This window comes from Nitrospirota bacterium (assembly GCA_035873375.1).
GTDB lineage: Bacteria > Nitrospirota > Thermodesulfovibrionia > Thermodesulfovibrionales > JdFR-85 > BMS3Bbin07.
Genome location: JAYWMQ010000028.1, coordinates 1 through 47,119, shown reverse-complemented (window position 1 = coordinate 47,119; position 47,119 = coordinate 1). Strand labels below are relative to the sequence as shown.

Sequence of the window (47,119 nt, the reverse complement as noted above, 5' to 3'; positions counted from 1 at the left end):
ATTCTCACAGGTTGAAATTTCCTTTGAAGATATTTGAAGAAAATATAATTCCAGATAACTATCAATACTATTTCGTCGAGCCTGGAACTAAGCAAACATTTACTTATATTACAAAGATCGATGCGAAAAACAATTTCATTACTGCATTTGCTGCATTCAAATACAAACAGCGTTTTAAATGGAAGTTTTCTCCTTTTAGACTCGTGCGTGAACAGCATACCTGTGAACATGCGTTTGATTTGAGTAAAATGCGGTAGCCATAACCTATTTAAAAAGATTCATCCCACATCAACTAAAACTAAACTATAATAGGGAGTACTGCCAATAATTATTATTAAAAGCGTTATCCCGCCGCTAAATAATGCTGCAATCCATCCTTGTTTTGCTGCTTCTCTCGCAGAGGCCTCATCATGTATGAAGGGCCAAAAAAACATTTCCTTTTGACGATTTATTATTCACTTTTTATTCGCCTCAACGACCGAATTCAGCGGCGGCTATTTGCCGTCCGCTGGAAGAAGGCATTGTTATCTATTGATCATGTCTTGTTGTATGCATCTAAAAATTCTTTCCTTGATATCCTTGCTTGTGTGCATATGGTTCTTAATGTCGAAGCTTTTATGTATGGATGATTGGGCATTGTTAAAGGAGTTTTTGTCCCCTCTGGATTTTCTCTAACCATTGAAATATGTTCTCTTTCCCTTACAATCATAAACCCTAAAATTTCTAATGCCTTTATTACCCTCCGTTTGGGAGCATCAACTGGGAATTTTGTCATTTATGCTTCTACTCCAGCCTCTGCTACAAAAGCTTCAAGAACTGGTGAATCAACTTCAAGAACTTCTTCTCCGAATGTTTCAATATGAAATTTTATTGCTGATTTTACATCCGAAAGTGCTTCTTCGTAGGTCTCACCTTGTCCTACCACTATCCCTCTCAGTCCCAATGGATAGGCAACGTAGCCATCAGGATGTTTTTCTACTATTATTTTATATTGCTTTATCATCAAATCCTCCCGTTCTTTCAGCTTTCATGCGTATATTTTAGCATATCCTCAATATAGTTTTTTGATAACAATTAATATACGAACTACTTATTTCTCCCCCAAACTACCCTATACTATATCACATTTTAGAAACACATGCACTCTCTGATTGTTATTTTATAAAGAAAAAATTATCGTTTTTCGTATTTATGCTCTAATATCAGGAAATACGTAATACGTATAATATTGGATAATTGCCAAGGAGGGTGTCCGGAACGAGGGGATTAACGAGAATTTATTGGTAGAAAGGGGCGGCTTGGGAACCAACGATAACTGATAGGCAATGTATAAATACAAGCCCAATTACTCCTTGACCAGTTGATTATTCTTTACTTATGGGATATTATAGAAGGGATGGTTGCATTGTTAAGCTCCTCGCTATATATAGCTGTACGTAGTTCCTGGATTCTACAATATCATTCTCGATCTAAAAAATGGGGGAAATGATAAGAAGCCACCTTAAAACCTGAAAATTCATATCAAAAATGGAGGGAATCAATGGGATTGGAAGGCACCTGGTATAACGAGTTGGGTTCAGAAATGAATCTACAGGTAGATGGAAATTCTGTGTCGGGAACATACCAGACTGCTGTCGGAGATGCACAAGGCATCTATACCCTGGCAGGCACTACAGACACAGAACCTTACGGTCAGAGTCAGGCTGTCGGATTTACTGTTGCCTGGGTTAATAAAAGTGGAAATTCACACTCTGTAACCGCCTGGTCCGGACAACTGCAAATGATTGACGGCCAGGAAATATTGACGGCAACATGGCTCCTTACCCAGGAAACCGAACCTGAGCATGACTGGGCATCCACTCTTGTCGGGATGGATGTCTTTAAAAGAAGCCAGCCTTCGAAAGCAGAATCTGAAAAAAGGGCAAAACAGGCCCCATGGTCTCATCCGGCAAAATCAAGGAGATAACGCATTGCTCAAACAACAACACCAAAATAAAGACATTCGGGCTAAGTGATACTATACTACTTGTTAAATTAACGGAACGATTTAAAGGAGGTATGGCGATGGCAGGTGTAAGACATATTTTTTTATTGGGACTCTCTTTCCTTCTTCTGACAACCAGTGCCTTTGCAGCGGAATTTGTAACAATAGGACCGCGGGCCATGGGCATGGGAGGTGCTCATGTTGCAGTTGCATCAGATGCTACGGCTATATACTGGAATCCTGCCGGCCTGAGTGCCCAGCACAGGGTAACGGATATCAGGGCTCACGTCGGGGCGGTTGTCAAGGACCACAGTGGCCTTGCAGACTTGTGGGACGATATTGATACTGTCCTTAACGGGAGAGAGATTAGTGATTCGGAATTCTATGACAACCCGGATGATGTAGTCCGCTTGGTGGATATACTCCTCAAGTTAGATAAAAATGGCAGCAGAATAGACATCAATGGCCAGGCAGGGGCTATTGCAAGTGCCGACATCAAGGGTATGGCCCTGGCAATAGGTGTAACAGGCATAGGCTACGCAAATGCTGTGCCAAGGATCGACCTAATTAATGTTAAACCCATCCCCGATGTCCTCCCCCAATCTATTGCCAACAATACGTCAGCAATAGACCTCACCGGCTTACAGACTATTGAATACAGTCTGAGCCTGGCACACGGTTTTATCAACGATACCCTCCACGTTGGGGCCACAGTTAAACTTATGGATGCCGCCACCTACTTTGAGTCTATCCTTGCCTTTAATACCAGCGATACCAATATCGTGGAAAAGGTAAAAAATAACAAACGCACCGGCCAGAAGATAACAGGGGATATTGGTGTAATCTGGATACCGTCGGAGAAGTTAAGGCTTGGAGCCGTTGGAAAGTACCTTACAGGCCCCTCATTCTCCTCTGCAAGGGGCAGCGATATAAAGATAGCCCCACAGATAAGGGCTGGTGCCGCCTTTCTGCCATGGCGGGGGGCAACTGTCGCACTTGATATAGATGTTACCTCCAACGAGACCCTTACGCCGGGATATAAGGAGCGGCAGGTTGCTGTTGGATTCGAGCAGGCACTTGGAACCAAAGGAAAGATATTAAGTGATCTCTTCACCCTCAGGGCGGGGGGATACAAGAACGTGGCAGAGAGCGGATCAAACTTTGTGGCTACAGCAGGTCTTGGATTAGGTCTCCTTGGATTAAGATTGGATCTTGCCGGCGCATACGATTTTGCAAAAGAAGAGATTGGAGCCAGTGCCAATGTGGCTTTTCAATGGTAAAAATGTTAACAACCGGGAACAGCATTAAGGCTGCTCCCGGTTATCACCAATAAAGAGGTATTGTTAATCCACCGATATATCGCCCAGGATATACCAGCCGGAATCCGTTTTTTCATTCAGGATTGCAAGACTAATGGCAGGCGTGTTATCCAGGGTGGAATCTATAATTGCACATCCCAACTTGTAACTCCCAGCCGGCACTGAATCAAGAAAAGCCTTTAGTGTGTAGGAATATTGACCCCCTTCTACCCAGGCAGAAGGCTCTGCAACCCCGTCAATGGCCCTGAACACAACCTGCTCTGTTGCAGGGTCGATCAAGGCAAAGGCAACCTTGTACTTGTAATTCCATTGGGGCTTGTTATTGGGCAGCACCCCGACACCTGTATTCTTCCAGGTATGTGATATGGTTATCTCTCCTCCCTGCTCTACTCTGTCAGGATAGGTAATTTCCGCAGGAATCAAACGGTATCCACCTTTGACAATAAACTCCTGTACCAGGTCGGGGGCCTCTGAAAACCAGGCTTCCGTGTCTTCAGGAATGCGAAGGTCCAGTGTATTTGCATGCAGGGACAAGGCGTCATTGAGGACTGCCTCAAGCGCTGCCCGCAGGGTATCATAATCATTTTCCCACTTCCTCCGGGACTGAAGGTACTGATAAACATTTTCCGCGTAAAAGGGAATTCCGGGAAAGTGACTTCGAATCCTCTCTTTGTCGGCCTCTATGAACCAGTATGGAAGACCCAGGGTGTCTTTGCGTATCACATATCCGTATTCTTCAAGGGCAACAGCATCAATATTGTCCAGACCAAATCCGGTTGAGTTCTTGTTGTATTGAACACCCAAAAGCACACGTGTAAAGTTTGCTGCATACGCTCCGGTAATCCAGCGGAGCACAGCGGATACATCCCCCTCCTGCAACTTCAATCGATTTCCTTCCCCCCAGACTCCAAGACCATTGCCGTCAACAAAATCAACAACAGCAGGGTCATTGTATTCCTTGCCAAAGGCGTTAAGGAACAAGGAGAACTTCTCCTGAAAAACAGGGTCGTCAACATACGGGCTCCATCTGCCTTTTGTATCGACAGCCCCATCTGCCCCGGCATCTATTACATACTGAGGTGTTGCCTGCTGGTAAGAGCCTTCACTGTCGACATAGACGCGGAAGGCAAGCTTGAGTCCCCTGTCCAGCGCGCCCTGAATGAGGTCTTTAAAGTTCTGGTCGTCTTCCCATGCATAAACGCCTTCTGTTGGTTCAAGCTGGGACCATGGAAGTCTTATATAAAGGATGCTCGCACTCCCTGCATAAGGGTTCTGGCTTTCCCAATATATATCGGCCTGAGGGAAATCAGCAAATGCATCAGCATACAACACCCATCCCATCGCCGGGTTTCTGATCACACTTGTCTGATCCTCTTCAGGCTGAACCGTTACATCCTGAGCCTCGAGAGTCTCTTGAGTTGCAATTATCTCCTGAGACTCAACAGTGGAATCGGCGTTGCAGCCCGACAGGACCACAAGTATGGGCAGAAGCACGAAAATCAGTCCAAAACTTCTGAAAGAACTTGCCCCATTCATAAATACCTCCCCTTTACTTTATAGATTATATTGCATGACTTTCGATTGTCAATTAGCAAAACTGAAGGACAGTGCTCAAAAATTGAGACAGAACACTGGTTAACCGGTTCCCTCCCGGTAATTTAGGGCATTAGAATTTGTTGACAGTATCGATTTTTTCTTGATATACTTCAGTTGTGAAGCTATTTGAGCAAAGCCCCGGGCATCCTGATCAGGAAATTGAACGCTACACAAACCGTAGCATGGCAGGTGCTTCACGGCAGTGAGTCAATTTATGACTAATAGAACCCGCTGCATCCGGAGACAGGGTCTCTTTCCTGAAATTTGTTTTAAACTCCTTACACTCACACTCAAACCAGAAAACTGTATAACAAAACGTTTACTGTAGATGGCCATTATTCCCGGCCCATGGTCGGAAATCCGGAGGTGAGAAGTGAAAAACATACTTGTGGTAGAAGACTCCGAATCAACCCGCTCCATGATGAGAACAATTATTGAGGACCTTGGAGAAGAGTATCAGGTCTTTGAGGCTGGCACAGGCTTTGAGGCCCTCAAAATACTCCCTACCGAAGGTTTCAGTCTGATAATAACAGATATAAATATGCCTGATATAAACGGCATTGAGTTGATTAACTTTGTAAAAACCACACCGCAATATAAAGACATACCAATGATCATAGTGAGTACTGAAAGGTCGGAGGAGGATAAAAAGAGGGGATTGGCACTTGGGGCAGAGGCATATATTACAAAACCCTTCAGGCCTGAAGACTTTCAGGAGAAGATTCGGTTGGTTTTAAGTTCATGAATTCATCAAAAAAGGAGTTTATCTCAGAGGCGGAAGAGTTACTTGGAGAGGCCGAGGAACATCTCCTCGAACTTCAGGAATCCGCTGAGACAGGGGCTAATCCCGACACTGTTAATGCCCTCTTTCGATCCATCCATACACTAAAGGGGATTTCAGGCCTCTTCGGGCTTGAGGGACTAAAAGATCTGAGCCATGCCATTGAGGAGATCCTTGACAGTCTGAGGCTTGGCAATATCGAGGTCAGCGATGATGTTATCAGATTCCTTTTCAAAAACATTGACATCCTGAGAGAATTGCTTAAAAAGGCAGAGCAGGGGAATGATTTTGATGTAACACCTTATCTTGAAGATATAAAGGTATTCGGTCGGAAGACCTCAAGCCGGCAAAAGCAGGAGTCATTAAGCGGCGTTATTGATGAGGCAATTATCAGTGTACTCTCCAATTATGAAGAACAGAGACTGAGAGCAAATATAAAAAAGAAGAGGGCAATATTCACCATAAATGCGGTCTTCTCCCTTGAAGACTTTGACAAAGCACTTGCTGAACTTACAGAAAAGATCAAAAAGCAAGGGGAATTGATATCAATCCTCCCCACCTCTGAAAACATGCCGCCAGACTCTCTTGGATTCAAACTTCTCTTTGCATCCGACAAAGACCCTGATTCCCTGAAAACCGCCATTGGCATTGCGCCCGAACAGATTACGGGCAGCAAGCCTAAAAAGACAACAGCCCGGAAACTACAGCCTTCACTAAAAAGCATTTCAACCACTGTAAGAGTGGATATAGAAAAACTTGACGGGATACTCAACACAATTGGAGAACTCACGCTTACCAAGGGGGCCATTAAACGCATAGAAGGCGAACTTGCAGGAATCTACGGGCACTCAGAGCTTGTCTTTGATATGCACAGGGCATACCAGAGTCTTGAAAGGAGACTGTCGGAATTACAGCAGCAGGTACTGGAGATTCGTATGGTGCCTATCGGTCAGATATTTTCACGCCTTGCACAGATAGTAAAACGATACTCTCAGGAGATAGGAAAACCCGTTAATCTGACGGTCTTTGGAGAGGAGACCGAGCTGGATAAATTCATCGCCGAAGAGATCGTGGACCCCTTGATGCACATTGTCAGAAATGCCATAGACCACGGGATAGAGAGCCCTGAAGAACGAAAGAGAAGGGGCAAGCCTGAAAGGGGAACCATCAGGGTTAAGGCTTTTCAACGTGGCAATAACGTAATAGTAGAAATAGAGGACGACGGCAGAGGAATTGACACGGAAGTGATACGGGAAAAAGCCCTGGAAAAAGGGATTATTACTGCCGGAACAGAGATAGACGATACAGAATTGATAGGCTTCATCTTCAGGGCAGGATTCAGCACAAAAGAGAAGGTAACAGAGGTGTCGGGAAGAGGAGTCGGCATGGATGTGGTTAAAAACCGGATATCTTCGATAGGCGGGTTTGTGGATGTAAGGACGGAAAAAGACATTTATACGCGATTCTCTCTCTCCATCCCCATCACCCTTGCCATTATCAAGTCACTGCTGATAAGAGTCGGCATCAATACCTTTGCCTTACCACTGTCATCGATCTCCGAGACCCTGATAGTCGACAGGGATGCCCTTCAGAGCATAGAAGGCAAAAAAGTGTATAACCTGAGGGGAGAGTTGCTGCCTGTTATGCCGGTATCGGATTTTTTCGAAATCGGTTCTCAGACCCGTGAAAGCGGCCATCATGAGAGCCGATATATTGTGGTTTCCGGATACGAAGAACGGAGGGTTGGACTCCTTGTAGACGAACTTATTGGTGGGCAGGAGATTGTTATAAAGTCCCTCGGTGGATATTTCGAGGGATTAAAGGGGGTTGCAGGTGTTACGGAAATCGGCAGGCACAATGTCATACTTGTCATAGACGTTGAGACCTTGACAGAGGAAATCCTGCTCAGGCACAAGGGACTGGTACATGTATAAAGACTTTTACGGGTTGAGTGAAAGACCTTTCAACAAGACCCCGGATCCCCGGTTTCTCTATCTCAGCAAGGCACATGAGGAGGCCTTTGCAAGACTTCAGTACGTTGTGGAAGAAAAGGAAACCATATTATTTACAGGTGAGATAGGATGCGGAAAGACCACGCTCACAAGGGCTTTAATGGACTCTTTGAATGACCAATACAGGATAATACTTATCGTGAATCCAAGGCTGACGGCAAACCAGTTTTTAAGAACAATCGCGCGCCGCATGGAGGTAAAACCTCCTTTTAATCATAAGGATGACCTCCTGGATGCTATTTACCGGAAGGTCTATGAGGACCATGAAAACGGCATTACACCTGTGATTATTATTGATGAGGCACAGCTTATACCTAAAAAGGAGACATTTGAAGAAATAAGGCTCCTTACCAATTTCCAGCTCGACGATACCAACCTTATAAGCCTGATTTTTGTGGCTCAACCGGATATTCTCAGACGGTTGAAACACAGGGCATATGCCCCACTTAGGCAGAGGATCGGGATATTCTATCACCTGCCGCCCCTGTCTGAAGAAGAGGTCTCGGAATACATCAACCACAGGTTGAAGGTATCAGGCAGGGAAACCAGACTCTTTACTGATGAAGCGATAGGCCTTATCCACATATATTCCGGGGGAATACCGAGACTTATAAACAGTATTGCAACCTCGGCACTGCTTGATGCCTTCTCAAAAGACTCTCAACTCATTGACAACACCAATGTCATGGATGCAGTGGAGGAACTCGGACTCTGATGGATATAGCTAAAATCAGGAAAAAGGCTGCACAGGCCGGAAAGACAGCAAAGCCATCTACTCACAAACCTTCTGATACGGAAACTGAGACGTTGAAAACCACTGAAGAGAAGACGGAAAATACCAAACCTGTTATCAAGGAAGGGCCGGCAGAATCAGGGGAGAAAGCCTCTCCTGAGGAATCAATCGGGGTTGAGACACCGGAGGTAAGGATTGATCTGCTCTGTTTTCAGCTTGGACCGGAAACATATGCCTTCCATATGAGGGATGTGCAGGAGATAGCCCATCCACCCGCTATAACACCCGTCCCCGGAACTCCGTCTTATGTAAAGGGGCTAAGTTCATTACGGGGAAAGATGGTCCCCATTGTGGACCTGAAGGCAAGACTGAATATCACTGATACTGAAAAAATCCCGGATACGGACAGAAACCGGAACAGGGTCACTCAAAGGGCCAAGATAGTTATTGTCAGAGGCCCAAGGGGGCCTATCGGTGTTATGGCAGACAGGATTGTCGGGGTCAGGCGGATGCCCGAATCAGACCTCAACCCGGCCCCTCCACATATCACAGAAGAAGAGGCAAGATTTATTGAAGGTATTATTATCTCCGATGGAATCTTTATGACAATACTCAGGACTGAGGAGGCGCTTGGGTTAACTATAACAAAAAAGGCGCATCCTCAAGGTAATCAATAGGTTATTATAATACTGAATTATACCTTTATACCTTATAGTTAAGCCTCTCAAAGGAGAAGAGAATGGGAAAACTTGAAAAAAAGGTCCTTGGAGTAGTTATATCAGTCATTATTTTGGGCGCTATCTTTGCCGTAACTACGGTTATTTATCTTCAGAAGAAAAACATCTACGAAACCGCACAGGAAAAAATGTTTGAAACCGCAACGGTAATCAGCACAAGCATTGAAAGGACCATGATTGAAGGACGGGCTGAAATCACCAAAGCCATGGCAGGCGACCTCAAGGCACTTAAAGGCGTAGAGGCCATCACTATCCTGAATCATGAAGGCCGGGTAGCATTTGACAGAAAAGCACCTGCAACAGAGAAGCGCTATGTCGAAAGGTTCAGGACAAACCTCTCCCCTTACGCCCTGATCGAAAACGGGCTAATGACCGTTTACAAGCCACTGATAAAAAGATCTGCATGCCAAAAATGCCACAAGATTGACAGCCCTTTCATCGGGGCGGTCAAGGTCTCCATGACACTTGAAAGTGAGAAAGAAAAGATTGCAGAGATGGCAACTGTTACTATCATCGCTTCCTTGTTTGCCATAGCCATACTCTCTTTTATTATGTGGCTGCTTCTGAGAAAGATAGTGCTTAACCCGATAAAGAAGATAGAAAAGGCTGCCAGGCTCCTCTCGGATGGAGACCTGACCTTCAATGTCGATATAGATTCTACCGATGAAATCGGACAGGCGAGCACTGCGCTGCAGGATGCGCTTCAATCCATATCTTCAATCCTCCAGAGGGTAAAGGACGTCACTAAAAGAATCTCCAAGGTCTCCTCAGAGGTTGAATCGGAGTCGAGGGATATTCTTGAAGGCACTCAACTCGAAGCCGAGGCTATTTCGAATATCTCCTCTTCCATAGAGGAACTGAACGCTGCAATCACCGAGATTGCAGCAAATACGGAAGACCTTGCGGCATCTTCAGAACAGACCACCGCTGCGGTTGAAGAGATGGCTGCCAGCACCTCCCAGATCGCCAACAACAGCAACGAACTCTTTGAATCAACCGAATCTACATCAGCTTCCATTGAGGAACTCTCATCTTCCATAAAAGAGGTTGCGCTGAGCGCTGATGATCTCTTCAGGTCTGCTGAGGACACCCTTTCAGCAATTGAAGAGATTACAGCCTCTATCAGGGAAGTCGAAGGGAATACCAAGGAATCCGCCAAATTGAGTGAACGGGTCATGAACGAGGCATCCACTTACGGAATGACTTCCATCGGGAAGACTATCGAGGGGATGGAACGGATAAAGACCTCTGTTGAAAAGACCGCAGAGTATATAAAGAAGCTCGGCGGGAGGTCGGAAGAGATAGGAAAGATACTCACAGTAATCGACGATGTTACCGACCAGACGAATCTCCTTGCACTGAATGCGGCTATTTTGGCAGCCCAGGCAGGAGAACACGGCAAGGGGTTTTCTGTTGTTGCCGATGAAATAAAAGACCTCGCAGAAAGGACATCCTTCTCTACCCAGGAGATTTCATCACTGATACAGACGGTGCAGCAGGAGGTCAGGGACGCAGTGGATGCAATGAAGCACGGCCTTGAATCGGTCAATGAGGGACTCGGGCTCTCACAGGAGGCCTCAGGGGTACTGAAAAAGATTGTGGAGAGCGCACAGCTTTCTTCAGAGATGTCTACGGCCATTGAACACTCAACTTCGGAGCAGGCTGAGGCAGCACGGTTTGTATCAAGGTCAATGGAAAATGTCCGTAATATGGCAAGTCAGATTGCAAAGGCAACATCCGAGCAATCAAGGGGAATGAACCTTATAACGAATGCCGCGGAGAAGGTTAAGGATATAGCCGTGCAGGTGAAAACCGCTACAGAGGAGCAATCCCTGCAGAGCAAACAGATAATAAAGAGCACTGATGTGGTTTCAGAAAAGAGTCAGCAGATAGCCAGCGCCATAAATGAACAGAAAACAGAGTCTGAACAGATAAAGAGATCTGCAGAAAATATATCAGACCTTCCGGTTAAAAACAGGAACCTCTCATTCAAGGTCAACAATTCTCTCAGGTCCCTCGTTAAAGACTCCGAACTTATTGTGACGGAAATGGAAAGTTTCAGATTCTCTGTATCCGCAAGGCCTGAAAAGACCCTCAGGCTCGGTGTAATACCCCTGGAATCTCCGGCGGATATGTATAGAAAGTTTACCCCCCTCGCTGAGTACCTGGGCAGGAAACTCGGCAAGAAGGTGGAATTAAAGGTGGGCGTGGATTTCAACAGTGCAATAAAGGAGATCGGCAGTGGTGTAACACAACTCTGCTATATGACCCCCTCAACATACATAAAGGCCAATCGTGATTATGGCGTAAGGGTAATTGCCAAGGCCCTGAGGGACGGCAAGCCCTTTCACCACTCGGTCATTATTGCAAGGAGTGACAGCCCTGTATCAAGCATTGAGGACCTGAGGGACTGCTCATTTGCCTTTGGCGATCAGGAGTCTACCTCATCTCATATAGTGCCACGGTATATGTTACTTGAAGCCGGCATAGACCTTGACGACCTCCTCTTCTATAACTATCTCGGCCATCACGATGATGTGGCAAAGGCAGTGCTTTCAGGTGGGTATGACGCTGGAGGAGTAATGGAATCAACTGCGGATAAATATAAGGAACAGGGATTGAAATTTATAAAATTCTCTGAAGAAATACCCGAGTTCAATATATGTATTACCAGGGATATACCCGAGGAAAGTGCAGAAGAGATAAAATCCGCCATCCTCGCGCTGAAGGATACCGGCACTGAAGGGATAACGGTACTGAAATCCATTGATGAACACTATACAGGTTTTGTTGAGGCACATGGTGACGACTATGCCTGGATAAGGGATATCATGTCGAGACTGAAGATGATATGAGATACCTTTTAGACAGAAATTCTTTCAAGGAATGCGCATGAAGATAAAAAAGAAACTTTCCACAACATTCATACTCAGGGTCCTTATAATACTCCTTATAGGACAGTCCTTTATCTGGTACTGGTCTTTTTCCCGGCATAATATCACAATCGAGAATGATTTAAGAAAAAGAATATACATGGTATCCACCCTGATTGAAAACGCTGCAGCCGCTGTTAATACAAGTCAGGATTATACATATCTTGAACAGATAACAGACGGGGCTATCGAGGATGAAAACATAGTCGAAATAGAGGTAACCAAAAACAGCAAGCTTCTGCTCAGAAAAGCTCGGTCACCTGAAGAGAGGGCTTCACAAAGCATGGAGACACCAATAATGGAAGGGGATAGAAAGGTCGGAACAGTAACGGTACATTATAAAAAGGTAAAACCTGATATGGCTTTCATCCTCACCAATCTGATACTTCAGGGTATCGTCTTTCTTGTCCTGACCTTTCTGATCTACCTCTTTTTTCAAAGGCATATCGGCACACAGATAGAGAGTTTAAGCGCAAACATAGAAAAGGTCACACTTGGAGACCTCACGCAGAAGATAGAGATTGTAGAAGACAATGAGATCGGAATCATAGCAAAGGGGTTTGACTTCCTCATTGAACGGCTCCTGGTCACGGTGAGGAAACTAAAAAGTATCACAGGCAATGTCTCTGCGGCAATAAGCCAGTTAAACCTGACATTCAAGAATGTAATAAACGGGATAAGTAATCGACAGAGGTTCCTGGAGGAGATATCAAAGGCTGTTAAAAATGCCTCCGGGTCCCAGGAACAGACTATAGCCAATACGGAAAAACTCCTCTCATTGTCAAATGACAATGTATCTGCGCTCCTTGAGATGAGGGCCTCATCAGAGGAGATAGCATCCAATATAGGCAATCTCAATAGAAATATCAGTAATTCATACTCCACAGTGGCAGGACTGACACAGTCGGCACAGGAAGTAGCATCAATGGCGGATAATGCTACTTCTGCCGTACACCAGGCTTCAAACTCTATTGAGGAAATCAATGCCTCTGTCAAGGAAGTAGAAAAAACCATCAAGGAATCCGCTGAACTGAGCAACCGGACAACAAATATTATTGCAGAAAAGGGCATGTTATCCGTTGTAGATGCAATTGAGGGGATGGAAAGGATTGAAAATTCCGTCAACTCCCTCACAGAGACAATTGAAAGGCTCGGAAGAAGGTCAAGGGATATTGAAAAGATACTGTCGGTTATCAAGGATGTGACTGAACAGACAGGCATGCTCAGCCTGAATGCACAGATACTCGCTGTTCAGGCCGGGGAGCATGGAAAGAGTTTTTCCATAGTTGCCGATGAAATGAGGAACCTCTCGGAAAAAACCGCAGCATCCACACGTGACATTGCAACCATTGTCTCAACCCTGCAGAAGGAGATTAGAGAGGCCATGGAGAGTACGATGGAGACCGTCAGGATGGTTGAAGAGGGAAACCATGTGGTACTCAAGACCGGTGATACCCTGAGAGAGATACTGCAGGCCTCGCAAAAATCCACACAAATGGCAGCAAGCATTGAGCGTGCCGCCGCGCAGCAGGCAAAGGGGCTTGAGCTTATCGTCAATGCCATCGAGCATATCAAGAATATGATTCTGGATGTCAACAGGACAACAGAGCAACAGGAAAGGGGCACGGCCTCTCTCCTTGAAAGCATAAGTTCAATCAAGGAGTCAATGGAGGCTGCCAGAAATGCCACGGATGAACAGGCAGAGAGTACCCGATTTATCACAGATAATATCGAACTCGCAAACGAGAAGACTGCTGAGATAGCAAGGGCCTCGGCTGAACAGCAGAAAGTCAACAGGAGGATCATAGAGGCAATGGAAGAGGTTATGGTGATAGGGAAGGAAACAACAAGGAATGTTAAAGAGGTCTCGCTCTTCATTACATCCCTGCATAACGAAGTGGAGGTATTGAGAAAAGAAGTGGAACTCTTCAGGACCAGTGCTCAATGAGATACACTATCTTTGATATTGCTGATGAGAACTTCGGCATGGACATTCAGGGTGTTGTTGAGATACTCAAAACTCAGGAGTTGTGCAAAATACCGGAACTTCCGGATTTCGTCTCCGGAGTGATAACCGTAAGGGGAGAGATTATCCCTGTCATTGACCTGAGGATCAGGTTTGGCATAACGGAGAAGACCGGCAAACAGAGGGTCATCCTTATCAGGCTTGAAGAGGACAAGGTTGGTCTGCTTGTGGATAACGTGACGGATATAGTGGAAATATCCGAAGAAAAGATATCAAAGCCCCCTAAACTCTTTAAAGGGTTCAGGGCGGAGTTTATAAAAGGACTCGGACAGAAAGATGCCTATGTTGGGGCAAAAACTTCCAACAGCAACAAGGTAATAATAATTCTCGATATTGAACGTATACTCACAAGCGAGGAAAAAATCAAGTTGAAGAGATCCAGGAAAAAACTGAAAAATGAAGAGGTGAGCCCTCATGGAAGGGAAAGTGTCAAGAGAAGACCCGAAAAAGACAAAAAATAAAGAGATAGAATCAAGGCGGCAGAATATCCTCTCCATGAAGAACAGGCCTGAGGGTCTGAATTACGTTCTTGATTCTTTTAAGGATGAAAGCTGGAGAATAAGGAAAACCGCACTCAATGTCCTGCTTGAGGGCTTCAGCCCGGATAGTTATATAAAAGACCTGATCGGTCTTCTTTATGTTGAAGATAATGCGGGGGCACGCAATACCGCGATAGAGGCCCTTATAACGCTCGGCAAAAAAGCGGTTCCTCAACTCATCGATGCCTTTGAGTCTGATAATCACGACGTGAGAAAGTTTATCATTGATGTCCTGGGATTTATCGGTGGAAAGGAGGTCCTGCCCCTGCTGCTCAGGGCAATAAAGGATGAGGATGTCAATGTAAGGGCATCAGCCGTTGAGTGCCTTGGAAGGCTCAAGGAAGCCTCTGTTATAGGCTCCCTTGTGGAGATCATAGAGACCGGAGAGGTCTGGACAGCTTACCCCGCAGTGGATGCCCTTGGGCAGATAGGGGACAGAACCGTCATCCCTTATCTCTTGAAGGTCCTCAAAAACAGCCTTCTTACCGAACCGGCCCTTAAGTCACTCTCGGAGTTCTCGGAACCCGAAACACTGAAGGAAATCATCCCCTTTCTCCATGACCAGAGACGCTCCATTGTGGAAGAAACACTGAGGACCATTGAGAAATTCTACCAGGCCGGAGCATCTGAGGAGTTCATATCCGAACAACTTCACAACATACTTGGTGATGATGCCTTTGACATACTGGTAAGACACATCAACCATAAAAACAAGGATGTCAAAGGCCCGGCAATTGTCCTTCTCGGTCTTCTATGTGACCATCGTGCAATAAGACCGCTCCTTGAACTTTCCAAAGACGAGTTTCTCAGGGATACGGTTAAACGTTCACTGGTCTTTATCGGCAAGGAAGACCCTGATTACCTTATCCCCATCGTAAAGACGGAAATCCCTGAAAGGAGCAGATTAATAGTTGAGGTCATTTCCGAACTTCAAAACCCTGCGTTTTACGACATACTCTTATGGCTCCTGATGGAACACGACGGCCATGTGGTTGCTTATGCTGCAAGGGGTTTGGGCTGGATAGGAGACAGGAGGGCTGTAGAAGAAATTTTCCCTCTCCTCATACATCCCTATCCGGACGTACAGGAAGCTGCAGTTGCTGCACTGACCGAACTGAAAAAGTTCCTTTCCATTAACGAGCTGATCGATAAGCTAAATTCTCCGAATATACTCTCAAGGAAAAATACCGCCCTTATTCTCGGAAACATCCATGCCGGGGAGTCAATTGAAGCACTTGGTTTTGCAGTAAAGGACGAGTCTGAAGAAGTGAGAAAGGCTGCTGTAAAGGCGATATCCATGATCGGAGGCGAACATGCAAACAGATACCTCCGTACGGCATTAACTGATGAGTCAGCAGAGATACGTGCTATTGCCACAGAAAATCTTTCTTTGCCTGGTGACATGGATACCCTGAACTCCATCATCGTTATGACAAATGACCCTGACGAAATCGTCAGGGCCTCGGCAGCCCGCGCACTCTCCAGATACAAAAATGATTTATCTCTGAAAACGCTGACAGGGTTGTTAAAAGATGCTAATGGTTTTGTTGTAACACAGGCTATTGAGTCAATTTCGCTCTTCAATGACAGAAAAGAGGCCAGAGAGTCCCTGATAAAATTACTCCTGTCAGATGATAGAGAGATTCGAAGAACGGCAATCCTGTCACTTTCATCATTTCCTGACGTGGAAAACGAGGTTGAACCACATCTCTTCAGTAAGGACTGGGCGACAAGACTTGCTGCCGTACAGGTACTGTCAAAAACAGGCACTCAACAATCAAGAGTCTGTCTTGAAGGGATATATGATATTGAAGACGACCCTACTGTCAGAAAGGCTATCGAGGTGGCCTTAGGTGTTTGAAAAACATGAGGCCTTTGCCCTCTCCGACGATGCTTTCAGACTCCTTAGAGATCTCATCAGGGACTATTCAGGAATCTACTTTGACGACAGTGCCAGATATCTGCTCGAAAAACGCCTCACGGCCAGGCTCAGAACAAACAATATAAACAATTACAGGGACTACTACAGGTATCTCCTTTACGACAGAAACCGTGAAGATGAACTTGCAGCTATAATGGACGTTCTCACAGTAAATGAAACATATTTCTTTAGAGAAAAGAATCAGCTTCTCTCTTTCAGCGATGAGATACTGCCGGAATTAAGACAAAAGAACAAAAACAGCAGGAAGATAAGAATCTGGTCAGCAGGCTGTTCCACAGGTGAGGAGCCATATACAATAGGCATGCTGATACTTGAGAGTAATCTTTTCAACGGCTGGGACATCGAAATTCTTGGCAGTGATATCAACAGAAGGGTGCTCCAGACTGCAAGAAGAGGGATTTACAGACAGAACTCCTTCAGGTCCATAGAGAGGTATTATATCAACAAATATTTTGAACCCCTGCCGGATGGTTCCTTCAAAATACTCGACAGGGTGAAAAGGCTCTTGAATTTCGGTTATCTCAACCTGTTTGACGCGGTAAAGATGAGTTCTTTGGGCAGTATGGATGTAGTCTTTTGCAGGAATGCGCTGATATATTTTGACATGCCGTCAAAGAAAAAGGTGGTAGAGGAATTTTATAATGTGTTGCCTGATGGTGGGTACCTGCTCCTGGGACATGCAGAGTCCCTGATAAATATGTCAACCGCTTTTGCCCTCAAACATCTCAAACATGACCTTGTGTACCAGAAACCGGAATCTTCATCACAGAAATCTTCATTACAAAGGATGATCTCATGCCGGAAAAGATAAAAGTCCTGGTTGTCGATGATTCCGCCTTCAGCAGGCAGACAATTAAAAACATGCTGTTGAAAACCCCTATGGTTGATGTGATCGGGGTTGCTGTGAATGGAGTAGACGCCATAAGTAAAACTCTCCGTTACAGGCCGGATATAATCACTTTGGATCTTGAGATGCCGGAGATGGACGGGTTCAGCTTCCTCAGATGGCTTATGAGAGAATGTCCCACACCTGTAATAATGGTAAGTTCCCATTCAGACAGCAAAACCGTCTTCAAGGCACTGGATCTGGGTGCCGTGGACTTCATTGCCAAACCAACCAGAAGGGCATCGTTTGAGCTTCAAAACATTGAAAATGACCTGTTGGCAAAAGTAAGGAACATAGATGCCTCATCTCTGAGCAAGCTCAACAGAAATCTGAGAGTTACATCCGGGAAAAGACCGTTGAAAAAGGTTCCCGTTTTCTCCAATAGAGTTCCGGACAGGATTGTTGCCATCGGGGCCTCTACCGGAGGTCCCCAGGCACTTCAGTTAATCCTGACAGAAATGCCGGAAAACTTCCCGGCCCCGATAGTTATAAGCCAGCACATGCCCAGAGGATTCACCGGTTCATTCTCTGAAAGACTGAACAGACTCTCGGCAATAAGGGTTAAAGAGGCAGAGGACGATGAACCACTTGAGCCCGGAAAGGCCCTTATATGCCCGGGGGGATGCCACCTACTGCTGAAGACCGGGAATGACAGGATTTATACGAGGCTTAAAAATGCCGAAGACAATGACAGATATGTGCCGTCTATTAACCTGATGATGGAATCAGCAGCAAAGATATTTAAAGACATGACTCTTGGCGTTGTGCTCACCGGCATGGGAAATGACGGAACAAGGGGAATGGTGGAAATTTTCAGGCGGGGCGGTTATACTATTACCGAGTCTGAAGAGACTGCCGTTGTCTTTGGCATGCCCAATGAGGTTATAAAAGCAGGCGCTGCACAAAGGATCCTGCCCCTCAGTGAGGTTTCCTCAGAACTTGTAAGGGTTGTAATGAAAGAAAAATAAATCTCTCCCTCCAGACGTAAAAAGTGATTTTTGTCAGTTGAAAGGAAAATAAATCAAGATGGATAAGGATAAGGAGCCCGGCATCCTGAAAAAGGCAGACGAGTTTTTACAGATATTCAAAAAGGGGGAGGAATTTACCAGAGACCTCCTTAAGGAGAACGAACATCTCCGGTTCAGGATTGCAGAACTTGAAGAAGCCCAGGCACAGGATTCCAATGCAGCAAAGATAAGGAATTATGAAAACCATATCAGAATGCTTGAAGATGAGACAGAGTCCCTGAAAGAAAGATTCAGAAAAGCTGAGACAGAGAACAGGGACTTTGCACAGAAATATATACTTGTAGCAGAAGAAAACAATAACCTCGCCAATATGTATGTAGCAAGTTACCAACTTCACTCAACACTCGATTATGAAGAGGTACTGAAGATAGTCCTTGAAATCATAATTAATCTGATAGGTGCAAGGAAGTTTTCTGTAATGTTAATTGATAAAAAGCTCGAAGAGTTAGAACCAATTGCCTCAGAAGATATTGACATGGACAATACTGCAAAAATTCCAATAGACAAGGGAGTTATAGGAGAAGTGGTCAGGGAAGGGGAAAGCTACTTTTCAGATGAATCGATTCACACGGAATCAGAGGACCCCGCAAACCCCATTGTATGCATACCACTTAAGATCAAAGAGCATGTGATTGGTGTGATTGCAATCTATTCCTTCCTCGACCAGAAGACCGGTTTTTCCGATGTTGATTACGAACTGTTCAATCTTCTGGCAGGCCATGCAGCCACTGCCATATTTTCATCCCGGTTATACAACCGGTCTGAGAGGGAGTTCACAACTATCCAGAACTTCCTTGCACTTCTAAAAGGAAAACCAACACAATAGAGGAGGGGCCATGCCAACTATCCTGGTAGTTGAGGATTCACCAACAATGAGACAACTTATAAGCTTTGCCATGCGCCGAATCCCCGGGTCAAAGGTTATAGAAGCCACCGACGGCGTTGATGCACTTAAAAAGCTGTCAACAGAGAAGGCTGACATTATCCTTGCCGATATAAATATGCCTGTAATGGACGGACTGAAACTGATAAGCCTCGTGAGGGGAAATTCGGAATTCAGGAATATACCGATAATAATAATAACTACCGAGGGGACTGAGGAGGATAGAAAAAAGGCAATGGACATAGGCGCCAATGCCTACCTTCCAAAACCGATACAGACCCAGGAACTGATTAAGCTGGTAACACAGCAGCTTGACAAAGGGTAGTTTCAAACACAATGGCAGGAGACCCTGCCCGTGTAATATCCCCTCAACTGACCACAGGCAGCCAGTATATCCTGTCCCTTACTCTTCCTCACAATCGCTGTAAGGCCTCCCGTCTGTAACAGACTCCTGAAGAACTGCACCCTTTCCTCACGAGGCCTCCTGAACTCAGCCCCCTTGTAGGGGTTAAAGGGTATGAGATTAATCTTCGAAGGTATCCCCTTGAGAAGCTTCACAAGTCTGTCAGCATCCCCGGAAGAGTCATTAAGGCCTTCAAACAGTATATACTCAAAGGTTATCCTTCTACGCGGTTCAAGGGGATACTCCCTGCATGCCCGCAGCAGTGTCTTGACAGGATAGCGCCTGTTAACAGGCATTATATGCTCCCTCACCTCATCAGTTGTGGCATTTAGTGATACGGCAAGGTTTACAGCCGGAGTAAGACCTGCCAATCTCTTTATTCCGGGAACAACACCAGAGGTCGAGACTGTAATCCTCCTCCTGGATATCTTTAACAGACTATTCATCCTCTTAAGGGCGTGAGAAACGTTATCAAGGTTATTCATAGGTTCTCCCATCCCCATAAAGACAATATTCGTCGTCATCCGTGGTTCGATCAACCTCTGTACCGCTATCACCTGATCCACTATTTCATGGGCCTGGAGGTTTCTGATAAAACCCATCTTCCCGGTGAGACAGAACCTGCAACCCATAGCACAGCCAATCTGGGAAGAGACACACAGTGTAAATCTGTCACTATCAGGTATTAAAACAGCCTCAATGGCTTCACCATCCTCAAGGCCGAAAAGGAACTTCTCGGTCCCGTCAATTGATACCCTGCGTTCAAGGAGTTTGAGATTACTGATACAGGCTATCTTCGAAAGCCTCTCCCTTAGGGCTTTTGACAGTTCTGTTATGTCCTGTATATGGAGGACCCGTTTCTCATATATCCAGTAAAGGAGTTGTTTCACCCTGAAGGCGGGAAGGTCAAGAGAGAGGAGAAACCCGGTGAGTTCTTCCTCTGAAAGTGCCTTAAGATTAATCATAACTATTGATTACGAATTACGTCCCCATCTCCCAACTGTGGAGATACTTGTTCTGTTCCCTGGTAAGTTTATCTATCACTACACCCATTGCCTTTAATTTCAGTGACGCAATCTTTCTGTCTATTTCCTCCGGCACCCTGTAAACCTGTTGCTGAAGTTTTTTGTGATTTTTCACTATATACCGGGCACAGAGTGCCTGGTTGGCAAAACTCATATCCATCACTGCAGAGGGATGCCCTTCAGCGGCAGCAAGGTTTACGAGCCTTCCTTCGCCAAGCAGGTATATGCGTCTGTTGTTTTTCAGGGTAAACTCCTGAACAAAATCCCTCATCTTTCGTGAGGCCTTTGCCAGAGACTTTAAGGCCTTGATATCTATCTCTACATTAAAGTGTCCTGAATTACACACAATTGCCCCATCCTTCATACCCCTGAAACAGTCCCTTGATATTACGTTTATATCACCCGTAACAGTAACAAAAATATCACCTATGCGGGATGCCTCCTTTATGGTCATTAATTCATAACCGTCCATAATGGCTTCAAGTGCCTTCAGGGGGTCAACCTCTGTCACAACAACCCGTGCCCCCAGGCCCCTGGCCCTCATTGCCACGCCCCGCCCACACCATCCGTAACCGCTGACTACAAATACCGAGCCTGCTATCAACCTGTTGGTTGACCGGAGAATACCGTCAATTGTGCTCTGTCCGGTACCATACCGGTTATCAAAGAGATACTTGGTATAGGCATCATTAACAGCAATAATCGGATACTCAAGTATACCTTTCTCAGCCATCGCCCTCAATCTTACAACACCCGTGGTTGTCTCTTCAGTACCGCCGATCAGGTTCCCGGTTTTATCCTTTTCAGACGTATGGAGGGTGGATACGAGATCAGCTCCGTCATCCATGGTTATGTGCGGCTTGATTGAGAGCACAGAGCGGATATGGCTGTAATATTTGCGATTGTCTTCGCCCTTAACGGCAAAAACAGGTATTTTGGAATATTTTACAAGTGATGCTGCAACATCATCCTGTGTACTGAGGGGGTTTGATGCACAGAGCACCACCTTTGCGCCACCAGCCTTAAGGGTCTCCATAAGACTGGCTGTCTCGGTTGTAACATGCAGACATGCAGCTATCGTGATACCCTTAAACGGTTTTTCCTTCTCAAACTGCTCCCGGATCTTTCTGAGCACAGGCATTTCCATCTCTGCCCATTCGATCCTCAACCTGCCCTGTCTGGCAAGTTTCAAATCCTTCACATCGTGCTTCAGCATCCACTTCTCCCTTCCTGTTAATCCACATACAATATTGTCTTTACTCCACTGCTCCAAAACTCCATTACTCCAACCCTGTCTATCCTTCTTTTATAACCCTGCCTGCTTTCTCAAGGTCTCGGCGCGATCAGTCTTTTCCCATGTAAAATCAACATCATTCCTGCCGAAGTGACCGTAAACAGCGGTCTTCTTGTAAATCGGCCTTCTCAGGTCAAGGGTCTCCATAATCCCCTTTGGCGTCAAGTCAAAGTTCTTTCTTACAAGCGTGACGATATCCTGATAGGGAATCTTTTCAGTACCAAATCCGTCAACGAGTATGGATACCGGCTCAGGAATACCGATGGCATAAGCAACCTGTACCTCAGCCCTGTCAGCAAGACCTGCAGCTACAATGTTTTTGGCAATATAGCGCGCCATGTAAGCACCTGAACGGTCCACCTTTGTCGGGTCCTTACCTGAAAAACACCCTCCGCCATGCCTGGAAATCCCTCCATAGGTGTCAACGATTATCTTTCTGCCTGTCAGCCCCGTGTCACCCATGGGACCACCAACAACAAATCTGCCGGTTGGATTAATATGATATTTTACATTCTCTTCATCAAGAAGTTCGTTAGGCACAACAGGCTTTATTACCTTCTCTATAATATCCTCTCTTATCTCTTTGAGCGTCACGTCAGGGTTGTGTTGTGTTGAGACCACTATGGAATCAATCCTGTAGGGCTTGCCCTCCCTGTATTCAATGGTCACCTGTGTCTTTCCGTCCGGTCTCAGATAGCCAAGTATATCCTTCTTTCTCACCTCTGAAAGCCTTCTGGCAAACTTGTGGGCAAGTATAATTGGAAGCGGCATCAGTTCAGGAGTTTCGTTACATGCAAAACCAAACATGAGTCCCTGATCTCCGGCACCCCCTGTATCCACGCCCATCGCTATATCACCTGATTGACGGTCAATCGCTGTGATTACAGCACAGGTCTCATAATCAAATCCGTATTTCGCCCTTGTATACCCGATATCTTTTATGGTCTCCCTGACAAGCTCCGGTATATGGACATAACAGCTTGTGGTGATCTCACCTGAAACAAAGACAAGACCGGTTGTTGTAAGCGTTTCACAGGCAACCCTGCCATAGGGGTCCTCTGAAAGTATAGCATCCAGAATTGCATCGGATATCTGATCGGCAATCTTGTCAGGATGCCCCTCTGTTACTGATTCAGAAGTAAAAAAATAGTTCCTTCTCGGCATGCCTCACCTCCCTGAATGAAAATATTTGGTCTAATATATTAAACGTTTGCACTCAAAAATTAAAAGAGAAAACTCTGATTTACAGGCTTTTTGACTATACCGCCCCTTCCGTACTGCGCAACAATCGTTCTGCTTTCAGCACTTTCTTCTCACATAGCCCTCCAACTCTTCCTGAACCTGCTAATCACATTACATTCAAATATTATTATACTATTATGTTTTTGTCAAAAACAAATTGAACAAGGGGATGTTCACGCAACAGCATGAAAAGCCCTACTGGAATATAGCATTATATGTTAATATTATATTACTTGTTGTTGATCCGGATTCCGGGCAAAGAGCTGACAATACCCTGAAATAATCGCAGGAGGAAAAGAATGACGAAAAACACCATGAAAAAAATCCTCATCGCCCATGATGGTTCAAAAAACTCGAACAAGGCCCTCAAGATAGCGGTAGAGATAGCGGTAAAGTTCGATTCAATACTCTACGTCCTTTCCGTTGTCCCTGAATTATACCTTACCGAGCTAACAGACTTTGATCGTCAGAGGATCATGGAAGCCCTTACCGAGGAGACAAACAAGACCATGGAAAAGGTGAGGAGCTCCCTCGCCTCTCACACCATCGAACATAAAACCCTTGTCAGACAGGGCGATCCTGCCGAGGTAATCCTTGACACCGCAAAAAAGATGAAGGTCAACCTGATTGTTACAGGTTCCCACGGGCGTCATGGGGCCAGCAAATTCCTGCTCGGCAGCGTTTCCTCAAAGGTCCTCGACCACGCACACTGCCCTGTTCTCGTGGTAAAATAGAGTCAAGGAGGAAGCATTCTGATGAAAATACTTGTGGTCGAAGATGAAGAAAACGTCGCTTCTTTCATAAAGACGGGGCTGGAAGAAGAATCCCACAAGGTAGATGTTGCGACTAACGGAAAAGACGGTTTTCTACTGGCAACAACAACTGACTACAACCTCATTATACTCGACGTAATGCTACCTGAAATTGACGGATTGGACCTTTGCAGGCTGATCAGGATGAAGGGGATTCATACACCTGTCCTCATGCTCACTGCAAGAGATACTGTAGAGGACAAGGTAAAAGGACTTGACAGTGGGGCTGACGATTATCTCACAAAACCCTTCTCCTTTGAAGAACTACTTGCCCGAATAAGGGCCCTTGCAAGAAGGAGACAGTTTCCTGTTGAACCGCTCCGTTGCGGAGACCTCAAAATCGACCCTATAACGAGAAAAGTCACAAGGTCGGATAAAGAAATATACCTCAGACCAAAAGAGTTTGCCCTCCTTGAATATCTCTTAAAGAACAAAACCAAGGTTCTCACACGTACCCAGATACTTCAGAATGTATGGGGATACAACTTTGATCCCAACACAAACGTGGTTGATGTACACATCAATTTCCTAAGAGACAAAATCGACCGCGGTTCTTTAAAAAAACTCATCCATACCGTACGCGGCATCGGTTATGTTATTAAAGAAGATGACTATAACCTTCAGGCATAAACTCACCTTCGTCTACTCCTTTGTTACCCTCTGCCTCATATTCATCTTTGTATCAGCTCTTTATCTCTCCTTCAAAAACAGCATCATCAAGAAGATTGACAGTACTTTATTAGCCGAGGCCCGTATTGCAGCAACCAAGGGGATAACCGACAACAATACGGACAAAATCGGAAAGGTAATGATAAAAAAGACAGGAAATGAATATGTGCAGGTTTCTAATATTCGCGGAGATATATCCATTACATCGCTGAAATCCGAAAACCTCAGTTGGCCTATAAAGATGTCCTTGATCGACAAGGCATTTAATGGCGCTTATTCATTTGATACCGTATCCTTCAGGGGGGAACCATATAGGGTTCTGCATTTTCCTGTGGATAAGAGCAGAATACTCAGGCTCGGGTATTCGTTACAAGAGGTGGACGGGGAGCTTAAAGAACTCCGGAATCTTTTCTTCTTTTTTCTTCCGTTTCTACTCTTAACCGTAGCTGTCTTCGGTTATAACATGGCAGGAAGGACCATACTCCCGGTTGTCAGGCTGACGGAAACGGCAGACAAGATCAAGAAAGGGGATTTAAAGGAACGGATACAACTGGATTCCCCCGGCCTTGAGATCAGGAATCTGGTAAGGGTCTTTAATGACATGCTCGACAGCATCCAGAAACATGTTGAAGGGCACAAACGTTTTACCTCTGATGTCTCCCACGAGATCCGTTCACCCCTTACCGCACTTAAAGGCAGCATAGAGGTGACCCTGAGGAGGAAACGGAATCCGGAGGAATATGAGGATATACTGAAGAAAAACCTCTTTGAAGTAAACAGACTTCATAAAATAAGCGACAACCTCCTGCTCCTTGCAAGGGCTGACCATGATATTATTGAACTCAGGAAGTCATGGGTTGACATTAACGAACTGCTTGGCCTCATTGTGGAGAGACACAAAACCAAGATACTGGAAAAATCACTGAATGTAATTGAAGAATATCAGGAGCCACTTGAATTCCTGAGCGACAGGGACCTCCTTGACGAGGCCCTATCCAACCTTTTTGACAATGCACTGAAGTATACACCTGACAAAGGCTCTATCTTCCTGAAGACAGAACAGTCCTTCCAGGGGATAACCGTAACATTTCACGACACAGGACCCGGAATACCTGAAAAAGACAGGGATAGAGTTTTTGAAAGGTTTTACCGTGTTGACAAGACAAGGTCACGACTCTCCGGTGGTTCAGGTCTCGGACTTGCCATAACAAAATGGATTATTGAAACCCATGGAGGAGATATCTCTGTAAAAAACCATAAAGAAGGAGGAGCAATATTTACAATAACACTGCCGGTTGATGATGCGTAAATCTTCTCTCCCTGAATTCCTGCAGGCCCCATGCCATAATAATGAAACGGTGTTTTTACAATGACAAGGATTTTCATCAGGGAAATGACGGTTTCCGACATCCCTGAGGTGACCGCAATAGAGAACGAGTCCTTTTTCACCCCCTGGTCAGAGGCAGCTTTCTTTTCAGAGATTAATAATCCCGCCTCCATCTGCCGTGTTGCCATGGCAGGAGATTCCTTGATCGGGTATGTATGTGCCTCCTGCATCCTTGATGAAGGTCACATATTAAATCTCGCTGTGCGGCCTGACTACAGAAGAAAGGGGATAGGAAGGATGTTGGCCCTGTCCATTCTGAAAGAACTACGCGCATGTGGTTGCAAAAAGATTTTCCTTGAGGTCAGGGCATCCAATACAGCTGCAATAAGATTATATGAATCCATAGGGTTCAGGATGGTGGGCCTGGAAAGGGGATACTATTTTCTTCCAAGAGAAGATGCCGTTGTCATGGGTCTGCAATTCCACTGAGAAGAGTATGACTATACTGCATCAAGGAAACGGATACTCTCCTTAACATCATCAATGGAATGCGTCTCTACTGTAACTATAAGGTTATCTGCATTGAGGATTTCAAGATCATCAAAAAGTGTCTTAAAATCAAAGACCCCTTTGCCCGGCGGCATATGGGAGTCTCTGGTGCCGTCATTGTCATGAAGGTGAAGCTCCAGGAGATAAGGACTGACAATGCTCAGCCATTGTTTCAGGGAAATCGTGGAAAAAAGATTGAAGTGTCCTGCATCAAAACACAAGCCGAAATTCCTGGAATTTACGGCCTCTGCAAGCATCCTGAGGTTTTCCGGCTCCTCCTCGAATATATTTTCAATGGAGATGGTAAGGCCCTGCGCCTCGGCCTGCGCCAAAACGGGTTCCCACGTCCTTAAACTGCTTTCCAGCCATAGATCCGTCCTGTGTTCGTATTTCCACTTCTCGTAACCCGAATGAAAGACTACATTTCTTGCCCTGAGTAATCCCGAGACATTGAGGGTCCGAGAAAATCTCTCCATGGTCACCTTGCGTATCAGTGGGTCAACTGCACCTGGAGAAAGGTCCATAAAAGGGCCATGGACGGTCAGGGAGGGGGTATAGGTAAAGGAATTCAACAAACCTTCTATTGAGGTTTCGCCTGCGGCCTCAAGGTCATCAGCACTAAAATAGACCTCAAGGTTCAGCCTGTGTTCATTTATAAAAGATAAATACTCCCCTACTCTGATGTACGGAATATGAAAATAAACAATGGAGTTAAGTCTTTGTAGTCTCAGTTTTTTTATCCTTTTTGCTGTCCTGTCCCTTCTTCGTTTTCCCCTTGTCTTCCTTGCCTTCCTTTCCCATCGCCTTTTTTCTTTCAGCCGACGGATAGTCGGTCACATACCATCCGCTGCCCTTCAGGACAAAGGATGTGGATGATATCAATTTTTTAAGCTCCCCTCCACACTCAGGACATGTGCTAAGGGGTGCATCACTGAACTTCTGGACCGCCTCAAGTTGCCTTTCGCATTGAAGACAGAGATATTCATAAATGGGCATAACTGTCACCTCCAGCAAAAAATATATTTTTAACTATAATAAACCTGGCGACTTTCTGTCAATCTTGACCAATTTTGCGCCTGATAGTATACTTAAGTAATATTATACTTAATAAACAAAAATTAATAAAAAAAACGGGAACCGGTAATATACCTTGCAGAGGCACTGGTTTACCTTTCAATCTTAAACAACTACCAACAGCACAGTAGGGAGGATTTGTATGTCAGACTTTTATCAGACCGGAGTAATATCCACTTTCCATAAGCTTGGGACATTAAATCTCGAAAAAATAGAGGCCGAATTAATATGGCATAGTCAGGACAGACCTATTGCACTTGTGCTGCCGTCCCTTTTCTCAGAGATCGAGGGTGAGGCCCTTAACTCCATAATCAGGGAACTGAAGGAGGTGCGATATATAGCTGAAGTCGTAGTTACCCTTGGTCCCTGTACCAGGGAAGAGTTTCAGCATGCCAGGGATTTCTTCTCTGTTCTGCCTCAGAAGACCACCCTCATCTGGAATAACGGTGAAAAGGTATCGGATGTTTACAGGGATATTGAAGAGGCAAGACTGCCGCTGGGAGAGCCCGGCAAGGGCAAATCAGCATGGATGGCCTATGGTTATGTGCTTGCCCGCAGGGAACCGAGGGTCATTGCCCTTCATGATTGTGATATAGTTGATTACAGGAGAGAGCTGCTTGCAAGGCTCTGTTATCCGGTAGTGAATCCAAACCTGGACTATGAATTCTGCAAGGGTTATTACAGCCGTGTAACAGACAGGCTTCACGGAAGGGTTACGAGATTACTGGTCTTCCCACTTGTAAGGGCCCTCCAGAAGATTATCGGCTTTACCCCGTTGCTTGTATATTTTGACAGCTTCCGGTACCCCCTTGCCGGAGAATTTTCCATGAATGTGGAGCTTGCAAGGGTTATAAGGATTCCGGCTGACTGGGGGCTTGAGGTTGGTGTCCTGGCAGAGGTGCACCGGAACTCCGCAACCAGGAGGATATGCCAGGTGGATATTGCAGAAAACTATGAACATAAACATCAGGAGCTGTCACCTGACGATGCCTCCAGAGGGCTCATGAAGATGTGCATAGACATCAGCAAATCCCTCTTCAGAACCCTTGCCTCTGAGGGTGTTATCTTCTCAGAGGGGTTTTTTAAGGCACTTATCGCCACATATGTCCGGACTGCACAGGACATGCTGAAGAGGTTTGAGGATGATGCCGCAATAAACGGACTCTTCTTTGACCGGCATGCTGAGAGCCTCGCTGTGGAGACATTCACTAACGGGATAAAGATGGCTGCAGATATCATTATGAAAGACCCGCTTGGTGTGCCCTTGATACCGAGCTGGGACAGGGTCACATCTGCAATTCCCGACATACTGAACAAGCTCAAGGAGGCCGTGGAAGAGGACAACAAGTTTTAGAAAAAGGAGGGGTATATGAAGGCTGTAGAGATGGCTATGAAGATGGAGGAGGATGCCATTAATTTCTATTCAGAGGCTGCAGAAAAGACAGGGCATCCATTTGGGAAGAAGATGTTTGAGTCCTTTGCACTGGATGAAAAGAGGCATCTTGAGATGCTCAAAGACATTTTTAAGGGCCTCAACATTGAGATCAGGGAAGGGGATCCCGGTAAGGCTGTAAAATCCATTTTTGAAACCCTGAAATCCGGGATGATGGAGAGGATCGAGGCCACAACTGATGAGATAAATGCCCTGAAAATGGCCCTCGATATGGAAAAAGAGGGCTTTGAATACTATAAGGAGGTCGCTGACGGGACCTCTGATGAAAAGGAAAAGAGACTCTTTCAGAGGCTTGCCGGGGAAGAGGAAAAACACTACAATATACTGCAGAACACCTATGCCTTTCTCTCAGACACCGGCAACTGGTTTATGTGGGATGAACATGCCATTGTTGACGGCGGCACTCCGTGGGCGTGACGTATTGACAATTGAATATTGACAATTGACGAACGACGATTTCTAAACACAGGGCTGAATAATCAGGTTTATTACTACCTCAATCCAAGCACATCGAGCATATCGTACAGTCCCGGCTCACGGCCATAGACCCATAGAGCAGCCCTTACTGCACCTGTTGCAAAGGTATCCCTGCTTGATGCCTTGTGGGTAATCTCTATCCTCTCACCGGCTCCGGCAAACATAACGGTGTGTTCTCCCACAATGTCGCCGCCCCTGATGGTCTGGATCCCGATCTCCTTTCTGCCCCTCTCACCAATAAATCCCTTTCTGGCATATATCGCTACCTCATCAAGGTTCCTTCCAAGTGCCTCGGCTACCACCTGGGCCAACTTAAGTGCGGTGCCGCTGGGGGCGTCCTGCTTCAACCTGTGGTGCGCCTCTATTATCTCTATGTCATAGTCATCGCCAAGGACCACTGCAACATCCTTCAACACCTTGAACAGAAGATTTACCCCAACAGACATGTTTGGTGCCATAACACATGGAATGCTGCGTGCAAGAGCCAGGACTTCCTGCATATCCTCCTTGCTGAAGCCGGTAGTCCCTATGACCATTGCCGTTCCCTTCTCTGATGCAACCCTGAGGTTGTGAATCGTAGCGCCAACTGATGTGAAATCAATCACCACATCGGTACTGTCAACCAGATCCTCGATTTTATCACCAAGCGGGATGTTGACCTCGCCCGTCCCGATAATAACTCCTATATCCTGTCCAATCTTTTCATGTCCCTTGCGTTCAAGGGCGCCTACAAGGTTTATCTCGGGGTGATCAATGCACAGGGCGGCAATCCTGCTTCCCGTCCTTCCCGTAGCTCCGGCAACTGTTACATTTATCATGGCTTTCCTCCTCCGTCTAACTCAGGTCAACTATCATAACAAATATCCATTTAACATGAAAAGCTCCCGTTAAAAGCCGGGAAATAAAGGCAGGATTTAATGTTAAAATACTGAGATGACCGAGAGAAAAAAACCCTTCCCGGCCCTGTATGTTCAGAACTTCAGACTCTTCTGGATTGCCCAGGTGATATCCCTGTCAGGCTCCTGGATGCACCAGATGGCTCAGGGATGGCTTATCTACCAACTGACACGCTCTCCTCTCTATCTCGGTATAGCCGGAGCTGCCCTGACCCTGCCGGTGCTCATGTTTACCCTCTTTGGGGGCATTATTGCCGACAGATATTCGAAAAGGAATATTCTCATTGTTACGCAAACCCTAAGCATATTCCCTCCCCTGATACTTGGAACCCTCACGTATACCGGGACAATAAACGTCTGGCATGCAATATTGACGGCCTTTCTTATGGGCACTATAAATGCCTTTGACATCCCTGCCAGACAGTCATTTCTGATCGAGATGGTCGGCAAGGGACATCTCCTTAACGCAATAGCCCTCAGCTCAGCGGCCTTCAATGGCGCACGCATACTTGGCCCCCTGATCGCAGGTCTCATCATCTCATGGGCCGGACTCCCTGCGTGCTTCTATATAAACGCCCTGAGCTTTATACCTGTGGTTTTTGTCTTAAAAATGATGGCAATAAAGGGAACCGCAAGAACAGGCAGTTCAAAAGGTTTTTTTAGTGAGTTTAAGGAGGGAATACACTTCATCCTGAAACAGCAGGATATACTGACGCTGATTCTGACAATAATGGTGTTCAGCCTCTTCGGTATACCTTTCAGCCAGTTTTTTCCTGTTTTTGCAGAGGATATATTAGGTGTAGGAGCAAAAGGCCTGGGATACATGATGAGCTCTGCCGGAGCCGGGGCATTCACTGCGGCGATGGTAATCGCCTTCAGGGGCAAGATCAGAAACACACGCAGGTACATGTCCATTGCAGCCCTTATATTCCCTGCTGCGCTGGTCGCCTTCTCTCTGAGCAGGTCATATCCCCTGTCCATCATTATCCTTGTCACCATGGGCTGGGCAGCGGTCAGCTTTCTTGCCACAGCAAACAGTTCCATTCAGGAGAATGTAAGAGATGGACTGAGGGGCAGGGTTATGAGTGTCTATTCCCTTGTCTTTCTTGGTATGGCGCCTATCGGCAGCGCCGTAATAGGGTATACTGCAGATAAAATCGGTACGCCTCAGGCATTAACTGCAGCCGGTACAATCTGCCTTATTGCAGGCAGCGTCTTTTTCCTGAGGACAAGGAGAGGGAGGATTGATTATTGATTATTGACTAATGAAATATTTTACCGTTCTATCAATAGCCAATTGTCAATCATCAATAGTCAATCTCTTAAGTGCCTCATTGGCTGCTTTCATCTGTGCTTCTTTTTTGCTCCGTCCCTTACCGCTGCCCATGCATTCACCCCCTATCAGGACCTCCACGGTAAAGGTCTTGTTGTGTTCTTCTCCCTCTTCTTTCACAACCCTGTACTCGGGTAAGGAGCCATAAATGTCCTGGGTGAGTTCCTGAAGCTCAGTCTTGTAATCGTGCGACTTCCGTGTTTTTATCGTGTTTTCTATCTTCTTCCCTATTATATGGAGAATTACCTCCCTTGCAACATAATAGTCACTGTCAATAAAGACAGCTCCCACAATTGCCTCCAGGGCATCGGCAAGAATATTCTCTTTATCGCGTCCTCCCGAGGCTTCCTCTCCCTTTCCAAGCCTCAGCACCATGCCAAGTTCTAATTCGCGTGCTGCCCCGGACAGGACAGGCCTTGAGACAAGAAAAGACTTGAGCTTGGCCATATCCGATTCCGAAAGCGTCTCTTCCACCCTGAAGAGTTCTTCAACTACCGAGAGTCCCAGCACTGCATCTCCAAGGAACTCAAGCCTTTCATTATATGTGGGGGCTTCATCAGGGTGCTCATTTGAGTAAGAACTATGCGTTACAGCCTCAATGAGCAAAGAGGGGTCTCGAAACGTATAATCAAGGGCAGACTCAAGCTTCTTCAAACTTCTTGAAAAGGAGACAGGCATTTGTACCACCGAATCCAAAAGAATTTGAAAGTGCATAGTTAACAGTTCTTTCACGGCAAGTCTTGGTAACGTAATCAAGGTCACACTGCGGGTCCGGGTTTTCAAGGTTTATTGTCGGAGGAACTATGTTGTTAAAAACACTGAGCGCACTGACAGCAGCCTCCACACCTCCGGCAGCGCCAAGGAGATGGCCTGTCATGGACTTGGTGGAACTCACCACCATCTCATACGCGTGCTTGCCAAAGACCGTTTTTATGGCCTCTGTCTCAACTTCATCATTGAATTTCGTGGAAGTCCCATGGGCATTTATATAGTCCACCTCATCAGGTGAAACCCCGGCATCCTTAAGGGTTATTGTCATGCATCTCACAGCCCCTTCACCTCCCGGGGCAGGGGATGTAATATGATAGGCGTCTCCGGTCATACCGTATCCAACTACCTCGGCATAAATCTTTGCTCCCCGGTCAATTGCACTCTCAAGGCTTTCAAGGATCACAATCCCGGATCCCTCACCCATAACAAAACCATCCCTGTCACGGTCAAAGGGCCTGCTCGCCTTTTCAGGCTCGTCATTCCTCCTTGAAAGTGCCTTCATAACGGCAAAACCAACCATCCCAAGCGGTGCTATTACCGCCTCTGTACCCCCGGCAATCATGGCATCTGCTTCCCCGCGCTGGACAATCCTGAAGGCATCACCTATTGCATGGGTGCCTGTTGCACATGCCGTACAAACAGCAGAATTAGGGCCCTTGGCGCCAAACCTCATTGAAACTCTGCCGGCAGCAAGGTTTATGATTAACATCGGAATAAAGAAAGGGGTTACACGCTTGTATCCCTTCTCAAGCAGGGCCTGATGATAATGCTCGATTGCAGGTAATCCTCCAATACCGGAGCCGACAACAACACCGACCCTCTCGGCATTGGCCTCGGTAATCCTGAGCCCCGAGTCATCCATGGCCATCTGTGCGGCTGCAATTGCAAAGTGGATAAAACGGTCCATTTTTTTTATCTCTTTCTTCTCTATATAATCAGCCGGGTCGAAATCTTTTACCTCCCCTGCAATATGCACCGGGAGAGGAGAAGAGTCAAAAGACGTAATAGTCCCGATACCCGATTTGCCTTCCAACATAGCAGTCCAGTTTTCTTCCACCCCGATGCCAAGGGGAGTTATGAGACCAAGACCTGTTATAACAACCCTTCGGAGATTCATCTACGCCTGGCTCTTGTTCTTTATATACTCTACGGCATCCTCGACTTTCAGGATTTTCTCTGCGTCCTCATCGGGTATCTCAATCCCGAATGTCTCCTCAAACGCCATTACGAGTTCTACAGTATCAAGAGAGTCAGCCCCCAAGTCTTCCACAAATGATGCCGCTGGTGTTACCTGAGCAAGATCAACACCAAGCTGGTTTGATATAAGTTCCTTTACTTTCTCCTCTACCATCTCACAACCTCCAAAATATAAGATTAAGAACCGAACTGCGTTTCTCTTCGGCCCACGACTTGTCCAGGCACAAAGCACCTGATATAAACACAAAAACCGGACATCAACCGGTTTCAGTTATTACATGTACATACCGCCGTTTACATGAACCACCTGTCCCGTGATATACCCGGCATCAGGAGATGACAGGAAGACCACGGCATTGGCAACATCCTGTACAGTCCCCATCTTTCCCATTGGTATTGCTTTCTTCATCTCATCCTTTACATTGTCCGGCAGTTTCTCGGTCATTGCAGTCATGATAAACCCCGGGGCCACTGCATTTGCCGTTATCCCCCTGCCGGCATACTCCCTTGCAATGGTCTTGGTCAGTCCGACAATGCCGGCCTTTGAGGCAGAGTAGTTGGCCTGACCGGGATTGCCCATAAAGGCAACAACGGATGCAATATTGACAACCCTGCCATAACGCCTCTTTGACATTATCTTTACTGCCTCTTTTGAGCAGAGAAAAACACTTTTAAGGTTAACGTCTATCACACTGTCCCAGTCTTCTTCCTTCATTCTCAGCAGTAAGGCATCACGGGTAATACCTGCATTGTTGACAAGGATATCCATACCGCCGAACTCCTTTACCACAGTGCTGAACATATCCTTGACACTATCAGCACTTGACACATCAGCAGTTACAGGAATTGCCCTTACACCCATTCTGACAAGGCCTTCTGCAACTGCTCCGGCATCATCAGCGCTAAGGTCAACAACTGCAATATTAACTCCCAGGGTTGCAAGGCTTTCAGCTATAGCCTGACCGATGCCCCGGCCTGCCCCGGTAACCACAGCTACCTGTCCCTTAAAATCCATCAGCTCCCCCTTTCATAGCAAGCAGATACATGGGGCCCGCGGGTTCTGCCCTGCCCCTCTGATTTGTCTTCTTCACCCGGCACCCATTTTAACAGACTTCAGCTATCTTTTCCAAGCCCTGCTACAACTCATTGTTAACCAATACATATCCCGGATTTGTTTTTCGTGACGTGTATTATACTCCAAATCCCTGTAAAATAACAAAAAACCAAACAGGCCCCTTCTTGACATAATATCCGTATTAAATCTTAATATATATAATGACTGGTGATTTTTACACTCCTTTAAGAACAATGGCCTCAGAGATGGCAGCCTCACAGGGAACACCTTCCTTCTACAGGGTCTTTAAAAAAGAGCTTCAGGAATCCCTTCAATGCTTGCAGGACAATGTGATACTGAAACAGTGTATAAGTCATATAGACATTATCCAGGAAGGGATGGGGCACGGTTATGAGCACTCAAAGGCCGTTGCCGTAGATGCAGGAGCCCTCGTAATAATAGAGGGGGGGGAAATGGGTATCTCCAAGGATATAATCGAAAAACTCATTGTTACCGCACATATTTCAGGACTCCTCCATGATATCAAGCGGGGAAATGAAAACCATGCCATAGCCGGCAGCGAGGAAGCCATGCGGATACTGGTCTGCTCCGGCATTGACAGCAGATTCAAGCGCTATATTGCCATGGCCATAAGAAACCATGAGGCATTCACGACAGTTGTAGCTCCGGAGGATGAGTATGGAAGACTGGTAAGCAATGCACTCTACGATGCAGACAAATTCAGGTGGGGACAGGAAAACTTCACGAAGACCGTCTGGGACATGCTTGAGTTCGGCAATATCTCTCCCGAGGTATTTCTCGAAAATTACAAGAAAGGTATTGAGTATATTGAACGCATAAAGGAGACATTCAGGACAGAGACAGGAAAGAGATACGGACCCGAGATAATTGATATGGGGCTTGAGATCGGCAAGGTAATATATTCCGAGTTAAAGAGAACCCTCTGCAGGTAGATTATGGCTCCCTTCTTGGGTATATATACTCACCAAAGAGTACACCCTTCAGCCACTTGTGTGCAAACTTCAGCAGCTCCACCTCATCTTCCCTTATCATCTGTATTGTTACCTCATCGACTTCATAGAGGTCAAGAAACCTGCTCTCAAAGACAAAGTTTCTGAAGCTGTCCGTATCAAAGCTGCCCAGCATGTACAATCTCTGACTCTTTTCGTCAGGCTCCACAGCACCGGCAAGGAGTTTCTTGTTAAGAACAATCTCAAACCAGTCCTTGTTGACAAAATCATATCGGTCTATCTCCTGGGACTCTCTCCACTGACGAACCGTCCATTCCTTATCCTCTTCAAACCCCTTGCAGAAGGGATCTTTAATCTGGTAATAAAAATCACCGCTCTCTGCTTCAGTGCTTTCCATCGCTCCGAGACCAATGGGATAGTATCTGCATATAAGTGGCCTGTCTGCATAAATATTACAGCCATCTTCGCCAACAAACGGACATTTGCCGTCCTCTGTCATATTGAGCAGGAAAAAGGGCAGTTTGGTGCTCTTAAGGTCAACAATCCGGGTATATAATGAGAGGAACTCAGCCGAAGTAATGCCAAGTTTGTTTTTGATCCTCAGCACATCGTATGGAGTGAGAGATATTGTTATCTTTCCGCAACACTCCCCGAAACACTCAAGCCCTTTATGACAGGAAAATTTAAACTTGCTGTCCAGGTTCATCCTGACAGGCTCTACAGGGTTTTTATCCGGCTGCTTACTTGCTTCTTCCATATCAAAACTCCCTTTTAGTTTTTGGCTTAGCGATTAAATGATTAAATATCGAGCGACAATGTAGAGTAAAGATGACTGTTAGAATAACTCATTTACCCTGAAAATTTCCAATCAGCTCCATAATCACCTTACGCCACCCATCCGGTCCGATACCATCAGCCCTTACAAGATCAGGGACAACGATCCTGCTGTCATAAACACCTCCCGGTTTCTGAACAACCACGGGTATATCCACTGCCTCAAGCATGGGGATGTCATTTGGACTGTCACCTATTGCAATGGTCCTGATATCTCCAAACTCTTTTCTGTACAACTCTATCAGTATCCGTACTGCCTTGCCCTTATCGCTTTCTCCCATAAGATGGTAGTATCTCCCGACCGTGCAGGTCAGACCAAGTGATTGAACGGCATCCCTGAGCCGCTCTTCATCCGTACCGTCCTCTACAATAAACGGTTCATCAAAATCCCTCTCCTTTGATAACCTTGCCTCTTCCGGGCTCAGTCCGGTAAGGGAGACAATCTCCTCCACAGTCATGTCCCCGAACCCTTTTACCCCGAACCCCATCTCCCTCAGTCTTCTGAGTCCGTCCCTCAGCTCACTGTACCTCTTCCCTATGGTTATGACACGATATCTGTTGTCATGCCTGACACCAATGTCCGGGGATTTTTTGAAATAACCAACAGGGATAAAAATTCCGCCACCGTTTTCAGAGACAAAGGGGTCTCTGTTTTCAAGGCGCTCCCTGTAAAGTTCAATCTCTCCCCTGGTCTTGCTTGAGCAGAGAACAAGGGGGATTCTTTTCTCTTTTATAAGCGCAAGGGCATCGGCGGCCTCTTCAAAAGAGTAGCTGTCATAACTGAGGAGGGTGCCGTCGAGGTCTGTAAATATAACAATATGTTTATCCATAAAAATCTCCTTACCCGCTTTACCGCCTGATAACTATCTGTATGTCCATCACGTTTGTGCCGGTGGGACCGGTTATAAAAAGCCCCCCAACCTGTTTGAAGAAATTATACGAGTCATTCTCTTCAAGGAACTTTTCGGGAGACAGGCCCATAGCCCTTGCCCTCGGTATTGTCTCTCCGTCCACAATTGCCCCTGCAGCGTCCGTGGGACCATCCGTGCCATCTGTTCCGGCTGACAAAAGGGAGACTCCTTCAGTACCTGCTATCTCCATTGCAAATACAAGGGCAAACTCGAGATTCCTGCCGCCAAGTCCGCTGCCTTTGACGACCACGGTTGTCTCACCACCCGAGACAAAACACGCCTTTTTTATTTCCCCCCGCTTCATCACTTCCCTGTAAAGCCACTTTGCAGCCTCCCGTGCCTCACCCGAGAGTGAATCCGTGAGAATCTCTGCACTATAGCCCAGATCACCGGCCTCCTGCCTGGCAGCCTCAAGGGCAATCCTGTTACTGCCAATGATAATGTTTTCAACCCTGCTGAAGACCTTGCTGTCAGGGGCGGGGGTATCCGGCACTCGTCCCTCAATACCGTCCTCGATTATCTTTAAAACACCCTTCGGAGCCTTATCCATGAGATTATATCTCTTCAGTACATTTAGGGCATCGAGATAGGTAGTCTCATCCGGCGCCGTGGGCCCTGATGCTATTACATCAAGGCGGTCACCGATAACATCGGAGAGCAGCAGGGATATCGTCCTTGACGGATAAAGGGTCTCAGCCAGCCTTCCACCCTTGACAGCGGATATATGTTTTCTCACTGTATTGAGCTCGAATATATCGGCCCCGGCATTCAGGAGGAGTCCTGTAATCTCCTGCTTATCCTCAAGGCTGATACCCTCAAGGGGACAAACCAGTAACGCCGACCCCCCTCCTGATATAAGGCATATATTTATATCGTCTGCAGAAGAGGCATTTGCAACCGCCCTGATCTTTTCCGTCCCCTCAAGCCCGTTTGCATCAGGTATGGGGTGTCCGGCCTCTATTATCTCGGTCTTTTTGAGGGCAACGGAGTGGCCGTATTTGGTTACGACAACTGATCTGGATATAAGGCCTGCAAGGGTCTCTTCTGCCGCCTGTGCCATGCGCGCCGAGGCCTTTCCAAAACCGAGGATATTGAGCCTGCCACCCAGATTGCCAGCTGCGTCCCTGAAATCCGACAGCCTCCTTGCTGTTGCAAGGTACGGGTCAACAGCCCTGAGGGCATCAAAAAAGACTCTTTCCAGATCTTTCCTGTAATTTAAGAACATTGCTCTATTTTATACAGCCGCCTTCAAAATACTCAAACTGCAAGGGAGAACGTCATACCGCCCTGATACATGCTCTCAAAATAATAAATATTGACCCGGTTTCAAATTCCCATGACATAACTGCTATAATTACAGATTATGATTGAGGCAATAATATTAGGAATCGTTCAGGGGCTTACAGAGTTTATTCCGGTAAGCAGTACCGCCCACCTGATACTGATACCAAAGTTTTTTGGCTGGCAGGGCGGTCTCGACACCCTGAGCTATGATATCGCACTTCATGGCGGGACTCTGCTTGCCCTGCTGGTATATTTCAGAAAACAATGGCTGAGCCTTCTTACAGTGGAGAGACCCCTGCTGCTGAAGATTATATTAGCCACAATTCCGGCCGGAGTTGCCGGCATTCTGTTTAAGGATGCGGTCTCAACAACCCTGAGGAGCGCTTATGTAATAGCTGCCTCACTCGTAGTGGTTGGTATTGTCATGCTGATAGCCGAAAGAAACAAAGGTCAAAAGACTTTCTCCTCTATAACGACAAAGAATGCCCTGGCAATAGGTCTTGCCCAGGCACTGGCCCTTATACCGGGTGTGTCGAGGTCCGGCATAACCATATCAGCCGGTCTTTTCGGAGGTATTGAGAGAGAGGCATCCGCAAGGTTTTCATTCCTGCTTTCAATGCCTGTTATTGCCGGAGCCACGCTGCTTGAAGGAATTCATGTGCTGAAAAACCCGGTAAGCTACGACTTGAGTCTCTTTGTCGCCGGCTTTATTGCCTCGGCTGTCACGGGTTTTATCACCATCAAATCCCTGCTCTGGTTCTTCAGACGATTCAGTCTTCGCTCCTTTGTTTACTACAGGTTTGCCCTTGCTGGTATAATAGTTATCGGTTATTTATTATAAGCGCATTTTGCATGCAAAACTCTTTAAATCACTGATTACTGATCATGGCTGAGGGAATAAGAAGAATAAAGGAAGAAGTATTGGGGGTTGTGGTCACCCTGTTCAGTGTGTACATTACACTGAGCCTCATCAGCTACTCAAAGTGGGACCCCTCCTTCCTCACCCACAGCAGGGGCCCTGCAAAAAACTATGGCGGAATCATCGGTTCTTATATCTCGGATACCCTGCTCAGCCTTTTAGGCTATACTTCCTACCTCTTTCCACTCTTCCTTATCTTATATGGTATCAAGAGGCTGCTGGGCAAGAAGAAGAGGAAGGAACTGCTCGCAGGACTTCCCCTCTTTATAATATCCACCCCAGTTCTCCTCTCCCTTATCTCAAAGACCTTCGGCATAAACAACGTCTTCTACGGAGGGTTATGGGGAGAAGAGGCATCCGTGATACTCAGAATGCTCCTCTCATTACCCGGGGCCTATATCTTCACCCTCTCGGTCTTCTTCTCGTCCATTATCATAATGAGTCCTGTTTCCACATCTGATGTATTAAGAAAAGTCTTTGAAAACAAGAAGGAGGATACACCCGAGCCGATCAGGAAGATAAAGGTAGTGGAGGAGCCTTCTCAACCAATGATAAAAAAGATGACAAAACAGGAGAGGGTAAAGGAAAAAAAATCCGGGGAATTACCGGATATGAGTACCCGTAAAGCAGGTGCATACGTCGTTCCACCGCTGCAACTCCTGAGCACTTACGAGACTGTGGCAAAGCCGGGAAAGGAAGAACTCTTTGAGCGGGCACACCTCCTTGAGGAGAAACTCTCTGATTTCAAGATAACCGGCAAGATTACCCGTGTCCATCCCGGCCCTGTAGTCACCATGTATGAGTTTGAGCCCTCCCCCGGAATAAAGATAAGCAAAATCGTCTCCCTGTCAGACGACCTCGGAAGGGCCCTGGGCGGACTCAGTATAAGGATTGCTGCCATACCGGGAAAAACACCGCTCGGCATAGAGGTACCCAATAAACAGATGGGAATAGTCCCCCTGAAGGAGATAATAGGCTCGGGAAACTTCCAGAAGAGCCAGTCAAGACTGACCATTGCACTGGGAAAGGACATCTATGGAAGGCCCATAGTCTCAGACCTTGCCCGGATGCCCCACCTACTTGTGGCCGGCACCACGGGTTCAGGCAAGAGTGTCTCCATTAATTCCATGATTATGAGCATCCTCTTCAAGTCCACCCCAAAAGAGGTGAAGATGTTGATGATTGATCCAAAGCTGCTCGAGCTTTCCACCTATGACGGAATTCCCCACCTTGTCACCCCGGTGGTCACGAACCCTAAAGAGGCAACCCTGGCGCTGAAAAAGATGGTTCTGGAGATGGAGCGGAGATACAGGCTCATTGCAGAGCAGGGGGCAAGAAACCTGGACAACTTTAATCGCCAGGTCCCTGAAGAAGAACGGCTTCCCTACATCATTGTTATAATAGATGAGCTTGCCGACCTGATGTTTACCGCCTCCAAGGAGGTCGAGGACTCCATTGTCCGTCTCGCACAGATGGCAAGGGCCTCGGGCATCCATCTCATACTTGCCACGCAGAGGCCATCCGTTGATGTTATCACCGGAATTATCAAGGCAAACTTTCCAACCAGGATAGCCTTTCAGGTAACCACAAAGGTGGATTCAAGGACAATCCTGGATGCCCAGGGGGCTGAGCAACTCATCGGCAAGGGTGATATGCTCTTTATGGCCACAGGCGCAAGGCTTACCCGGCTGCACGGCGCTTATGTAGCTGAAGATGAGGTAAGATCCGTCACATCCTTCATAAAGGCACAGGGAGAACCGGACTTTTCAATGTTTGATGCAATCCAGCTTGAGACGGCTGAGAGGGCCGAGGAAGGCTCAACCGAGGGAGACGAGCTCTATCAGCAGGTGATAGATCATGCCGAGACCATGGGCGAGGTCTCAATATCATCGATTCAGCGGAGGTTCAAGATAGGCTATAACAGGGCGGCAAGGATAATGGAACTGCTTGAAGAAGAAGGCTTTGTCGGACCACCGAGAGGGGCTGGAAAACCGAGGGAATTTCGCAGTTCACCATCCAGGTGAGTTTAATGCGAAATTAAAACCGTTCAGAGTCTATCATATTGCTTCCTTTCCATAGGTTGAGGCTTTTTATTACTGGACCCGGATTGTAATTTGCCTCGTTATTGTTGTATTATATGTAATCAAAAATTTCTTTCCATTAATTTCTCACCATTCTCATATAAAGCTATACCTGCCATGGCAATAAAAGCGCGAGATAGAAGACTGACGGTGTTGCACGTGGCAACTCTTAACCAGCCCATAAAGCCGGACCTTGGTTATGGTCCCATTGAGACGGTTATTTATAATATCGACAAGGGACTCCATGCTTTAGGTCACCGCTCGATTGTTGCCTGTTCAGGTGATTCCGGAGTTGCCGGTGAGCATTATGTGACCATTGAGAAAAGCATGGGTAACTATTGGAGTCAAGACAACCCGGAAAAACGGAAAACCCTGAATGTTCACCTTTTAAAGGCAGCAGACAGGATAGGAAGAGGCGACATTGACGTCATCCACACGCATGATCTGAGGACCCTTGAGTACATTCATGACGCTGTATCTGTATCGAGCATGCATGTGCCGATCGTGCTGACCCTTCACGTGGCTGCAAAAAACTACCTGGTGGAAGGAGCTTTCAGGCGCTGGTGTAAGCCCATGACATCTCCACAGGTGTATTGTGTCCCGATAAGCGAATATCAGAAACAGGACTATAACGGGCTGAAGGCCGGGAATGTTGTATATCATGGAATTGAAGTGGAAAAATACCCGGTCAAAAGGAACCCTGACAAGGAAAGCTATTTATTCACTATCGGCAGGGTAACCCGGGACAAGGGACAGGATAAGGCCATAGAGGTTGCCAGGAAAACAGGCTCTAAACTTATCATTGCCGGCTGTGTCCAGGACAAAGCAGCAGACAGGGAGTTTTTTGAGGAATTGAAAGACTCTATCGACCTGTTCGTTGATATCGGTAAACAGCCTGTTGATGGTGACTATTTTGAAGATGTGATAAAACCGTTACTGGACTGCGATGAGCAGATTATTTATATCGGAGAGGTCGGCAGCGAGTATAAGAAACAATGGTACCGGCATGCACGGGCCACATTATTCCCCATACAATGGGGGGAGCCGTTCGGGCTTGTCCTGATCGAGTCCATGGCATGCGGCACGCCGGTCATAGCATTCAACAGGGGTGCAGTTCCGGAAATAATTGTGAATGGTACGACGGGATTTGTTGTGGATTCACTGAATGCCATGATTGAGGCCGTTGACCGCATCGATAGCATTGATCCTCATGAATGCCGGAGACATGTGCAGGATAATTTCTCCATAGCAAGCATGGCATATAAATATTCAGACTTGTATCAACAGATAGTCATTGACCATAAAACATCATTCAATTACAGGCAGCTGTTAATCGACTATTTTCCGAACCCTCTCCAGCTTGGCATCATAGCCACATAAAAGAGCCATGCCCAAAGACATTCCCGTAAGCAACGGTAATCTTCTTTTCAACTTTGACTCGGATTATCAGATCCGCGATGTGTATTTCCCTTTAATCGGCCAGGAGAACCATTCAAAAGGAGATCCCTTCCGTTTTGGGGTGTGGGTGGATGGACGCTGCTCCTGGATGGGGCCGGAATGGGAAAAGGACCTGCGGTATCATGATAACAGCCTCGTTACCAACGTAGTGCTGAGAAACTCGGCAATAGGGATAGAACTGCATTGCCATGATGTGGTTGACATAGACCTGAATGTATATATTAAAAAGGTCGAGGTGAAGGACCTGCAAGGGAAGGAGCGTCATGTAAGGCTCTTTTTCAGCCACGACTTTCACCTTTACGGCAATGACATAGGTGATACGGCTTATTTTGATCCGCGGACACATTCAATCATACACTACAAGGCCAACCGCTACTTTCTAATCAGTTGTTCCTGGGCCGGAAAGCCCGGCGTGACTTACTATGCCTGCGGAGACAAGGAGCTGGGTGGAAGGGAAGGAACATGGAGAGACGCCGAGGACGGTAAACTCAGCGGAAACCCGATCTCCTGGGGTTCTGCTGATTCAACAATAGGAATATGGCTGAACCTGCCCCCCGGCGGAAAGGCAGAGTGCTTTTACTGGATTGCAGCAGGCAGGCATTACAATGAGGTGGCCCAACTCAACCGGGATGTAATAGAGAAGACACCTGAAAAACTGATCAAGCGATCATCTGATTACTGGAAAGCCTGGGTACAAAAAGAGGCCAGATCATTTGGAGACCTTCCCAAATCAGTCACCGAGATTTTCAACCGAAGCCTTCTCATTTTAAGAACACAGATCGACAACCGTGGAGCGATAATAGCCGCAAACGACTCGGATATAGTCCGTTTCGGAAGGGATACATATTCTTATATGTGGGGCCGCGACGGGGCCTTTGTAGCCGTTGCCCTGGCAAAGGCAGGCTACTCGCATGTGTGCATGAAATTTTTCGACTTCTGCTCCCGTGTTCTGACAGAGGAAGGATTTCTTTACCAGCATTACAATCCTGATGAATCGCTGGCAAGTAACTGGCACCCATGGTTAGTGGATGGAAAAGAGGTGCTCCCCATACAGGAAGACTCAACAGCCTTGATTCTCTGGGCGCTCTGGATACATTATCAGAGCTCGAAAGACATAGAATTCATCAGGCCTTTTTACAATAATTTTATTAAAAAGTCAGCAGACTTTCTTGTAACGTACCGGGATCCCGAAACCCTGTTGCCTACACCCTCATATGATCTCTGGGAAGAGCGTTACGGTGTGCACTCCTTTACCGTTGCAGCCGTGATTGCGGGGCTCAGGGCAGCGGCAAATTTTGCGAGACTTTTTCAGGATACCTCCCTGGCCGGAGAATATGAGATTGTAGCTGAACAGATGAAGGAAGGGCTTGTCACGCATCTGTACCACCCCGGCCTGAAGAGGTACGCACGCTCTGGTTACAGGAAGGGCAAGGGCTATGTACTTGATGAAGTGATTGACGTCAGTTTGATGGGACTCGCTACTCTGGGAGCATTGCCCCCCAACGACCCACGGATGGTCGAAACAATGGAGGCTATACGCCGTCAATTATGGCTCAAGACTCCTGTTGAAGGTTGTGCCCGATACCAAAATGACATCTATCAACTGGCGGATGACAGCCCAAAGGGCATCCCCGGCAATCCATGGTTTATCTCAACGCTTTGGTTGGGGGAGTACTTTATCTCTCGGGCTGAAAATCTGGAGGAACTCCACGAAGCCCTTCCCTACCTTGAATGGTGCGAAAAGAATGCGCTTCCTTCCGGTGTGCTTGCCGAGCAGGTACATCCCATAAACGGTTCTCCCCTCTCGGTTTCACCACTCACATGGAGCCATTCCGCTTTCGTGTGGGTAGTCCTGCAATACACCGAAAAGTTCAATTCATTAAAAAAATAAAATAGCAGGTCTTAACGTTCAATATTTTCAACCTTTCCCATTTCTTGCACAAGTCAGTTGCCAATAGTTTTACCTTCAGTGTACCTTCTATAGGATCACCATGGCCTTTTTTACCCATTTTTGCTTAAGGCTGTTTTGGGTAACAGGGCTGACCTTGCCGGGTCAGCCTGACCACATCCTTGCCTTTCACCGGTACTTCTGCTAATATTAAAAATAAACTCGGCAGCGTTCACCTAACAGAGAACTTTCATCCCCTTAGCCCCATGAACAGAACAAGGCTCATATTTATTCTGCTTATTTACCTTATGCTCCAATGGGGCTGTGCCAGCCACATAGTGGTCAAAGACAACAATGACGAGTTAAGGCAGAAATCAGCACGCATGATTAATAACATGGTTTTTGACAACCAGACCGAAAACGAAATAGTCTCTGATATTCTCTACAATATATTTTATTACCTCAACGAAAAATACGGGTCTGACAAGTTTGATCAATTTTATCAAAAAGCCCTGAAAAGCAGTGATCTTGCCGCAAGCATACGCGATGTGTACGGTAAACGGCTTTATCGGTTGGGGATTGAGATGTTCAGGGACCTCGACACGACTTCATCTGATACAGGCTCTTCTCTGCTCTCAACCGATCTTGGTATCTTCAGGATTTATTATGTCAAGGACTCTAAGGCAGACCATGACATGCCTTACATCAAGTATCTTCTGAAGACTTATTATGAAGAACTTTCCAGGATTTACCTGAGCAGCTATCGCTTAAACAATAAAGTTCAGCTGTTGCTGAACAAGATGTCCCCACCAAAAATAGAGGTCTACTTTTTCGAAAACACCGGCCAGGCCAAAAAATATTTTCCCGGTTTCAGCAGTACTGCCCAGGCCTTCATACGGTCGGAAAAGGTTGATGATGCAAACTATCATGCAGATGCCGGTATTGCCATCAAATATTACAACATACTGTCCAGTGCAGTATTTGTTCACGAGTTGACACACCTGATCTTTCTAATATCAAACATACCGGATTCGATCATCGGGAATCTTACTCCGGTGGAAGGATTCTCAGTTGAAGAAGTAAAGAGGATATCTGAATCCATCAAGAGGAGCGCCGGTGGTGTTATATTGGGAGAAGGGTTGGCGGAATATATAACCGAGAAGTACAGCCTGTTCTACAAGTACCATCTCTTATCAGATGTTGACGAGGAACTGAATTATGAATTTTGTTCAAATGGATTGTTATCATTGAAAGAGCTTCTGAAGAAACATGATGTTCATGCTGTAAGCATATGGGATTTATTGGGGCTCGGATACAACAGGGAATTAATCTATCAACAAGGGCACTCGATTACCCGGTTTATCATTAACAATTATGGAAATGATAAATTTGTCAAACTGCTCTTAAGCAATAAAACGGACAAGGATTTTAAAGAGATACTCGGCGAGGACATAGACACCGTTAACCGGAAATGGTTTTCAAAATTTAAATGTAAGACGAGCAGCTAACAACAGAGCATATAGTAACCTCATTTTCCAGCTCACGACATCCTCATTTTCTCCTTCACTGCCCTCTGCATTGTCTGCTCCGAGGGAATAGCGGTCAGATCAAGTTCTTTTGTAAAGAAAAAATTCTTTTCTTTTATCACAATAACAGTTGCTATGATAATCAATATAATTGTTTGGATAACTTTACTATCAGGATGTGTTGCAAATATTTCGTTAAAATACCCAGCAGTGATATGAAAAATAATGGCAACCACTATATTACGTCCTGT

The 47,119-nt window shown here is 46.2% G+C and carries 45 protein-coding genes; 28 read left to right on the top strand and 17 right to left on the bottom strand.

What is annotated here, in order from left to right; genetic code table 11:
- On the top strand, window positions 1-257 hold a 257-nt coding region (locus VST71_06535), incomplete at its 5' end, for a hypothetical protein (protein MEC4685370.1).
- A 278-nt stretch (window positions 258-535) separates the two neighbouring features.
- On the opposite strand, the gene VST71_06530 is transcribed toward VST71_06535, so the two are convergent.
- Window positions 536-775: a type II toxin-antitoxin system HicA family toxin gene (locus tag VST71_06530; protein MEC4685369.1), complete on the bottom strand. Its 240-nt coding sequence runs from the start codon at window positions 773-775 to the stop codon at window positions 536-538.
- Entirely contained in the window at window positions 776-1,000 is a 225-nt protein-coding gene (locus VST71_06525) for a type II toxin-antitoxin system HicB family antitoxin (GenBank protein ID MEC4685368.1), read from the bottom strand.
- 540 nt (window positions 1,001-1,540) lie between these two features.
- Between VST71_06525 and VST71_06520 the strand changes: the two genes are divergently transcribed.
- Both VST71_06520 and traF read left to right on the top strand, forming a co-directional pair.
- Window positions 1,541-1,966 carry an avidin/streptavidin family protein gene (locus VST71_06520; GenBank protein MEC4685367.1) on the top strand — a complete coding sequence of 142 codons (426 nt, stop codon included), beginning with the start codon at window positions 1,541-1,543 and terminating at the stop codon, window positions 1,964-1,966.
- A 98-nt stretch (window positions 1,967-2,064) separates the two neighbouring features.
- Complete coding sequence (gene traF / locus VST71_06515) at window positions 2,065-3,264, top strand: conjugal transfer protein TraF (protein MEC4685366.1); 1,200 nt, start codon at window positions 2,065-2,067, stop codon at window positions 3,262-3,264.
- A 63-nt stretch (window positions 3,265-3,327) separates the two neighbouring features.
- Here the strand turns inward: traF and VST71_06510 are convergent, their stop codons facing one another.
- A complete protein-coding gene (locus tag VST71_06510; GenBank protein ID MEC4685365.1) occupies window positions 3,328-4,839 on the bottom strand; it encodes a DUF4832 domain-containing protein in 1,512 nt (503 codons plus the stop codon).
- Window positions 4,840-5,272: 433 nt separating this feature from the next.
- On the opposite strand from VST71_06510, the gene VST71_06505 reads away from it, so the two are divergent.
- The 12 genes from VST71_06505 to VST71_06450 all read left to right on the top strand — a co-directional run bounded on the left by VST71_06505 (window position 5,273) and on the right by VST71_06450 (window position 19,724).
- Window positions 5,273-5,644 carry a response regulator gene (locus VST71_06505; GenBank protein ID MEC4685364.1) on the top strand — a complete coding sequence of 124 codons (372 nt, stop codon included), beginning with the start codon at window positions 5,273-5,275 and terminating at the stop codon, window positions 5,642-5,644.
- Window positions 5,641-7,614, top strand: coding sequence for a chemotaxis protein CheA (locus tag VST71_06500; protein ID MEC4685363.1), 1,974 nt, complete (start codon window positions 5,641-5,643; stop codon window positions 7,612-7,614). Before VST71_06505 ends, VST71_06500 begins: the two co-directional genes overlap by 4 nt.
- Window positions 7,607-8,407: an AAA family ATPase gene (locus VST71_06495; GenBank protein ID MEC4685362.1), complete on the top strand. Its 801-nt coding sequence runs from the start codon at window positions 7,607-7,609 to the stop codon at window positions 8,405-8,407. The genes VST71_06500 and VST71_06495 overlap by 8 nt, the downstream gene beginning before the upstream one ends.
- Entirely contained in the window at window positions 8,407-9,102 is a 696-nt protein-coding gene (locus tag VST71_06490; protein MEC4685361.1) for a chemotaxis protein CheW, read from the top strand. Before VST71_06495 ends, VST71_06490 begins: the two co-directional genes overlap by 1 nt.
- Before the next feature lie 62 nt (window positions 9,103-9,164).
- On the top strand, window positions 9,165-12,017 hold the full coding sequence (gene phnD, locus VST71_06485; GenBank protein MEC4685360.1) for a phosphate/phosphite/phosphonate ABC transporter substrate-binding protein: 2,853 nt from the start codon (window positions 9,165-9,167) through the stop codon (window positions 12,015-12,017).
- Between the two features lie 37 nt (window positions 12,018-12,054).
- Window positions 12,055-14,043 carry a methyl-accepting chemotaxis protein gene (locus tag VST71_06480; protein ID MEC4685359.1) on the top strand — a complete coding sequence of 663 codons (1,989 nt, stop codon included), beginning with the start codon at window positions 12,055-12,057 and terminating at the stop codon, window positions 14,041-14,043.
- Window positions 14,040-14,582 (top strand): chemotaxis protein CheW, encoded by a 543-nt coding sequence (locus tag VST71_06475; GenBank protein ID MEC4685358.1) that lies wholly within the window; start codon window positions 14,040-14,042, stop codon window positions 14,580-14,582. The genes VST71_06480 and VST71_06475 overlap by 4 nt, the downstream gene beginning before the upstream one ends.
- On the top strand, window positions 14,536-16,521 hold the full coding sequence (locus tag VST71_06470; GenBank protein ID MEC4685357.1) for a HEAT repeat domain-containing protein: 1,986 nt from the start codon (window positions 14,536-14,538) through the stop codon (window positions 16,519-16,521). The genes VST71_06475 and VST71_06470 overlap by 47 nt, the downstream gene beginning before the upstream one ends.
- The gene (locus tag VST71_06465; protein ID MEC4685356.1) at window positions 16,514-17,413 is read left to right on the top strand and encodes a protein-glutamate O-methyltransferase CheR; all 900 of its coding nucleotides are present in this window, start codon (window positions 16,514-16,516) and stop codon (window positions 17,411-17,413) included. Before VST71_06470 ends, VST71_06465 begins: the two co-directional genes overlap by 8 nt.
- Window positions 17,398-18,456 carry a chemotaxis response regulator protein-glutamate methylesterase gene (locus VST71_06460; GenBank protein MEC4685355.1) on the top strand — a complete coding sequence of 353 codons (1,059 nt, stop codon included), beginning with the start codon at window positions 17,398-17,400 and terminating at the stop codon, window positions 18,454-18,456. The genes VST71_06465 and VST71_06460 overlap by 16 nt, the downstream gene beginning before the upstream one ends.
- A gap of 58 nt (window positions 18,457-18,514) precedes the next feature.
- Window positions 18,515-19,342 (top strand): GAF domain-containing protein, encoded by an 828-nt coding sequence (locus VST71_06455; protein MEC4685354.1) that lies wholly within the window; start codon window positions 18,515-18,517, stop codon window positions 19,340-19,342.
- A 10-nt stretch (window positions 19,343-19,352) separates the two neighbouring features.
- On the top strand, window positions 19,353-19,724 hold the full coding sequence (locus VST71_06450) for a response regulator (protein MEC4685353.1): 372 nt from the start codon (window positions 19,353-19,355) through the stop codon (window positions 19,722-19,724).
- A gap of 2 nt (window positions 19,725-19,726) precedes the next feature.
- Here VST71_06450 and rlmN read toward each other — a convergent pair whose 3' ends face one another.
- From rlmN to metK, 3 genes are all read right to left on the bottom strand, one after another.
- Window positions 19,727-20,767: a 23S rRNA (adenine(2503)-C(2))-methyltransferase RlmN gene (rlmN, locus tag VST71_06445; protein ID MEC4685352.1), complete on the bottom strand. Its 1,041-nt coding sequence runs from the start codon at window positions 20,765-20,767 to the stop codon at window positions 19,727-19,729.
- Between the two features lie 16 nt (window positions 20,768-20,783).
- A complete protein-coding gene (gene ahcY / locus VST71_06440; GenBank protein MEC4685351.1) occupies window positions 20,784-22,040 on the bottom strand; it encodes an adenosylhomocysteinase in 1,257 nt (418 codons plus the stop codon).
- A 93-nt stretch (window positions 22,041-22,133) separates the two neighbouring features.
- Window positions 22,134-23,285: a methionine adenosyltransferase gene (metK, locus tag VST71_06435; GenBank protein MEC4685350.1), complete on the bottom strand. Its 1,152-nt coding sequence runs from the start codon at window positions 23,283-23,285 to the stop codon at window positions 22,134-22,136.
- Window positions 23,286-23,662: 377 nt separating this feature from the next.
- Between metK and VST71_06430 the strand changes: the two genes are divergently transcribed.
- Genes VST71_06430 through rimI form a run of 4 tightly spaced genes read left to right on the top strand, consistent with a single transcriptional unit; the run spans window position 23,663 to window position 26,660 of the window.
- Window positions 23,663-24,097 (top strand): universal stress protein, encoded by a 435-nt coding sequence (locus tag VST71_06430; GenBank protein ID MEC4685349.1) that lies wholly within the window; start codon window positions 23,663-23,665, stop codon window positions 24,095-24,097.
- A gap of 21 nt (window positions 24,098-24,118) precedes the next feature.
- Complete coding sequence (locus VST71_06425; protein MEC4685348.1) at window positions 24,119-24,805, top strand: response regulator transcription factor; 687 nt, start codon at window positions 24,119-24,121, stop codon at window positions 24,803-24,805.
- Complete coding sequence (locus VST71_06420) at window positions 24,768-26,153, top strand: ATP-binding protein (protein MEC4685347.1); 1,386 nt, start codon at window positions 24,768-24,770, stop codon at window positions 26,151-26,153. Before VST71_06425 ends, VST71_06420 begins: the two co-directional genes overlap by 38 nt.
- Before the next feature lie 60 nt (window positions 26,154-26,213).
- The gene (rimI, locus tag VST71_06415; GenBank protein MEC4685346.1) at window positions 26,214-26,660 is read left to right on the top strand and encodes a ribosomal protein S18-alanine N-acetyltransferase; all 447 of its coding nucleotides are present in this window, start codon (window positions 26,214-26,216) and stop codon (window positions 26,658-26,660) included.
- 11 nt (window positions 26,661-26,671) lie between these two features.
- On the opposite strand, the gene VST71_06410 is transcribed toward rimI, so the two are convergent.
- Together VST71_06410 and VST71_06405 are read right to left on the bottom strand one after the other, a co-directional pair.
- On the bottom strand, window positions 26,672-27,292 hold the full coding sequence (locus VST71_06410) for a sugar phosphate isomerase/epimerase family protein (protein MEC4685345.1): 621 nt from the start codon (window positions 27,290-27,292) through the stop codon (window positions 26,672-26,674).
- A gap of 139 nt (window positions 27,293-27,431) precedes the next feature.
- On the bottom strand, window positions 27,432-27,716 hold the full coding sequence (locus VST71_06405) for an FmdB family zinc ribbon protein (GenBank protein MEC4685344.1): 285 nt from the start codon (window positions 27,714-27,716) through the stop codon (window positions 27,432-27,434).
- Window positions 27,717-27,936: 220 nt separating this feature from the next.
- Between VST71_06405 and VST71_06400 the strand changes: the two genes are divergently transcribed.
- Both VST71_06400 and VST71_06395 read left to right on the top strand, forming a co-directional pair.
- On the top strand, window positions 27,937-29,148 hold the full coding sequence (locus VST71_06400) for a glycosyl transferase (protein MEC4685343.1): 1,212 nt from the start codon (window positions 27,937-27,939) through the stop codon (window positions 29,146-29,148).
- Window positions 29,149-29,163: 15 nt separating this feature from the next.
- Window positions 29,164-29,664: a ferritin family protein gene (locus tag VST71_06395; protein ID MEC4685342.1), complete on the top strand. Its 501-nt coding sequence runs from the start codon at window positions 29,164-29,166 to the stop codon at window positions 29,662-29,664.
- A gap of 74 nt (window positions 29,665-29,738) precedes the next feature.
- Here VST71_06395 and dapB read toward each other — a convergent pair whose 3' ends face one another.
- Complete coding sequence (gene dapB / locus VST71_06390) at window positions 29,739-30,542, bottom strand: 4-hydroxy-tetrahydrodipicolinate reductase (GenBank protein ID MEC4685341.1); 804 nt, start codon at window positions 30,540-30,542, stop codon at window positions 29,739-29,741.
- Between the two features lie 115 nt (window positions 30,543-30,657).
- On the opposite strand from dapB, the gene VST71_06385 reads away from it, so the two are divergent.
- Window positions 30,658-31,875 carry an MFS transporter gene (locus VST71_06385; protein MEC4685340.1) on the top strand — a complete coding sequence of 406 codons (1,218 nt, stop codon included), beginning with the start codon at window positions 30,658-30,660 and terminating at the stop codon, window positions 31,873-31,875.
- Window positions 31,876-31,920: 45 nt separating this feature from the next.
- On the opposite strand, the gene rnc is transcribed toward VST71_06385, so the two are convergent.
- From rnc to fabG, 4 genes are all read right to left on the bottom strand, one after another.
- Window positions 31,921-32,631, bottom strand: a complete 711-nt coding sequence (rnc, locus tag VST71_06380) for a ribonuclease III (GenBank protein MEC4685339.1) — start codon at window positions 32,629-32,631, stop codon at window positions 31,921-31,923.
- Window positions 32,594-33,841 carry a beta-ketoacyl-ACP synthase II gene (gene fabF, locus VST71_06375; GenBank protein MEC4685338.1) on the bottom strand — a complete coding sequence of 416 codons (1,248 nt, stop codon included), beginning with the start codon at window positions 33,839-33,841 and terminating at the stop codon, window positions 32,594-32,596. The genes rnc and fabF overlap by 38 nt, the downstream gene beginning before the upstream one ends.
- Window positions 33,842-34,075 (bottom strand): acyl carrier protein, encoded by a 234-nt coding sequence (acpP, locus tag VST71_06370; GenBank protein ID MEC4685337.1) that lies wholly within the window; start codon window positions 34,073-34,075, stop codon window positions 33,842-33,844.
- 120 nt (window positions 34,076-34,195) lie between these two features.
- On the bottom strand, window positions 34,196-34,936 hold the full coding sequence (gene fabG, locus VST71_06365) for a 3-oxoacyl-[acyl-carrier-protein] reductase (GenBank protein ID MEC4685336.1): 741 nt from the start codon (window positions 34,934-34,936) through the stop codon (window positions 34,196-34,198).
- A gap of 260 nt (window positions 34,937-35,196) precedes the next feature.
- Between fabG and VST71_06360 the strand changes: the two genes are divergently transcribed.
- Window positions 35,197-35,949, top strand: a complete 753-nt coding sequence (locus VST71_06360; protein MEC4685335.1) for a hypothetical protein — start codon at window positions 35,197-35,199, stop codon at window positions 35,947-35,949.
- Between the two features lies 1 nt (window position 35,950).
- On the opposite strand, the gene VST71_06355 is transcribed toward VST71_06360, so the two are convergent.
- The 3 genes from VST71_06355 to VST71_06345 all read right to left on the bottom strand — a co-directional run bounded on the left by VST71_06355 (window position 35,951) and on the right by VST71_06345 (window position 38,937).
- Window positions 35,951-36,724, bottom strand: coding sequence for a YkgJ family cysteine cluster protein (locus tag VST71_06355; GenBank protein ID MEC4685334.1), 774 nt, complete (start codon window positions 36,722-36,724; stop codon window positions 35,951-35,953).
- A gap of 88 nt (window positions 36,725-36,812) precedes the next feature.
- Window positions 36,813-37,631 (bottom strand): HAD-IIB family hydrolase, encoded by an 819-nt coding sequence (locus tag VST71_06350; GenBank protein MEC4685333.1) that lies wholly within the window; start codon window positions 37,629-37,631, stop codon window positions 36,813-36,815.
- 19 nt (window positions 37,632-37,650) lie between these two features.
- Window positions 37,651-38,937, bottom strand: coding sequence for a glycerate kinase (locus tag VST71_06345; protein ID MEC4685332.1), 1,287 nt, complete (start codon window positions 38,935-38,937; stop codon window positions 37,651-37,653).
- A 138-nt stretch (window positions 38,938-39,075) separates the two neighbouring features.
- On the opposite strand from VST71_06345, the gene VST71_06340 reads away from it, so the two are divergent.
- The 5 genes from VST71_06340 (at window position 39,076) to VST71_06320 (ending at window position 46,850) form a co-directional block, all read left to right on the top strand.
- Window positions 39,076-39,837, top strand: a complete 762-nt coding sequence (locus VST71_06340; protein MEC4685331.1) for an undecaprenyl-diphosphate phosphatase — start codon at window positions 39,076-39,078, stop codon at window positions 39,835-39,837.
- 44 nt (window positions 39,838-39,881) lie between these two features.
- Entirely contained in the window at window positions 39,882-41,939 is a 2,058-nt protein-coding gene (locus VST71_06335) for a DNA translocase FtsK 4TM domain-containing protein (GenBank protein MEC4685330.1), read from the top strand.
- Between the two features lie 216 nt (window positions 41,940-42,155).
- The gene (locus tag VST71_06330) at window positions 42,156-43,376 is read left to right on the top strand and encodes a glycosyltransferase family 4 protein (protein ID MEC4685329.1); all 1,221 of its coding nucleotides are present in this window, start codon (window positions 42,156-42,158) and stop codon (window positions 43,374-43,376) included.
- 166 nt (window positions 43,377-43,542) lie between these two features.
- Entirely contained in the window at window positions 43,543-45,345 is a 1,803-nt protein-coding gene (locus VST71_06325) for a glycoside hydrolase family 15 protein (protein ID MEC4685328.1), read from the top strand.
- Between the two features lie 263 nt (window positions 45,346-45,608).
- Complete coding sequence (locus VST71_06320) at window positions 45,609-46,850, top strand: hypothetical protein (protein MEC4685327.1); 1,242 nt, start codon at window positions 45,609-45,611, stop codon at window positions 46,848-46,850.
- Between the two features lie 32 nt (window positions 46,851-46,882).
- Here the strand turns inward: VST71_06320 and VST71_06315 are convergent.
- On the bottom strand, window positions 46,883-47,119 hold a 237-nt coding region (locus VST71_06315; protein MEC4685326.1), incomplete at its 5' end, for a hypothetical protein.

What these genes read in the sequence shown, in the direction of transcription:
- VST71_06360 (MEC4685335.1), top strand. Translation starts at nt 35,197, where the DNA reads ATGACTGGTGATTTTTACACTCCTTTAAGAACAATGGCCTCAGAGATG.
- VST71_06395 (MEC4685342.1), top strand. Translation starts at nt 29,164, where the DNA reads ATGAAGGCTGTAGAGATGGCTATGAAGATGGAGGAGGATGCCATTAAT.
- fabF (MEC4685338.1), bottom strand. Translation starts at nt 33,841, where the DNA reads ATGAATCTCCGAAGGGTTGTTATAACAGGTCTTGGTCTCATAACTCCC.
- VST71_06455 (MEC4685354.1), top strand. Translation starts at nt 18,515, where the DNA reads ATGGATAAGGATAAGGAGCCCGGCATCCTGAAAAAGGCAGACGAGTTT.
- rnc (MEC4685339.1), bottom strand. Translation starts at nt 32,631, where the DNA reads ATGCCTGTCTCCTTTTCAAGAAGTTTGAAGAAGCTTGAGTCTGCCCTT.
- VST71_06355 (MEC4685334.1), bottom strand. Translation starts at nt 36,724, where the DNA reads ATGGAAGAAGCAAGTAAGCAGCCGGATAAAAACCCTGTAGAGCCTGTC.
- rlmN (MEC4685352.1), bottom strand. Translation starts at nt 20,767, where the DNA reads ATGATTAATCTTAAGGCACTTTCAGAGGAAGAACTCACCGGGTTTCTC.
- phnD (MEC4685360.1), top strand. Translation starts at nt 9,165, where the DNA reads ATGGGAAAACTTGAAAAAAAGGTCCTTGGAGTAGTTATATCAGTCATT.
- VST71_06480 (MEC4685359.1), top strand. Translation starts at nt 12,055, where the DNA reads ATGAAGATAAAAAAGAAACTTTCCACAACATTCATACTCAGGGTCCTT.
- rimI (MEC4685346.1), top strand. Translation starts at nt 26,214, where the DNA reads ATGACAAGGATTTTCATCAGGGAAATGACGGTTTCCGACATCCCTGAG.
- acpP (MEC4685337.1), bottom strand. Translation starts at nt 34,075, where the DNA reads ATGGTAGAGGAGAAAGTAAAGGAACTTATATCAAACCAGCTTGGTGTT.
- VST71_06495 (MEC4685362.1), top strand. Translation starts at nt 7,607, where the DNA reads ATGTATAAAGACTTTTACGGGTTGAGTGAAAGACCTTTCAACAAGACC.
- VST71_06335 (MEC4685330.1), top strand. Translation starts at nt 39,882, where the DNA reads ATGGCTGAGGGAATAAGAAGAATAAAGGAAGAAGTATTGGGGGTTGTG.
- VST71_06425 (MEC4685348.1), top strand. Translation starts at nt 24,119, where the DNA reads ATGAAAATACTTGTGGTCGAAGATGAAGAAAACGTCGCTTCTTTCATA.
- traF (MEC4685366.1), top strand. Translation starts at nt 2,065, where the DNA reads ATGGCAGGTGTAAGACATATTTTTTTATTGGGACTCTCTTTCCTTCTT.
- VST71_06405 (MEC4685344.1), bottom strand. Translation starts at nt 27,716, where the DNA reads ATGCCCATTTATGAATATCTCTGTCTTCAATGCGAAAGGCAACTTGAG.
- VST71_06530 (MEC4685369.1), bottom strand. Translation starts at nt 775, where the DNA reads ATGACAAAATTCCCAGTTGATGCTCCCAAACGGAGGGTAATAAAGGCA.
- VST71_06450 (MEC4685353.1), top strand. Translation starts at nt 19,353, where the DNA reads ATGCCAACTATCCTGGTAGTTGAGGATTCACCAACAATGAGACAACTT.
- fabG (MEC4685336.1), bottom strand. Translation starts at nt 34,936, where the DNA reads ATGGATTTTAAGGGACAGGTAGCTGTGGTTACCGGGGCAGGCCGGGGC.
- VST71_06345 (MEC4685332.1), bottom strand. Translation starts at nt 38,937, where the DNA reads ATGTTCTTAAATTACAGGAAAGATCTGGAAAGAGTCTTTTTTGATGCC.
- dapB (MEC4685341.1), bottom strand. Translation starts at nt 30,542, where the DNA reads ATGATAAATGTAACAGTTGCCGGAGCTACGGGAAGGACGGGAAGCAGG.
- VST71_06510 (MEC4685365.1), bottom strand. Translation starts at nt 4,839, where the DNA reads ATGAATGGGGCAAGTTCTTTCAGAAGTTTTGGACTGATTTTCGTGCTT.
- VST71_06475 (MEC4685358.1), top strand. Translation starts at nt 14,040, where the DNA reads ATGAGATACACTATCTTTGATATTGCTGATGAGAACTTCGGCATGGAC.
- VST71_06490 (MEC4685361.1), top strand. Translation starts at nt 8,407, where the DNA reads ATGGATATAGCTAAAATCAGGAAAAAGGCTGCACAGGCCGGAAAGACA.
- VST71_06400 (MEC4685343.1), top strand. Translation starts at nt 27,937, where the DNA reads ATGTCAGACTTTTATCAGACCGGAGTAATATCCACTTTCCATAAGCTT.
- metK (MEC4685350.1), bottom strand. Translation starts at nt 23,285, where the DNA reads ATGCCGAGAAGGAACTATTTTTTTACTTCTGAATCAGTAACAGAGGGG.
- VST71_06420 (MEC4685347.1), top strand. Translation starts at nt 24,768, where the DNA reads ATGTTATTAAAGAAGATGACTATAACCTTCAGGCATAAACTCACCTTC.
- VST71_06430 (MEC4685349.1), top strand. Translation starts at nt 23,663, where the DNA reads ATGACGAAAAACACCATGAAAAAAATCCTCATCGCCCATGATGGTTCA.
- VST71_06320 (MEC4685327.1), top strand. Translation starts at nt 45,609, where the DNA reads ATGAACAGAACAAGGCTCATATTTATTCTGCTTATTTACCTTATGCTC.
- VST71_06520 (MEC4685367.1), top strand. Translation starts at nt 1,541, where the DNA reads ATGGGATTGGAAGGCACCTGGTATAACGAGTTGGGTTCAGAAATGAAT.
- VST71_06385 (MEC4685340.1), top strand. Translation starts at nt 30,658, where the DNA reads ATGACCGAGAGAAAAAAACCCTTCCCGGCCCTGTATGTTCAGAACTTC.
- VST71_06350 (MEC4685333.1), bottom strand. Translation starts at nt 37,631, where the DNA reads ATGGATAAACATATTGTTATATTTACAGACCTCGACGGCACCCTCCTC.
- VST71_06470 (MEC4685357.1), top strand. Translation starts at nt 14,536, where the DNA reads ATGGAAGGGAAAGTGTCAAGAGAAGACCCGAAAAAGACAAAAAATAAA.
- VST71_06340 (MEC4685331.1), top strand. Translation starts at nt 39,076, where the DNA reads ATGATTGAGGCAATAATATTAGGAATCGTTCAGGGGCTTACAGAGTTT.
- VST71_06500 (MEC4685363.1), top strand. Translation starts at nt 5,641, where the DNA reads ATGAATTCATCAAAAAAGGAGTTTATCTCAGAGGCGGAAGAGTTACTT.
- VST71_06460 (MEC4685355.1), top strand. Translation starts at nt 17,398, where the DNA reads ATGCCGGAAAAGATAAAAGTCCTGGTTGTCGATGATTCCGCCTTCAGC.
- VST71_06325 (MEC4685328.1), top strand. Translation starts at nt 43,543, where the DNA reads ATGGGGCCGGAATGGGAAAAGGACCTGCGGTATCATGATAACAGCCTC.